The 57,671-nt window shown below is 41.6% G+C and carries 47 protein-coding genes and 2 tRNA genes (2 of these 49 only partly in view); 21 read left to right on the top strand and 28 right to left on the bottom strand.

All coding sequences use genetic code 11. From position 1 onward, the window contains the following. The 4 genes from K0S23_RS11500 to K0S23_RS11485 all read right to left on the bottom strand — a co-directional run. Positions 1-480, bottom strand: partial view of a choice-of-anchor I family protein gene (locus K0S23_RS11500; protein ID WP_300357363.1) — the beginning only. It extends 3,243 nt beyond the left edge of the window; the window shows 480 of its 3,723 coding nt (coding positions 1-480); it begins with the start codon at positions 478-480; the stop codon falls past the left edge of the window. Between the two features lie 448 nt (positions 481-928). Beyond that, positions 929-1,171, bottom strand: coding sequence for a 2-C-methyl-D-erythritol 4-phosphate cytidylyltransferase (locus tag K0S23_RS11495; protein WP_300357361.1), 243 nt, complete (start codon positions 1,169-1,171; stop codon positions 929-931). A 139-nt stretch (positions 1,172-1,310) separates the two neighbouring features. Next, entirely contained in the window at positions 1,311-1,976 is a 666-nt protein-coding gene (locus tag K0S23_RS11490; protein WP_300357359.1) for a 2-C-methyl-D-erythritol 4-phosphate cytidylyltransferase, read from the bottom strand. Positions 1,977-2,089: 113 nt separating this feature from the next. Continuing rightward, positions 2,090-2,269, bottom strand: a complete 180-nt coding sequence (locus K0S23_RS11485; RefSeq protein WP_300357357.1) for a hypothetical protein — start codon at positions 2,267-2,269, stop codon at positions 2,090-2,092. 284 nt (positions 2,270-2,553) lie between these two features. Here K0S23_RS11485 and K0S23_RS11480 point away from each other — a divergent pair, with 284 nt between their 5' ends. The 3 genes from K0S23_RS11480 to K0S23_RS11470 all read left to right on the top strand — a co-directional run bounded on the left by K0S23_RS11480 (position 2,554) and on the right by K0S23_RS11470 (position 5,080). Continuing rightward, the gene (locus K0S23_RS11480; protein ID WP_300357355.1) at positions 2,554-2,970 is read left to right on the top strand and encodes a BrxA/BrxB family bacilliredoxin; all 417 of its coding nucleotides are present in this window, start codon (positions 2,554-2,556) and stop codon (positions 2,968-2,970) included. Positions 2,971-3,229: 259 nt separating this feature from the next. Beyond that, a complete protein-coding gene (locus tag K0S23_RS11475) occupies positions 3,230-3,994 on the top strand; it encodes a TatD family hydrolase (protein ID WP_300357353.1) in 765 nt (254 codons plus the stop codon). A 57-nt stretch (positions 3,995-4,051) separates the two neighbouring features. Continuing rightward, positions 4,052-5,080 (top strand): asparaginase, encoded by a 1,029-nt coding sequence (locus K0S23_RS11470; protein WP_300357350.1) that lies wholly within the window; start codon positions 4,052-4,054, stop codon positions 5,078-5,080. Positions 5,081-5,103: 23 nt separating this feature from the next. Here K0S23_RS11470 and K0S23_RS11465 read toward each other — a convergent pair whose 3' ends face one another. The 11 genes from K0S23_RS11465 to K0S23_RS11415 all read right to left on the bottom strand — a co-directional run bounded on the left by K0S23_RS11465 (position 5,104) and on the right by K0S23_RS11415 (position 16,287). Next, the gene (locus K0S23_RS11465; protein ID WP_300357349.1) at positions 5,104-6,114 is read right to left on the bottom strand and encodes a hypothetical protein; all 1,011 of its coding nucleotides are present in this window, start codon (positions 6,112-6,114) and stop codon (positions 5,104-5,106) included. Positions 6,115-6,576: 462 nt separating this feature from the next. After that, positions 6,577-6,663, bottom strand: a tRNA-Ser gene (locus K0S23_RS11460). Positions 6,664-6,743: 80 nt separating this feature from the next. Then, positions 6,744-7,025 carry a chaperone modulator CbpM gene (locus tag K0S23_RS11455; protein ID WP_300357347.1) on the bottom strand — a complete coding sequence of 94 codons (282 nt, stop codon included), beginning with the start codon at positions 7,023-7,025 and terminating at the stop codon, positions 6,744-6,746. Further along, positions 7,009-7,956: a DnaJ C-terminal domain-containing protein gene (locus tag K0S23_RS11450; RefSeq protein WP_300357345.1), complete on the bottom strand. Its 948-nt coding sequence runs from the start codon at positions 7,954-7,956 to the stop codon at positions 7,009-7,011. Before K0S23_RS11450 ends, K0S23_RS11455 begins: the two co-directional genes overlap by 17 nt. 233 nt (positions 7,957-8,189) lie before the next feature. Next, positions 8,190-8,825, bottom strand: a complete 636-nt coding sequence (locus tag K0S23_RS11445) for a hypothetical protein (RefSeq protein ID WP_300357343.1) — start codon at positions 8,823-8,825, stop codon at positions 8,190-8,192. 254 nt (positions 8,826-9,079) lie between these two features. Then, positions 9,080-9,613, bottom strand: coding sequence for a hypothetical protein (locus K0S23_RS11440; protein ID WP_300357341.1), 534 nt, complete (start codon positions 9,611-9,613; stop codon positions 9,080-9,082). A gap of 72 nt (positions 9,614-9,685) precedes the next feature. Next, entirely contained in the window at positions 9,686-11,446 is a 1,761-nt protein-coding gene (locus K0S23_RS11435; protein WP_300357338.1) for an ABC transporter ATP-binding protein, read from the bottom strand. Between the two features lie 279 nt (positions 11,447-11,725). Beyond that, positions 11,726-13,303 carry a DHA2 family efflux MFS transporter permease subunit gene (locus K0S23_RS11430; protein ID WP_300357336.1) on the bottom strand — a complete coding sequence of 526 codons (1,578 nt, stop codon included), beginning with the start codon at positions 13,301-13,303 and terminating at the stop codon, positions 11,726-11,728. A gap of 2 nt (positions 13,304-13,305) precedes the next feature. Further along, positions 13,306-14,397, bottom strand: a complete 1,092-nt coding sequence (locus K0S23_RS11425) for an HlyD family secretion protein (RefSeq protein WP_300357334.1) — start codon at positions 14,395-14,397, stop codon at positions 13,306-13,308. Between the two features lie 13 nt (positions 14,398-14,410). Next, positions 14,411-15,670, bottom strand: coding sequence for a TolC family protein (locus tag K0S23_RS11420; RefSeq protein WP_300357332.1), 1,260 nt, complete (start codon positions 15,668-15,670; stop codon positions 14,411-14,413). 11 nt (positions 15,671-15,681) lie between these two features. Further along, the gene (locus K0S23_RS11415; RefSeq protein ID WP_300357329.1) at positions 15,682-16,287 is read right to left on the bottom strand and encodes a TetR/AcrR family transcriptional regulator; all 606 of its coding nucleotides are present in this window, start codon (positions 16,285-16,287) and stop codon (positions 15,682-15,684) included. Between the two features lie 207 nt (positions 16,288-16,494). Here K0S23_RS11415 and K0S23_RS11410 point away from each other — a divergent pair, with 207 nt between their 5' ends. The 9 genes from K0S23_RS11410 (at position 16,495) to K0S23_RS11370 (ending at position 29,598) form a co-directional block, all read left to right on the top strand. Beyond that, entirely contained in the window at positions 16,495-17,664 is a 1,170-nt protein-coding gene (locus K0S23_RS11410) for an iron-containing alcohol dehydrogenase (protein WP_300357327.1), read from the top strand. Next, positions 17,664-18,698: a hypothetical protein gene (locus tag K0S23_RS11405; protein WP_300357324.1), complete on the top strand. Its 1,035-nt coding sequence runs from the start codon at positions 17,664-17,666 to the stop codon at positions 18,696-18,698. The genes K0S23_RS11410 and K0S23_RS11405 overlap by 1 nt, the downstream gene beginning before the upstream one ends. Positions 18,699-18,883: 185 nt before the next feature. Further along, positions 18,884-20,839 carry a 1-deoxy-D-xylulose-5-phosphate synthase gene (gene dxs / locus K0S23_RS11400; protein ID WP_300357322.1) on the top strand — a complete coding sequence of 652 codons (1,956 nt, stop codon included), beginning with the start codon at positions 18,884-18,886 and terminating at the stop codon, positions 20,837-20,839. A 235-nt stretch (positions 20,840-21,074) separates the two neighbouring features. Continuing rightward, entirely contained in the window at positions 21,075-22,526 is a 1,452-nt protein-coding gene (gene asnS, locus K0S23_RS11395; RefSeq protein WP_300357320.1) for an asparagine--tRNA ligase, read from the top strand. Between the two features lie 94 nt (positions 22,527-22,620). Next, positions 22,621-24,075, top strand: a complete 1,455-nt coding sequence (gene rpoN, locus K0S23_RS11390; RefSeq protein WP_300357318.1) for an RNA polymerase factor sigma-54 — start codon at positions 22,621-22,623, stop codon at positions 24,073-24,075. Then, complete coding sequence (locus tag K0S23_RS11385) at positions 24,075-24,734, top strand: hypothetical protein (protein WP_300357316.1); 660 nt, start codon at positions 24,075-24,077, stop codon at positions 24,732-24,734. Before rpoN ends, K0S23_RS11385 begins: the two co-directional genes overlap by 1 nt. A gap of 134 nt (positions 24,735-24,868) precedes the next feature. Then, positions 24,869-25,279: a hypothetical protein gene (locus K0S23_RS11380; RefSeq protein ID WP_300357314.1), complete on the top strand. Its 411-nt coding sequence runs from the start codon at positions 24,869-24,871 to the stop codon at positions 25,277-25,279. An 11-nt stretch (positions 25,280-25,290) separates the two neighbouring features. Continuing rightward, a complete protein-coding gene (locus K0S23_RS11375) occupies positions 25,291-28,956 on the top strand; it encodes a PKD domain-containing protein (RefSeq protein ID WP_300357312.1) in 3,666 nt (1,221 codons plus the stop codon). After that, entirely contained in the window at positions 28,957-29,598 is a 642-nt protein-coding gene (locus K0S23_RS11370; protein ID WP_300357309.1) for an MBL fold metallo-hydrolase, read from the top strand. A 46-nt stretch (positions 29,599-29,644) separates the two neighbouring features. Here the strand turns inward: K0S23_RS11370 and der are convergent, their stop codons facing one another. The 5 genes from der to K0S23_RS11345 form a co-directional block, all read right to left on the bottom strand. Continuing rightward, on the bottom strand, positions 29,645-30,955 hold the full coding sequence (der, locus tag K0S23_RS11365; RefSeq protein ID WP_300357307.1) for a ribosome biogenesis GTPase Der: 1,311 nt from the start codon (positions 30,953-30,955) through the stop codon (positions 29,645-29,647). Positions 30,956-31,007: 52 nt separating this feature from the next. Next, positions 31,008-31,883 carry a GTPase Era gene (gene era / locus K0S23_RS11360; RefSeq protein WP_300357304.1) on the bottom strand — a complete coding sequence of 292 codons (876 nt, stop codon included), beginning with the start codon at positions 31,881-31,883 and terminating at the stop codon, positions 31,008-31,010. Positions 31,884-32,053: 170 nt separating this feature from the next. Beyond that, on the bottom strand, positions 32,054-32,455 hold the full coding sequence (yiaA, locus tag K0S23_RS11355; protein ID WP_300357302.1) for an inner membrane protein YiaA: 402 nt from the start codon (positions 32,453-32,455) through the stop codon (positions 32,054-32,056). A gap of 654 nt (positions 32,456-33,109) precedes the next feature. Next, complete coding sequence (locus tag K0S23_RS11350; RefSeq protein ID WP_300357300.1) at positions 33,110-33,355, bottom strand: GIY-YIG nuclease family protein; 246 nt, start codon at positions 33,353-33,355, stop codon at positions 33,110-33,112. Between the two features lie 59 nt (positions 33,356-33,414). Next, positions 33,415-33,487 (bottom strand) — tRNA-Met (locus K0S23_RS11345). 480 nt (positions 33,488-33,967) lie between these two features. On the opposite strand from K0S23_RS11345, the gene K0S23_RS11340 reads away from it, so the two are divergent. From K0S23_RS11340 to K0S23_RS11320, 5 genes are all read left to right on the top strand, one after another. Then, positions 33,968-34,789: a hypothetical protein gene (locus tag K0S23_RS11340; protein WP_300357297.1), complete on the top strand. Its 822-nt coding sequence runs from the start codon at positions 33,968-33,970 to the stop codon at positions 34,787-34,789. Positions 34,790-34,821: 32 nt separating this feature from the next. Continuing rightward, on the top strand, positions 34,822-35,517 hold the full coding sequence (locus tag K0S23_RS11335) for a hypothetical protein (RefSeq protein WP_300357295.1): 696 nt from the start codon (positions 34,822-34,824) through the stop codon (positions 35,515-35,517). After that, entirely contained in the window at positions 35,514-36,287 is a 774-nt protein-coding gene (locus tag K0S23_RS11330) for an ATP-binding protein (RefSeq protein WP_300357293.1), read from the top strand. The genes K0S23_RS11335 and K0S23_RS11330 overlap by 4 nt, the downstream gene beginning before the upstream one ends. Positions 36,288-36,311: 24 nt before the next feature. After that, positions 36,312-36,974: a response regulator transcription factor gene (locus K0S23_RS11325; RefSeq protein WP_300357291.1), complete on the top strand. Its 663-nt coding sequence runs from the start codon at positions 36,312-36,314 to the stop codon at positions 36,972-36,974. Between the two features lie 123 nt (positions 36,975-37,097). Beyond that, the gene (locus K0S23_RS11320; RefSeq protein WP_300357289.1) at positions 37,098-38,600 is read left to right on the top strand and encodes a hypothetical protein; all 1,503 of its coding nucleotides are present in this window, start codon (positions 37,098-37,100) and stop codon (positions 38,598-38,600) included. Positions 38,601-38,696: 96 nt separating this feature from the next. Here K0S23_RS11320 and K0S23_RS11315 read toward each other — a convergent pair whose 3' ends face one another. The 4 genes from K0S23_RS11315 to K0S23_RS11300 all read right to left on the bottom strand — a co-directional run bounded on the left by K0S23_RS11315 (position 38,697) and on the right by K0S23_RS11300 (position 43,014). Further along, positions 38,697-40,148 (bottom strand): hypothetical protein, encoded by a 1,452-nt coding sequence (locus tag K0S23_RS11315; protein WP_300357287.1) that lies wholly within the window; start codon positions 40,146-40,148, stop codon positions 38,697-38,699. Between the two features lie 143 nt (positions 40,149-40,291). After that, positions 40,292-41,773, bottom strand: coding sequence for a hypothetical protein (locus K0S23_RS11310; protein ID WP_300357285.1), 1,482 nt, complete (start codon positions 41,771-41,773; stop codon positions 40,292-40,294). Next, positions 41,770-42,312 (bottom strand): RNA polymerase sigma factor, encoded by a 543-nt coding sequence (locus tag K0S23_RS11305; RefSeq protein ID WP_300357282.1) that lies wholly within the window; start codon positions 42,310-42,312, stop codon positions 41,770-41,772. The genes K0S23_RS11310 and K0S23_RS11305 overlap by 4 nt, the downstream gene beginning before the upstream one ends. A gap of 63 nt (positions 42,313-42,375) precedes the next feature. Continuing rightward, positions 42,376-43,014, bottom strand: coding sequence for a hypothetical protein (locus K0S23_RS11300; RefSeq protein ID WP_300357280.1), 639 nt, complete (start codon positions 43,012-43,014; stop codon positions 42,376-42,378). Between the two features lie 318 nt (positions 43,015-43,332). On the opposite strand from K0S23_RS11300, the gene K0S23_RS11295 reads away from it, so the two are divergent. Continuing rightward, the gene (locus K0S23_RS11295; RefSeq protein WP_300357278.1) at positions 43,333-45,555 is read left to right on the top strand and encodes a cation:proton antiporter; all 2,223 of its coding nucleotides are present in this window, start codon (positions 43,333-43,335) and stop codon (positions 45,553-45,555) included. On the opposite strand, the gene K0S23_RS11290 is transcribed toward K0S23_RS11295, so the two are convergent. The 3 genes from K0S23_RS11290 to K0S23_RS11280 all read right to left on the bottom strand — a co-directional run bounded on the left by K0S23_RS11290 (position 45,542) and on the right by K0S23_RS11280 (position 48,391). Continuing rightward, complete coding sequence (locus tag K0S23_RS11290; RefSeq protein ID WP_300357276.1) at positions 45,542-46,588, bottom strand: FAD-dependent oxidoreductase; 1,047 nt, start codon at positions 46,586-46,588, stop codon at positions 45,542-45,544. The genes K0S23_RS11295 and K0S23_RS11290 overlap by 14 nt on opposite strands. Before the next feature lie 80 nt (positions 46,589-46,668). Further along, positions 46,669-47,595, bottom strand: coding sequence for a DUF1295 domain-containing protein (locus K0S23_RS11285; protein WP_300357275.1), 927 nt, complete (start codon positions 47,593-47,595; stop codon positions 46,669-46,671). A 76-nt stretch (positions 47,596-47,671) separates the two neighbouring features. Beyond that, positions 47,672-48,391, bottom strand: coding sequence for a ComF family protein (locus tag K0S23_RS11280; RefSeq protein WP_300357272.1), 720 nt, complete (start codon positions 48,389-48,391; stop codon positions 47,672-47,674). Positions 48,392-48,854: 463 nt separating this feature from the next. On the opposite strand from K0S23_RS11280, the gene K0S23_RS11275 reads away from it, so the two are divergent. The 3 genes from K0S23_RS11275 (at position 48,855) to K0S23_RS11265 (ending at position 55,924) form a co-directional block, all read left to right on the top strand. After that, complete coding sequence (locus K0S23_RS11275; protein ID WP_300357269.1) at positions 48,855-49,829, top strand: ribonucleotide-diphosphate reductase subunit beta; 975 nt, start codon at positions 48,855-48,857, stop codon at positions 49,827-49,829. A 41-nt stretch (positions 49,830-49,870) separates the two neighbouring features. Continuing rightward, a complete protein-coding gene (locus K0S23_RS11270) occupies positions 49,871-52,240 on the top strand; it encodes a ribonucleoside-diphosphate reductase subunit alpha (RefSeq protein WP_300357267.1) in 2,370 nt (789 codons plus the stop codon). A gap of 234 nt (positions 52,241-52,474) precedes the next feature. Then, positions 52,475-55,924 (top strand): hypothetical protein, encoded by a 3,450-nt coding sequence (locus K0S23_RS11265; protein ID WP_300357264.1) that lies wholly within the window; start codon positions 52,475-52,477, stop codon positions 55,922-55,924. 168 nt (positions 55,925-56,092) lie between these two features. Here the strand turns inward: K0S23_RS11265 and K0S23_RS11260 are convergent, their stop codons facing one another. Beyond that, positions 56,093-57,671 carry the 3' portion of a M1 family metallopeptidase gene (locus K0S23_RS11260; protein ID WP_300357262.1) on the bottom strand. The gene runs 1,049 nt beyond the window's last position, so 1,579 of the gene's 2,628 nt are visible here — the last part of the coding sequence; its start codon lies beyond the right edge, outside the window; the stop codon is at positions 56,093-56,095.

Here is a 57,671-nt window from a genome sequence, read left to right as displayed (position 1 = left end):
AGCATCTACAGGGACAGTTGAATTTGTCAGGGAGGCTGCGGGTAAATTAAAAACTGCTATTCCGTCTCCATTGGATCCGCCATTTCCTACCACTCCGCCGGAAGCTGCTGTGCCGAACCCGTCGCCACCGGTTGTTGCCGTATTGATTACGCGGATCTTACTTCCTGTTGGTGCCATGGAGCTTCCGCCTACATAGACAACGTCTCCTCGGTTTACACTTCCTGTATTAATTTGAAAAGCATAAGTAACTGCTCCGCCTTCGATCCAGCCATTCATGGTCGCTGCTGAGTTATTACAAACAACAGTATAAGGTGTTGCAGCAAAATTGATATTGCTCGTAGCAACTAATTCGATCCATTCAAAGGGAGAATCAGTTCCTGAGGGATTTGGTAAAATTTCTGAGATTACGAGTCCCGGGTTCTGAGCTAAACTTGTCATGCTCATCAAAACCGTCCCGATTAAGAGTAATGTTTTTTTCATTGCTGTATAAACTTTCGACAAAGTTCCGTTCAGCATGTAATCAGAAGTCAGGAGTTGAATGACTTTTTTGGTAAGATTAAGTTGTGGAATTGTAACCCAATTAAAGATTGAATGAAGAAAACAGGCCGGTAGAAAACATCCTTTTCAAATTGGCATTATTATTTTTTAATACAGGATAAGGACCGTTTTTTGATACAGGTAAGCTGATTCACTTTAGCTGCGAAGAAAAATTCTCTTCAGTCGAAGACAGATCCCGGTCTCATTCCGGGAAGTGAACGTGAAGAAAAATTCTGAGTCGTAGTTTAGCAAAAAAGCGCTCGTCGTTTGGATGGAGCTTTAGCGCAATCCACCCTTTTTGTTGCTAAACAAGAACAAAGAATTTTTTAGTGAACGGCTTCGAATGAGACAAGCATTTTGCTCCACTTTTTTGCGATTGAAAAAGTGGAAATTAATAACTCCAAGTTTTCAAAATGATCGCCGCAACACTTAAATCCAGCGGATTAGTGATCTTAATGTTTTCGTCATTTCCCGGTATAAGATGTACCCGTGCACCGATCGCTTCTGCTACACTTGCATCATCTGTAAATGTGGGTACATAGCTACGAAGAAAAATTCTCTTCAGTCGAAGACAGATCTGGGTCTCATTCCAGGAAGTGAGCGTGAAGAAAAATTCTGAGTCGTAGTTTAGCAAAAAAGCGCTTGCCGTTTGGATGGAGCTTCAGCGCAATCCACTCTTTTTGTTGCTAAACAAGAACGAAGGATTTTTTAGTGAACGGCTTTGAATGAGACAAGCATTTTGCTCCACTTTTTTGCGATTGAAAAAGTGGAAATTAACTCCACGTTTTCAAAATAATCGCAGCCACACTTAAATCCAGCGGATTAGTGATCTTAATGTTTTCGTCATTTCCCGGTATAAGATGTACCCGTGCACCGATCGCTTCTGCCACACTCGCGTCATCTGTAAATGTGAGTGCATAGTTTTGTTCGTAAGCCTTTTTAATCAGTTTCGCTTCAAATACCTGTGGAGTCTGAACAACACGGTAATGGTCCCGGTTTACCGTTGCATTGCTCTCACCATCTGCGATACGAAGCGTTTCTTTTACGGGAATCACCGGAATTACTGCACGGTATTTTTTCACGTCCTCCAGCAACTGATTCAAAACCGTTCTGCTGACAAAGGGACGTACACCGTCGTGAACAGCGATCCAGTCACCTTTGGCTTTTTGCAATGCATTTTTGATGGAATCAAATCGCTCTTTTCCTCCCGGAACAATTTCGTGGTGGATATTAAAGGAATACTTCTGACACATTTCCTCCCAGTCTTTAAGATAATCTTCGGGAAGTGTTACGATCAATTCTGCAGAAGGATCAAAAGAGTGCATGCGTTCAATGGTATGCATCAGGATGGGTTTGTCGTTCAATAACAAAAATTGTTTGGGTATCGAACCTCCCATTCTTTTTCCAATTCCCCCGGCAGTAATAATAAACGTCAGCATGTTTTAAATATAAAAATAATTCTGTAGAGACGCGAAGCTTCACGTCCCTAAACCGCTAAACAAAAAAAGGTTTCGTCATTGACGAAACCTTTCAAATATGATAAAATCAAAATTTACTTAATCTGATTTGGATCTTTCTCTGCTTGCTGATTGAATTTACGCTGCCAGTTTAACCAGTAGAACAATCCAATGAATCCTAAAACGATAACTGAATAATTAAAGATATCACCAATGTTGTCATAAAACCATGCACCATTTAGGATTTTTCCGAGTGTCCACCAAAAACCATTCATCTGTTCTCTTTTTAATTGGGACAAAGTAAATAAATTATTTGCTGATAAGCTTCGATTTTCCTGAAAAAAATTCAATTTTTTGGCTTCCCCCTTTGGAGGTGGGAGAATTCGCTATGGCGAATGAAGACTGCGACCAGCCTGAAAGGCGCTGGTCAAAGGAAGAGGGGGAGGATTTTTTTGGATTATCCGAGCACAAAAAATCCAAATATTTCATAAATCAATTCCCTTATTTGGACGATCAAAGGGATAGAATCAGTAACTTTGCGGTATAAAAATTAAAAATTATGTACCCACCAGAACTCGTACAACCAATGAAGGAAGACCTTACAAGTGTGGGCTTTCAACAACTCGTATCAGCATCAGACGTAGATGCAACTATCCCAACTAGCAAAGGTGTTGCCCTGGTAGTTGTAAATTCTGTTTGCGGATGTGCAGCAGGAAACTTAAGACCAGGGGTGAAAAAATCTTTGGAACAAGCAGGAAAAAAACCGGATCATTTATTAACTGTTTTTGCCGGAGTTGACTCTGAAGCAACACAACAGGCTCGCAAGTACTTTTTACCATTCCCTCCGTCTTCGCCATCTGTGGCCTTGTTTAAAGACGGAAAATTGGTTCATTTCCTTGAAAGACACAATATCGAAGGAGTTACTGCAGCTATGATTGCTGAAAATTTAGAAGCAGCTTACGAAGAATTTTGTTAAGAGAGATTTAGAACATTAGGATTTTAAGACTTCAGGACTGAATGACTCGTTTGTCACCAAGTCTTGAAGTCTTTTTGTATTATATACAGGAATCTTAAAGTCTTAACATCCTAAAATCTTGATGTCCTAATATCTTAATATCCAAATGATAGACACTCACACTCATCTTTACTCCGATCAATTCAACGAAGACCGTTTGTATTATATAGAGGAATCTTAATGTCCTAAAATCTTGATGTCCTAATATCTTAATATCCAAATGATAGATACTCACACTCATCTTTACTCCGATCAATTCAACGAAGACCGTACAGAAATGATTCAACGGGCTATTGCAGCTGGCGTTGAGCGTATGTATATGCCGAATATTGACTTGGATTCAGTGGAAGGAATGCATGCTCTTGAAAAACAGTTTCCTGAAAATTGTTTCGCAATGATGGGGCTTCACCCGTGTTCTGTGGATGCAAATTGGGAATTGGTTCTGGCCAAAATGAGACTCCTGCTCGAAAAAAGACCTTACGTTGCCATTGGTGAGATCGGGATTGATTTGTATTGGGACAAGACCTTTGTAACCGAGCAGAAAGAAGCATTCCGCACGCAGATCAACTGGGCGAAGGAACTTCAGATTCCCATTGTGATCCATGCACGCGATTCGTTCCCGGAGATCTATGAAGTACTCGACCAGGAGAATGATGAGCGTTTAAAGGGAATTTTTCATTGTTTTACCGGAAATGAACAGGACGTGAAAAAGATCCTGGCTTATGGAGGTTTTCTTTTTGGTATCGGGGGAGTGGTAACGTACAAAAAATCTGATCTTCCCGAAACTTTGAAGCACATTCCACTGGATAAGTTGTTGTTGGAAACCGATGCACCTTATTTATCCCCGGTTCCATACCGCGGGAAACGAAACGAAAGTGCTTACGTAATTCACACAGCAGAAAAAATTGCGGAGATTTTGAATCTGCCTTTGAATAAATTGAAGGAAATTACTACCCAAAATGCGATGAAGTTATTTCATCCTTAATTCCCTTGCGTATTTCAGATTTTCAGTGAACTTTGTCCGGACAGAAATGAGATGCACATGAAAACAACGCCGAAGGTATTGGTTATTTACACAGGAGGAACCATCGGAATGGTGAATGATCCCTTGACAGGTTCTCTCACAGCCTTTGATTTTGGAGATGTATACAAACACATTCCGGAATTGGCGCGTTTGAATGTGGAGTTGACCACCCATGCTTTTCCGCATCCGATCGATTCTTCCGAAATGAATCCGCTTTGGTGGAAAGAAATGGCGGAATTGGTATACAACAAGTACCATGACTTTGACGGATTTGTAATCCTGCATGGTTCGGACACCATGGCATTTTCGGCTTCTGCATTGAGTTTCATGCTCCAGGGCTTGACGAAGCCGGTGATTTTTACAGGATCTCAATTACCCATTGGAACGATTCGCACCGACGGAAAAGAAAATCTGGTTACGGCGATTGAGATAGCCGCAGCGAAAACCGAAAACGGTTCTCCACGCATTCGTGAAGTAGCCATCTATTTTGAATATTCTCTGTACAGGGGAAATCGCACTTCTAAGGTGTCAGCTTCTTCTTTTGAAGCCTTTCGCTCACCGAACCTGCGTCCATTGGCTGTTGCCGGAGTTCACATCGATTATACAGGTGAAACGATCAATGCTTCTTCCGGGTTGGAGTTATTTACTGATTTCGATACTTCTGTGGCATTGATCAAATTGTTTCCGGGCCTTAACTGGAACATTTACGAATCGTTGTTCGACACCGAAAAAACCAAAGCAATTATCCTGGAAACCTATGGTTCCGGAAATGCTCCATCCGACAAAAAATTCCACGAATTGCTGTTGAATTACCTGGAGAAAGGCGGAATTGTTCTGAATATAACCCAATGTTCCACGGGAAGAGTGGAGCAGGGAAAATACGAAACCAGTTCTTTCTTTGAGAAGAACGGCGTGCTTTCCGGTTTCGATCTCACAACCGAAGCAGCAGTTACCAAAACCATGTATGCCTTGGGAAAAAGTGCCGGGAATGTGGAGTTGGCAAAGGACATTCTTCAGAAATCTGTTTGTGGGGAAGTGACGGTGTAACCATTTTCCGATAATTATTCCTCTCAGCCGCCCCGGATTTCTATCTCCCGTTTCTGTTTAATAATAGAAGATCGATTAAGAACATCTGATAACCGTACGTTTCTCCTCATCCTTACCCTCTGTATTCTTCTGCTTGTCTGTCGCAACTGACGCCTCTGTTCTTTGTGTCCTTCGCGCTCTTTGTGGTTAAGTTTATTTATTTCCACAACTCCCATCCCATGCACCTTCCCCTTCAACTGCACGAAGTCTCCGTTTCTTTCCTCGAAAAATAAAACCTGCAAACAAACGATCTCGGTTCCTGAAACAGAGGAAAGATTCTCCGATACTTCAATATATAACGACAACTCTTTCTGAAAAAAAACTGGCGACTGGTAAGCGCCATCTTCATCTGTGCATCTGTGGGAAAAAACTTTTTGTTTCTCCTGCCAGTGGGAGACTTCGGCTTTCGAAACCAATCCCATCCGTGACGAACTCGTCTCAAATCTCCCCTTCTCAAAATCAATTATACTCCTCACCAATGTCAGCCCCGCATGAGTAGCACCCTCCGGGAATGCCGACTCCAAAAGGTTTACATTCCTTGCTGGCGCGAGGCTCAGACTCGTGTCACTCGCATTAATGGTAGGTAAGCCCTCAAACAGTTCATAAACCTTCACTTGCTCATTAAACTGGAAGATCCGGAAAAACTTGTTCGCATCCGTATCTGTCATCATCGCCTCAGCTCTGCGTTCACCTCTGCAATGTTTCGTATCTGCTTGTTTCAACGCAACCAGTTCCTTATTCATTCGGTTCACCATTGTCCCGTCCTTCACTTGATCGATGAAAGGAGCAAAAGCATCCCGGATCAGTTTACCGGCGCTGGAAACAGCAGCAAATTCAGCACTTGCATTTCGCGCGGCTGCATAACGTTCATCAGTTTGATACTCCTTGGAACTTACACCACCGGTTCGGCGCACCAAATAGCCATGAACACGATCGTGATAGAACGAATAATCGTCTACCCTGCCTGTAATCCCGCGACCAATCTGCTTTGCCATAACGAATCTTTTATCATAACAATCTACTGCATAGTAAGTTACAAAAAAACATTGCAAGGACGCGATGTTTCGCTTCCATTTTGATAATATTTGCCTTGTCTTATCCTGGTAGATCAAGCATGAATACTCCCACTTTACTCCCAGTTTAAAGCATAGATACAGTATGGATACCCCACCTCGAGACGTAGCGACTGTAAAGTCTGCTACTGTCTCCTTTCAAACTACGAAGCTCGAAAGAGCGAAGTAGTTTCACACTGCGAAACTTCAGTGCTGAAAGCCCTGACCATAGCGTCAATGGAAGAAGGGTTTCATACGAAGTCGACGACGAAGTAGGTTTCAATATACGAAACGCGAAGTATGAACTTTAACTGGAGTGAAGAATGAAATCTGCGTCCTTCTGCGCAATCTGCGGGAATAAAAAATCCCGACATCTGTCTTGACAGATCGTCGGGATAATTCTTGCAGAGAGGAAGAGATTCGAACTCTCGATACAGTTACCCGTATACTACCTTTCCAGGGTAGCTCCTTCAACCACTCGGACACCTCTCTATTTAGTGGAGTGCAAAAATACAACTTTTCTTTGAATCCGGATAATCCTTGGAGAATACTTTGAATGAATTTTTTTGGGTTCACTCAACTTCCCCCTTCAATCGGTTCACTTCTTTTTGAAGCTGATATACCTGGTCCAGTAGGTATTTAATGGTTTCAAGGCCTTCGATATTGATTTCCAGTTCGTAATGCATGTGCATGTATTTTTCGAGATCGGAGAGCTGTTCGAAAGTAATATAAAGGGCTTCATCGGAATGAATCAGCTCAATTAAACCATGCTCATCCAACTTTTGGACAAATGAAGTTTCAATGTTGTAATAAACGCAGCATTGTTCAATGGAGATTCTATTTGCTGTTTCCATATTCTTTTGTTTTACGTTCTTTAGCAAGCTGCTCGATTAATTCTTTTTCTTTCGCTGTCAGGCCGGTAGGTAGCTGGATCTGATAAGTCACATACAAATCACCAAATTCACCTTCCTTTTTGTAGACCGGGAAGCCTTTTCCTTTCAGACGGACTTTCGTGCCGTTCTGAGTTTCGGGGGCTACAGGCATTTTAACCTTTCCATTGAGCGTATGAATGATTTCTTCCCCGCCAAGGAGCGCTTTATAGAGATCCAGGGACACATTGGTATACAGATCATTGCCTTTACGTGTAAATGCGGTATCGTTTTTTATTTCGAAAGTGATGTACAAGTCGCCGTTGGGACCGCCGTTTACACCCGGGGCACCATGTCCGGCCAGTTTTATTTCCTGACCGTTTTCAATTCCCGCTGGCACGGTAATGCGTATGTTTTTACCATTTACCGTAAATGTTTGCTGGTGGGTCTTATATGCCTCGCTTAAACTAAGTTCCACTGATGCCCGAAAGTCCTGGCCTTTAAACCTTGTCTGCCTGCCACCGCCTCGGGAACCGAACATCGAAGAAAAAAAATCGGAGTAGCCGCTCTCATCTCCATACGTAAAGTATTCGCTGTCTCCAAATGGATTCCCCGTACCCCCGAATGGATTTCCCTGACTTTGTCCACCGGATGATCTTTGCTGCTTGCGCGCTTGTTCGAATTGTTCGGCATGCTTCCAATCCTTTCCATACTGGTCATATTTCTTCCTGTTTTCAGGATCGCCCAATACTTCGTTTGCTTCATTGATCTGCTGGAATAATTTGGATGCTTCCGGATTGTTGGGATTCAGATCCGGATGATGCTTCCGCGCAAGTTTCCTGTAAGCTTTCTTTATATCATCGGTAGTTGCATTCTTATCAACGCCTAAAATCTTATAGTAATCAATGTAATCCATACTGCCAAGCCTTGAGATATTAAATTACGGCTAAAATGGATATTATACAAGTGGAAAAAAATGATCCGGATCAGGAAAGAGGCAAGAAAACAGAATGAGAGTGAGAGCAAATCTGCTTTAATTATGATAGTGCTTCAACGGGTTCACAAAAAGAAAAAGAGCATTTAACCGCAGTTAGATGCTCTTTTTTACCCCATTCTTATTCTGATAGGAGATCGGGATCCGATAATGGACTATTGATGTGCGATACAAATGCTTCTCAGCTCTGATTCAAACAGGTTTGCTCCAACTGTAACCGTTTGGAAATCCGGACCGGTAATGATCAATGAATCGATCACTCCTGCAAATCCCTGGCTGTTGCTCATGTTTACATATCCGGGTAAGTAAAAATGCTGTGCCTGGTAGCCATACGGCGCTAAATACTGTGTCAGTGAGTCTGCAGGACAAACGATCAAAGGGGTAGTAGGGAATTTAACGTTTACCAGGTTTGGATGGTCATTGGTATTGTTTGCAAATCGGGCATGTACAAAAGTGATCTTGTTCGCTGTACAGGCAATTGGTAATTCTGCCGTATTAAATTCAATCGACATACCTTCATGAAAATCATAAAAGCCACTTGGGGTTCTTTCTATTGGTGCAATCGGCTGAACTTCTTGTCCGTCTTCGTGGAAAAACGAGACTTGATGTGCGTAAACCTCATTCACCATCCCGTTTGCATCCAGGCTTATTTCTTCCCCCGGGCAGAAAGAGCACTCGGTTGGTTCTGTGCAATTGTTGCATACTACTGGTTCAGGCTCTTGTTTTTTGCATGATGATGTCATCGCTCCTAACGCGATCAATGCAATAGTTGTAATTTTCTTAGTTTTCATATTGTTCATTATTAGTGTGTTTATCAGTAGATGACAAACACTTGATTTCGCTGCACCGGCTTTCTGTTTATTTAAAAAAAATAATTTTAATGCCTTGATATTTAGCCGGTTCTGAACAAATTCTTTTTGGTAAAGAATAGGGTAAATGGTATACATAACCCCTCAGAGAATGTTGCGAATGATTTATTAGGAAGGAAAGCGTACCAGGTGAGAAGGTCCCCTTGGTTTTATAAATACGAAACTCGAAATCCGGTTTAAACCACCTCGATCACATGCTTTGATCGCAATCCATTCGGAATGATCCGGATTTCCACCTGTGCATGAGAATTAGCCTGTACCTGGGCAATCAATTTATCCGACTTTTCGCGCTTTGCACCAACTTCTACTTCGTAGGTTCCCGGATCCAATGCAATAAATAACTTTTTCCCTGAATCAATACCACCTCTTTGTTCACCGTTGATAAAGATCGGACTTGAGATCAGGCGGTTTTGGGCTTGTTTGATGCGCATGAAGTGGATGCCGCTTTTATTGAAGTAATCCGAGTCCAATACAGAATTCGTCTCATCACCTTTCCGGTTGCGGATCAGTTTGAGAATGAACATGACGAAAACTAAGGGAAGCAGCAGCGCTAAAATCGTGACCAATCCTGTAATACCAAGCGGGTATTTATCTCCTGGTTCCGGAGCAAAGAGCTTGATAAAGAACAATGCCGGATATGTTTCCATGATTACGGACCAGAAGGAAAAAATCACAGCCGCAAAAATGTAGATGTAGATTAGAATGCGCATAGTAGGTTTAAATTTGAAACCCGTAGGGACGCGATTAATCGCGTCCCTACGGGTTTTGTTGTATATAGTTATTTAAGCTAAAATCACATCATCCCGTCGTTCACCGATTTGCTGTCTCCACATGGCATAATACAAACCTTTCTCTTCAAGCAATTCGCTGTGTTTTCCTGTTTCGATGATGAGTCCTTTCTCCAAAACGAAGATTCGGTCAGCATGCATGATGGTAGATAAACGGTGTGCGATCAAAACGGTAATGTGTTCTTTTTTGTCAGTAATCTCGCGGATGGTATTGGAGATAGCTTCCTCAGTAAGGGAATCCAAAGCAGATGTTGCCTCGTCGAAAACCATTAACCTCGGGTGACGCAGCAATGCTCTGGCAATAGATAAACGTTGTTTTTCACCACCGCTCAGTTTCATCCCGCCTTCACCGATTACGGTGTCAATCCCGTTTTCACTGCGGGCGATGAGGTTCGTGCAAGACGCTTTACGCAATGCTTCGTCAATTTCTGCTACCGTTGCATCCGGTTTTACGAATAGCAGGTTTTCACGGATCGTTCCGGAGAACAACTGCGTATCCTGCGTAACAAAGCCCAATTGCTGCTGCAATTCTTCCTTGTCGATTTCCGTACTGCTGATTCCGTTGTAAGTAATATCACCTGTTGGAGCGCTGTACAAACCAACCAATAATTTCACCAGTGTACTTTTTCCAGAACCACTTGGTCCCACGAAAGCAATGGTTTCACCTTTGTTCACTTCGAAGGAAATATTGCTTAACGCATCGTAAGAAGCGGTTTTATGACGGAAACCAACGTTTTGGAATGCCAGTTTTTCGATCGCATTCAGGGTAGAAGGGACGGTGGGTTTCTCTTCGATCGGAGTATTGATGATCTGCTCAAAGTTATGAAGCGATGCTTCGGCTTCGCGGTAGGAAATGATCACGTTCCCAACTTCCTGCAAAGGTCCGAAAATGAAGAAGGAATAGAATTGCAGCGTCATGATCTGACCGACAGTTAAGGTGTGTCTGAAAATCAGGAACATCAGGAAGAACATGATGGATTGGCGCATCAAATTCACAAAGGTTCCTTGGGTAAAGGAAATACTTCGCACCTGGCGCACTTTTTTCAGTTCCAATTGCAGAATTCTGCGTGTGGTGTCGTTCAAACGCTCTGTTTCCTGCGTTGCAAGACCCAAACTCTTCACCAATTCAATGTTTCGTAAACTTTCTGTGGTACTTCCTGCCAATTGATTGGTTTCTTTTACAATGGTGGTTTGTACTTTCTTGATCCGCTTGGATAATTGATTGGTAATGTAGCTTAATAGCAATGCGGAACCCAAATAAACGACAATCAATCCGGGATGGACACTCAAGGCGTACACAATCACGAAAACCAATCCAACTATCGAAGTGAAAAGGATATTTACGAAATTCATGATGAATCGCTCATTATCGATCCGTACTTTTTGAAGGATGTTCAGGGTTTCACCGCTTCGTTTGTCCTCAAATTCACTGAAAGGAACCTGCAACGTGTGCTTCAAACCGTCCGTATAAATATCTGCACCCACTTTTTGAATAGTCAGGTTCACGGTATAATCCTGGAATGCTTTTGCAATACGGCTTACCATCGCCGCACCGATTGCCAGCGCGATCAATGTACCGACACCCGAAAGGAATTCATTTTGGGTATAATCATCCGGCCGGGTGGCATAATTATCCAGCAATTTCCCGAAAATGTAAGGGTCTAAAAGCGAAAATGATTGGTTGATACTGGCTAGTATCATGGAAAGGAACACAAGTCCTTTGTAACGTTTTAAATAGGATACGAGTATTTTCATGTAAATCTAAATATGAATGTTTTGTTTCCTGCAGAAATGAATGTATTGAAAAATATGGAGTATGAATTGTTGTTTCAACAGGAGGTGTAAAAGTAATAAAAATTGGAAAATAATCTGTTGTTGAAATGATTAAATCCCATTGTCTTCTTTATAGAAGGGAAATTTAATTTCCCCCTTTGGAGGGGGAGGAAAGGGGGAGAAATCAAAAAACCTTCCTCCCAGGGCTTCACACCAATGAAAAGAAGGTTTCTCTGTTTATTATTAGGGTGTAACTCAAACTTAGTGATCAGCTGCAACAGCTTTCGAACCTTTCTTGTAGCGGATTAAAAACACAACCGGAACACAGATCAGGATCAAACAAGCGACCATAAAGAATCCATGATTGTAACTTACCAACATTTGCTGCCGGGTCATTAATCCGTCTATCTGGCGATTGGCCATCTCAGTTGCCTGCACCGCATCATATCCTTTTGAAATGAAATTCTGAGCCATCAACTGAAGACGTTCGTTTACGGAATCACTGTACTGATTGATATAACCGATCATATTTCCGCGAACCATAGCATTGGTATTCGTTAAATACACATTGATCAAGGCAATTCCTACGGATCCGCCGAGCTGACGGATCATATTCGCCAAACCAATTGCTTGCGGCATGTCTTTCGGACTCAATCCCTGAACTGCCAGTGAAAGAATCGGTGACATCATGAACGCCATTCCGAAACCACGCAATACGAACGGAAGATAGAAATTGCGTTCTGAAGAATCTGGAGAAGAAAATGCCAGCATCATCACGAAACTAAAGGTCATTGCAATTCCGAAGAGAATGACTGTTTTCGGATTCATTCCTCCACCAAGCAAGCGACCAACCAGCGGCATGGCAAAGGCAGTACACAATGCTCCCGGGATCATGAACATTCCGGTTTGTGTTGCGGTCCAACCCAATGAGATTTGAACAAACAAAGGGAAGATAAATACCGTTCCGAAAAGCATCAAACCGAGCAGGAAGTTCATAATGGAACCCATGATCATATTGTAGTTCTTGTACAAGCGAATATTTACAGCCGGATAATCAATTTTCAATTCCCGGATAATAAATGCGGCAAGACTAGCCACTGCAATGACGGTCATAGCAGTAATCTCATGGCTTTCGAACCAATCTTCTGCCGTACCTTCTTCCAGAACATATTGAATGGAACCCACAGAAACAACGAGGAAGAGAATTCCCCACCAGTCTATTTTCCTGGGTTTGACGGCTCCGGGCCGATTCGTAACATATCGGAAACTTAAAATAGTTGCAGTAATACCAATCGGAATATTCACAAAGAAAATCCAATGCCAGGAAAAATTATCGGTAATGTACCCGCCAAGAGTCGGCCCGAAGGTTGGCCCGAGGATGAGTCCCATTCCGAAAATAGCATTTGCCGTAGAGATCTTTTCAGGCGGGAAGGCCCCGATGATAATGGATTGTGCCGTTGAAAGCAAACCGCCACCACCTAAACCTTGCACGAATCGCCAGAAAACAAGCGTCCAAAGATTGGTGGAGAGACCACACATCAGTGACGCTACGGTAAAGATCACAACGGAGCCTGTAAAGTAATTCCGGCGACCGAAAAAGTCGCTTAGCATACTTGTCAATGGAATAATGATCACGTTTGAAATGGCATAAGCCGTCACAACCCAGGCAATTTCTGTTGTTGTTGCACCCACATTCCCACTGATCTCACGTAATGAAACGTTTACAATGGTGGTATCGAGTAACTCGAGAATGGCGCAACTGATTGCTGTGATGACCAGGATCCACTTTTCAGCTCCCGTCGGATAAACGATGGGTGTTTTTAAAGCAGGAACTTCCACAATTACTTCACTTTAACTGATACGTATGCGCTTAACCCCGGGAAGAGAATTTTCAATTCTTCTTTCGTCAAATGATCAATCGTAATTTTTACAGGAACACGCTGTACAATTTTCACGAAATTACCGGTTGCATTATCCGGAGGCAATAAAGAGAATTTTGCTCCCGTTGCTCCAACGAATGAATTCAATTTCCCGGATAATTTGATGTGTGGATATGCATCCACTTTGATTTCAACAGGTTGACCGATCCGCATGTTTTCCAATTGTGTTTCCTTGAAGTTTGCGCTTACCCATAGACTGGAATTATCGATTGCCGAGCAAACTGCCTGACCGGTTGAAACGTATTGTCCCACCTCAATGCTTCTTTTTGAAACAATCCCGTCGCATGGCGCTTCGATTGTAGCGTAATCCAATTGAGTTAAAGCCAGTTTCAATTCTGCTTCACGCTGACGGATCAGGGCTTCCGCCAGAGAGATCAAAGAAACCTGACCCATGGCCTGGGATCTGACTCCTGCAGATTGTGATTGTGAAACTTTCAATTGCTTCAAAGCAGCATCGTATTGAGCTTGTGCTACTTCCAGTTCGGCATTACTGTTATCCAATTCCGATTGAGTGGCAGCTTTGGCAGCAAACATGTTCTTAGTGCGTTTGTTGTCCTCTTTCGCTTTATTCAATCTTGCTTTTGCAGAATTGATGGTTTCTTGGGTAGATTCTGTAGTAAACATGGCAGCGCTTGCATTCTGATTTGAAGCCATAGCATTGCTTTTTACGGCATTTAAGTTTGCTTTTGCGTTCTCCAAAGCTGCTTCAGCCTGAGCTACTTTTGCTTTGTATTCCGTGTCATCGATGGTAACGAGCAATTGTCCTTTTTTGACTTCCTGGTTGTCTTCAAATAAAACTTCCTTCACATAACCTGTGATCGAAGAGCGGATAGGAATGATGTTTGCGTCCAATTGTGCGTTATCTGTTGATTCCGTATTTCCACCCATCATGAAGATGACAATTCCTACTATAACAGCGATTATGATTCCGCCAATGACGAATTTCATTCTGGAGCCTTTTCCCTTTTTTTCTTTTTTGTTTTCCTTTTCCATGTCTGTTTAATTTTTAAAATTTGATTGAACCTGATGTTGCGTTGATTGTTGAAATGGCATTCATTCGTTTGATCTCGTGAACTTTCTTGTTGAGTTTTGCCTGCAGTTCAGCGTTTAATTGTGACAAATAATTTACAACGGTGATCTTACCATTTTCCATTTGAGCTGTTGCTGTTGTAGTTACGCTGTGTCTTTTTTCAATGATGATATCGTCTTTTTCGATCATTTGGGCAAGTGCATTCAATTGAGCTGTTTGTGTATTTAATGAAGACTCAATGTTGAACAGGAAGGCATCTTTTTGAATCTCAATCAGGCTTTTGTTCAGTTCCACTTTTGTCTTCTCTCTTTTCAAACCGTACAGTGAACTGATATTCCATCGGATCGTAAGGTTTGCACTTCCGAAGAAGCGCAATTCCTGGTTAATGAAGTTTGGTCCCGGACGACCATAATTTCCGGCTGCTCCAACAGTTACTCTTGGAATTGCATTGACATTGATCTGCTTGAAGCGTGCATCCAGCAATTTTGCCTGAAGATCAAAAATCTTCATTTCAGGCCGTTGAATTTCAATCCGAGCAGTGGTTCCACCGATCGGGGTTTCTGTGAGCACCGTATTTTTGTCAACCGGCTTTCCAATATAAAGTGTCAGAGTTTTATAAAGTCCTTCCAATTGAAATTCCGACTCAATGATGTTTTGCTCCGTTTTTAGAACCTCCGCTTCCAGTTCATCCAAAGAACTGGCTAATACCAAACCGTTGTCAACACCTGCCTTCATGTTTTTAGCCCTGTTCGTCAGATCTTCCTTATAAAGCTCCAGGATTCTTAAATTCTCCCGGCCTAAAAGCACATTGATATAAATTTGGTTTACGCGCTCCACTAATTTGTAAAGTTCCACCTCGTTTTGCTGAATGGTTAATTCCGTGCTCAATTTTTCAACGCTGTGCTGCGATTTCGTTAGTCCGCCATCAATGATTGTCTGTTCCAGACTTAAGGAAGTCAGATAAGCATCGTGTGGGAATTTCATATCCATTCCGGGGAAATCGAATTGAACAACCTCGGTGTTGTACGTTGCCTGTCCCATGAATGAAAGTTTCGGTAACCAGTTTTCACGGATTGCTTTTTCGTTTTGTTCTGTTTGTTGTAATGTAACTTCGTTTTGTCTGATTAATGGATAATTTTTCTTTGACCAGGCAATGCAGGAGTCCAAAGAAATTGCGTTTTGTGAAAACCCGATTCCCGTGATTGCGATGCCCAGTACTGTCAGTAATTTGTGCATAATTGTTTGTGTTATTGAAATTTGAATGAAATGAAGTCTTTGACAGATTGTTTGATTTTATCTTTAGCCTCACCATCCCAGTCGTATCCATGCTTTTTAAGCATTACTTTGTAAAGTGGTGATGCCAGGAAGGGATAGGCGCAGAGTGAATGCAGATTGACCATGAACAGAACCGGATCGAAAGGTTCAATTTTCTCATTGATAAATGCTTCCTGGAGGGTAGGAACCAAAAGGGATTTCTGAGTCTTCAGACTCTTTACCTTTTCATAGAACATTTCAGGATTAATGGAAATCTCCTTGATAATGAACATCGACATTTGAGGGTATTCGCTGAAGAACTCGAACATATTGTCGACATATTGCATCAGGCGTTCTTTGATTGGCATTGATTTATCACCGATAACGGTCATTTGGGCGAAGTATTTTTCCAGCGCACCGTCAAATACCGCATCAAATAATTTTTCTTTGCTCCGGAAATAATAATGAAGAAGCGCTTTGTTAATTCCGGCCGTATCAGCAATGTCCTGCATGCGTGCACCATACAAACCATACTTCATAAAAACCTCTTTCGCTGCTTCTAAAACTTTTTCCTCAGTAGTTGAATCCTTTGACCCCATAGTTTAATTATTAAGTTTAACCATTTGGTTAAACCACTTTGCAAAAGTAATTAGTTGCTTTTACTTATCAAGCATTTTTGTAAGAAAATCTTATTTTTTTTACCAGTGAATAGTTTTATGGACTTAAAATGTGTGTTCATGCAGAAAGTTGAATCGTTGGACGAAATGCTGCTTTCATCAACTAATGAAATTGTTTAAATTTACCCCATGAATAATTTCGAGATTACAACTCCAACAACGATTGTCTTTGGGAAGAACCAATTGACAAGAGTTTCTCAGTTGCTTAAAAACCAGGCTGCTGATGGAAAAGTGATTGTTTTATACGGCGGCGGATCCATTGAAAAGTCGGGGTTTTTGGATAAACTGAAACAAGAGTTGACGGATCTTGAAATCCACTTCTTTAAAGGGATCGAAGCAAATCCTGAATACACTACTTTAATGCGGGCAGTCGAATATATCCGTGAACACCGGATCGGTTATATGCTTGCAGTTGGTGGCGGATCTGTAATTGACGGGGCGAAATTTATTTCAGGAGCGGTGAATTATGAAGGAGATCCCTGGAATGTGTTAAACCAGGTTCCCGGTTGCACTTTTACTTCTGCTGTTCCTTTCGGATGTATTTTAACAATTCCGGCTACCGGCTCCGAATCTAATTCGGGAGCAGTTATTAGCCGTTCGGAACTGAAAGAAAAACGAACAATGGGAGGACCCTTATTCTTCCCGAAATTTGCTTTGCTGGATCCGACCTTTGTTGCGACTTTACCGAAACGTCAGATTGCAAACGGAATAATTGATGCGTTTACACATACGATGGAGCAATATTTAACTTTCAAAGGAGAGAATTTATTGCAGGAACGCTATGCAGAAGGAATACTTTTGACACTGATTGAAATCGGGGAAAAAGTACTGGAAAACCCGGAAGATTATGATTTGGCTGCAAACCTGATGTGGTGTGCCAATCAGGCGTTGAACGGTGTATTGCGCTGCGGTGTAACCACTGATTGGGCAACTCATATGATCGGACACGAATTAACAGCTTTACACGGAATAGACCATGCCCAATCGCTTGCAATCATTGCTCCCAGATTGTATGAGGTGAAATTTGAAAGCAAAAAAGTCAAATTGGCCCAGTACGGAAAACGCGTTTGGAACCTCGAAGGTTTAGACGAGCAGGTGGCAAGAAAAGCGATAGTCAAAACGGAAGAATTCTTTCATAAACTGAATGTGAAAACAAGAATCTCGGAATACACTTCTGATTATCACGATACGGCACAAATTATCCATGACCGCTTTGTTCAGCGTGGATGGCTTGGCTTGGGAGAAAACAAGGATTTGACTCCGAAAGAAGCAGAATATATTGTTAATCAGGCTATTTAATGGGACTTTCAGACAGATATACCATCCGGAGAGAAGCAACTCCTGCTTTATTGGATTTATTGACCCAAACAACCTTGGGAACAAATGGTGCACGTTACAAGCATTTAGATACCCCAACCCGCATTTTAGAGGCAGATAATCCCTTATTTATTTCCCTGGAAAGAGATGGGAAAGTACAGGGGAATTTAACCTTGTGTGACCGTGGGAAACAATGGTATGTGCGCTACTTTGCTTTTGCAAATCAAAAACAGGCATCAAAAAACGTGAACCGCGTTCCAAAAAGCAATTCGCGTTTAAAGATGGAAATGGCGAGTTTCTTTGATGAGATCTTTGATGGGAAATTAGGAGATGCACCCGATGCTTTTTATGCTTATATCGACCCTGCAAACGACCGCAGTAAATGGATGTCAGAACAATTCGGATTCCGGACAGAAGCACAATTGATCTCACAATCATTCAGCAGGACAAAACCCCGTAGCGTTGCCCATGTCCGGCAAATAGAATCCGAAGAACAGATCAACGAGTGTTTGGCTAAAATAGCGGATTCACATGCCTTTTTTGTTGAACATCATGCAAAGAAAGGTCCTTTTTACGGGTACTTTAATCAATTTGGTGAGATAACCGGCTTTGCTAAAGTAACGAAGGCTAATTGGGTGATAGAACGTTTACCGGGAATGTTGGGCGGAATCTTTACGAAACTGATCACGATTACCCCGGGAATTCGCAGAATTGTGAAACCTAAGAATCATAGTTTTCTTGTTCCGGAATCGCTTTGGGTGAAGGATAATGATCCGGGTGTTTTATCGGCATTACTGGAAGGAATTTTAGCTGCGGAAAAAGTGAATATGATGATTTGGTTCGTTGATCGAAGAGAACCGCTTTGGAGAGAAAGTCGTCAATATGTTGATTGGGGTTTGTTTCATAAAATGACACCACAGCCTGTTGTTGATGTAGTGGTATTGAGAAAGAACCCGTTAAAAATGGATGAACTGCGATCCAAGCCGATCTTTGTGGCGGGTTGGGATATGGTTTAGGTTTCGCGCACGTGAATTTAACCTATTTAATTTTGACCACCCTTCCAGGGTTTATAACCCTGGACCATTTTATGCAGCAGCAATTTCGAAAAAATAGTTAAATTCAAATCCAAACGAAATAATCCCTTCGTTTGTTTGTTATCGAAGAAGCGAAGGCTTAACTTTGTACGTTGAATATCGATTTTATGCATCCTTATCAAGCAGGTCCCTTATTGGAGCAAATCATTATCCCTCAGGATTTAAGGGATAAAATGACTGTGGAACAATTACCACAAGTTGCCGATGAATTGCGTCAGTATATTATTGATGTCATCTCTGAAATCGGAAACTCGCATTTCGGAGCCAGTTTGGGAGTTGTGGAATTAACGGTTGCATTGCATTATGTCTTCAATACTCCATACGATCAGTTGGTTTGGGATGTTGGTCACCAGGCTTACGGTCATAAGATCTTAACCGGTCGAAGAGAAGTATTTCATACCAACAGAACAAAAGGTGGAATCTCCGGATTCCCGAAACGTTCCGAAAGCGAATACGATACATTCGGAGTAGGTCACTCATCCACTTCTATTTCCGCAGCATTGGGGATGGCTATTGCAAGCCGTTACAAAGGAGAGAAAAACCGTCAGCACATTGCTGTAATCGGTGATGGCGCCATGACTGCCGGGATGGCTTTTGAAGGGATGAATCATGCAGGTTTTGAGAAAGATGCCAACTTATTGGTGATTTTGAATGACAATTGCATGTCTATCGATCCGAACGTAGGAGCACTAAAAGAATATTTAACCGACATCACAACCTCTCATACTTATAACAAAGTAAAAGATGAGGTATGGAAATTGCTTGGAAAAGTAAGTAAATTCGGCCCAGATGCACAATCTGTCGTTTCAAAAATATCCTCTGCTTTAAAAGGTTCGATATTAAAACAAAGTAATTTATTTGAATCACTCAACTTCCGTTATTTTGGTCCGGTAGATGGACATGACTCCATCGGTTTGGCAAAAGTGCTGGAAGATTTGAAAGATATTCCCGGTCCGAAAATTTTACATTGTATTACGCGTAAAGGAGCAGGATACAAATTTTCCGAAGAAGGAGACCCGACCAAATGGCACGCTCCAGGGATTTTCAACAAGGAAACGGGAGAAATAGTTAAGATCGTTCCTAAATCACCACAGCCTCCAAAATACCAGGATGTATTCGGTCACACAATAGTGGAATTGGCCGAGCAGAATGAAAAAATCATGGGAGTTACTCCGGCAATGCCAACCGGCTGCTCTTTAACATTCATGATGGAAGCCATGCCGGACCGTGCATTCGATGTTGGGATTGCGGAACAACATGCGGTAACATTCTCCGCAGGTTTAGCTACACAAGGATTAATCCCCTTTTGTAATATATACTCCTCATTCATGCAGCGCGCTTACGATCAGGTATTACATGATGTAGCTTTGCAAAACCTTCCGGTTGTTTTCTGCCTGGATCGCGGCGGACTGGTCGGAGCAGACGGAGCAACGCATCACGGGGCATACGATATTGCTTACATGCGCAGCATTCCGAATATGATTGTTTCCGCACCAATGAATGAAGCAGAGTTGCGGAACCTGATGTTTACTGCCCAGGAAAATCATGGACCATTCTCTATTCGTTATCCGCGAGGAAATGGTGTTATGACCGAATGGAAAACACCGATGAAAGCTGTTCAAATTGGCCAGGGAAGAAAAGTAACGAATGGAGAAGACATTGCATTAGTAACAATCGGACATGTTGGAAATTTCGCCCAGGAAGCGATTCAATCACTGAAAGATACCGGTGCTTCGGTTGCACACTACGATATGCGTTTCGTAAAACCATTGGATGAAACCCTGTTGCACGAAATATTCACCAAATTCGAAAAGGTCATTACGGTAGAAGATGGCTGTATCATGGGTGGTTTCGGTTCTGCAGTTATTGAATTCATGGTGGATAACAGCTATCATTCAAAGGTGGTACGATTAGGAATTCCGGATAAATATATTCATCACGGAACTCCGGAGCAATTGCATGCTGATTGTGGGTTTGATTCCCTTTCAATCGCTGCAAAAGTCAAAGAATTACTCAACATTTCCACCTCAGAAGAACACAGTCTTCAGAGCGAAGTAGGTTAGTTCCGGTAATAACATTTTAGCCCAAATAGTTTGTAATTATTCAATGCAATGGAATCCGCTTTTTCGTTGTAATTATTTAATGATTATGACCGTTGTAAAAGTCAATAAACATGAGGGCTGTTCGCAATATCGCGAACATGCAACAGAATAGCGAAATGTTCTCAAAATTCTTTCCGAAATCAGTACCCTTCCTCTTTCAAATTTCTTCCTATTTTTGCATCCATAGAAAAACATCATGAAACGAACAAAAATTGCTGATTTATTAAGTCAACCGCAAGTCGGTGAAAAGTATCTTGTGAAGGGTTGGGTGCGTGCATTTCGCAGCAACCGTTTTATTCAACTGAATGACGGTTCCACAATCAATAATTTACAGGCTGTTGTTGACTTTGAAAATTTTGACGAGGCAATTTTAAAAAAGATCACGACGGCTGCTTCTGTAGGATTAACAGGTGTTGTTATCGAATCGCAGGGAAGCGGTCAGGCTATTGAGTTACAGGTTTCTGAAATTGAGATTATCGGTGAAGCAAACCCGGATGAGGTTCAGCGCACGGTCATGCAGCCAAAGAAACACAGCTTGGAATATTTACGTGAGCAGGCGCATTTACGTTTCAGAACAAACCTGTTCGGAGCGGTTTTCAGAGTACGCCACGCCGTAAGCTATGCCATTCACCAGTTCTTTAATGACCGTGGATTTTATTACATCCACACACCGATCATTACCGGATCGGATGCGGAAGGAGCAGGAGAAATGTTCCGCGTTACTAACTTGGATGCTAAGAGCCCACCATTGAACGAAGACGGTTCTGTAAATTATTCAGAAGACTTTTTCGGGAAGGCAGTGAACTTAACGGTTTCCGGTCAACTTGAAGGAGAATTGGCCGCTTTGGCTTTGGGTCAGATCTATACCTTCGGACCAACATTCCGGGCAGAGAATTCAAACACTTCCCGCCATTTGGCAGAGTTCTGGATGATCGAGCCGGAAGTCGCTTTCAATGACATTCACGACAATATGGATTTGGCTGAGAACATGCTGAAATACATTTGTGAATACGTGATGAAAAATTGTGAAGACGATTTGAAATTCCTGAATGAGCGTGAAGCGCAGGAACAACAATCGAAACCGCAAAACGAGCGCAACGAATTGGGATTAATTGAACGTTTAGAATTTGTAACGACCAATGATTTCAAACGAATCACTTATACAGAGGCGATCGAAGTCCTGATGAACTCGAATCACTATAAGAAGAAGAAATTCAAATACGATGTGAATTGGGGAACTGATTTGCAATCGGAGCACGAACGTTATTTGGTTGAGAAAGAGTTCAAACGCCCGGTAATTATCACAGATTATCCGGCATCATTCAAAGCATTCTATATGCGTGCAAATGATGGATGCGAACCAGGTAAAGAAACGGTTGCTGCAATGGATATCTTGTTCCCTGGAATAGGCGAAATGGTGGGTGGATCTCAACGTGAAGAACGTCTGGAAGTACTGAAGAAAAAATGTGCTGATTTCGGAATTCACGAAGAAGAATTGTGGTGGTATTTGGATACGCGCCGTTTCGGATCGGTTCCACATGCAGGTTTCGGTTTAGGTTTTGAGCGTATGGTAATGTTCGTAACGGGTATGACAAATATCCGTGATGTGATTCCTTTTCCCAGAACACCACAAAATGCGGAATTCTAATTTGATTTTTTGTACATTAGATAGCTCTAAATATAAAAGTACACTGAGCTCATTGAAGTGTGAACATTTTTTATAATACTGAATAAATCCTCTAATGGCACTAAGGCAACAGCTCACCCAAAAACTGGAACAACGGCTTTCTCCACAGCAAATTCAATTAATGAAATTGTTGCAGGTTCCTACTATGGAGTTGGATCAACGCATCAAACAGGAATTGGAAGAAAATCCTGCCTTGGACGAAGGTGTTGATGAGGTAGAGGACGAATACGATAACGATCAAGAAGAGGATTACAAAGACGATGAAAACGAATTTGATACCGATTTCGACATCAGTGATTACTTCGACGATGACACTCCGGATTACAAAACACAGGTAAACAATAAAAGCAAGGACGATGAAGAGCGTGGCGTACCACTTTCTGTTGATTCCTCATTCCAGGATAAGCTAACGGAACAATTGCATTTATTAGACCTGGATGACACACAATTTCAGATTGCAGATACGATCATCGGGAATTTGGATGAGTCCGGTTATTTAAACCGGGAATTGGACGCGATTGTAGATGATCTGGCTTTTTCTTCCAACCTCATGGTTACCGAAGCAGAAGTGGAATATGTGCTTAAAATTGTACAGGAGCTGGATCCTGCCGGAATTGGGGCGAGGGATTTGAGAGAATGCTTATTGCTTCAGATTGCCCGTATCCAAGAGGGAAATATTACCTTGTTTACAGCGAAGAAAATATTAGAAGATCATTTCGAAGAGTTTACAAAGAAACACTACGATAAGATCCAGAAGAAACTTGAAATTGAGGATGAAGATTTAAAGGAAGCAATTGATGCGATCATCCGATTAAATCCGAAACCGGGAGGTTCTTTGAAAGACAATTCGAAAAGCATTCAGCAAGTCATTCCTGATTTCATGATCGCGGAATTTGACGGGAAATTGGAATTATCGATCAATGGCAGGAACACCCCGGATCTGAAAGTTTCGAAGGAATATGAACAATTGCTTAGAAGTTACGGTGAAGGTGCAAAGACTTCCAAATCGGACAAAGATGCGCTCTTGTTTGTGAAAACAAAGTTAGAAGGTGCAAAATGGTTCATTGATGCGATTCGTCAGCGTCAGCAAACATTGTATACAACGATGCATGCAATAATGATGTACCAGTATGAGTTCTTTTTGACTGGGGATGAAACGAACATGAAACCAATGATCCTAAAGGATATTGCGGAAATTGTAGGTCTCGATATTTCAACGGTCTCCAGGGTTGCGAACTCCAAGTACGTTCAAACAGCATATGGGGTTTATTCCCTGAAATACTTTTTCTCCGAATCCCTTTCAACTGATTCCGGGGAAGAAGTCTCCACCAGGGAGGTGAAGAAAATTCTGACGGATGCAATTGAGGCGGAGAATAAAAAGAAACCCCTAACGGATGAGCATTTGGCGAAATTGCTCAATGACAAAGGATATAATATTGCCCGAAGAACAATTGCTAAGTATCGGGAGCAATTGAATGTTCCGGTTGCGCGTTTACGAAAAGAATTGTGATGAAGGTTGTTTCCAAAACTCTTTCCTGGATTTTTTTACCACTTCTTGCTCCGGTATACGCTATCATAATTGCAATGTATGTGGAAAGCTGGGAAGCCGATTTCTACCAGGGTGAAAGTTTGTTTTCATTGGATGAGAGAGCGAAGGAATTCTTCCTGTATCTTTTTACAGCTTTTTCATTTCTGGCTCCGGCACTGACAGTTTTATTCCTTCAAACAAGAGGTTCTGTGACTTCTGTAATGATGGAAAAACGGGCTGAGCGAATTGTACCTTCCATCATGGTGGTATTATTTGGAATCTCTATGCTGACAATACTGCTTTTCAAAGTTCCGGAAAGATTGCCGGGTGCACGATTCATATTAGGATTGTCACTGGGTTCGCTCATTGCGGTAATTGTATGCACAGTTCTCACATTTCGCTGGAAAGTTTCTCTGCATGCAACTGGTATGGGAATTTTGACCGGTTTCCTCTATATGTATTATAGCAAGATGCTTATTTTTCCTATGTGGATCTTAATCCTTGCTTTCATTGCCAGCGGAGTTGTCATGTCTGCCCGAATGTACCTGAAACTTCACAGTTTATCGCAGCTTGTAATTGGTTTTGCGATTGGCTTTGCGGGTCTTGTTGTTGGTATCAAATTCTTCTTTCTTTATTATTAGGATTTAAAGAATCTGTGGGATTGTTGTTATGGCAGCCTGTAAAAACTGGGCTTTTTTGTTAAATTTGTTACGCTTTCAGACAACCTTTCCAACATTTAGCTGTCTGGCAAGTACAGAACTTAAAACAAACCGTGTTGAAAAATTTATTGATTGTAACGGGATTCCTTATTTCCGCAACATTCTCTTTCTCCCAAGAGATTGACTCCAGGATCCTCAAAAACAAAGGCAAAGAAGCCGAAAAAATATATGAATACAATAAGAATTCATATTACTACCTCTTGTTCGAATTAGATCATTCCTACGAAGTTGTTTCGAAGAATTCTCTTTCCAGAGAGCAGCGCAATTCGATCAGAAAGGACATTGTTTTTACTGATTCCGATAAAATGAATATTGGGACATCCAATTTTAACTTTTATGATTTTGGTATCAAACTGTCCAAATCGGAAAGACAATATATCCAACTGGATAAAGAGCGCGTAGTGGTTTTCTATGCAATTCCTGAAATTACAAAGGCTTTTACCACAAGTCCTTCAAACACTAAATAGACCTGATCCTTATGAAGAATTTTCTTTTTGTGCTGCTGGCATTAGCAGCTAATCATGTGTTTTCCCAGCAGACAACAATTCAAATGACTCCTGCAATCAGTGGACAAACAATCAATACCTGTAATGGATTTATTATTGATTCCGGAGGGCAGGGTGGTCCCGGATATGGAAATAATGAAACTGTAATCGTTACAATTTGTCCGGATACCCCAGGGGATATCATTTCCATTGTCTTTAACTTGTTCCAATTGAGTAATACAGATGATAATCCGGCACCGAATATCACGAATGTGGATTACATGGATGTGTATGACGGGAATTCCACTGCAGCTCCTACTTTGGGAACTTATTCAGGAAATCAGCTACAGGGAGTTGTCATTATGGCAACTGCATTGAATCCAACAGGTTGTATCACTTTAAGATTCAGATCAAATTCAGTTGGAACCGGAATGTTTACTGCAAGTGCAACTTGTGAAACTCCATGCGCTACACCTACAGCGGCAGGTGTAATTGTTGGAGGAGAAACGGCAGATAGCACACGTGTTTGTGTTGGTGATCTGGTTGATTTTTCCGGTTTAGCTTCATTTGCTGCTCCTGGATTTACTTTGACAAATTACGAATGGGATTTCATGGACGGAAGCACAGCTACAGGTCCAACGGTTTCTCATGCATTTGATACTCCCGGACAATATTTGGTCCAGTTATTCCTTACAGACAATAACGGTTGCGGGAATACCAATTTAATTGATTTGCAGGTTTTTGTTGCTACAATCCCAACCTTTTTAGGATTCCCGGGAGACACTACACTTTGTTTGGGTGAAAGTGTCACCTTTACTGCAGATCCCGACTTTTACGAAGTGTTATGGAATGGATTCCCGGGTTCTCAGACAATTGATGACGGTTGTTTACCTGACACCTTACTTGGAGTGTCACAAGACATTGAAATTATGCAAACAGGTTTTGCTGCCGGATCGACAATTACTCAGCTGAGTGATATCCAAAGCTTGTGTTTAGGCTTGGAGCATTCATTCATGGGGGATTTGGTGCTCATTATTGAATGTCCGAATGGTCAAAATCAAATTTTACATCAGCAAGGTGGAGGTGGAATCCAGATCGGAGAACCTAATCCATTGGATAATGTAGATTGCAGTGACCCGACAACTCAGGGAGTTCCCTATACTTATTGTTTTACACCAACGGCTACAGAAACGTGGGTCGATTGGGCCAATAACAATGGTTTTGGAGGAACAATTCCAGCAGGAAATTATGAACCTATCCAGCCCTTTACCAATTTAATTGGTTGTCCTTTAAACGGAATCTGGACTTTGACGGTAATTGATAACTGGGCAGCAGATGATGGTACCTTGTTTTCTTTTGACATCAATTTAGATCCTTCATTGTATCCACCGGTAACTGTTTTTGAGCCTCAAATCGGTTTGGGCAGCGATTCGTCTTACTGGGCTATGCCAGCAAATTTTGCTACGGTTTCCCCGGATGGAGATGTTTTGACAATCAACCCAACTGCTGCAGGAACATATACTTATACCTATTTTGTTTTGGATAACTTCGGCTGTGAAAATGATTCATCAGTAACCTTAACGGTAAATACGAATCCACAGGCTGATGCGGGACCTGATGCTACCATTTGTAATGGAACACCTGTTCAATTAGACGGGAATATTATTGGGGGAAGCAACAGTTGCGATTACACCTTCAACTTGGAAGATTCCTGGGGCGATGGCTGGAACGGGAATAATTTAATTGTAGTTGTTAATGGAGTTACTTCTACATTCACTATCCCCGGAGGATTAACTTCCTCATTTACCTTATCCATTCCAAATGGTGCTGCCTTTACGGTTCAATTTGACGGGGCAGGTGCATTTATCAATGAATGTTCATACGAAGTATTGGATGCGGCCGGTGCGGTTGTACTGGCGGATGGAACGAATGGAAATGCTTCGACAACTGTTCACAATCTCACCGGAAACTGCTTAGGAAATTTAACCTATGCATGGACGCCCGCAACTGCTGTAAACAATCCGGCGATTTTAGATCCGGTAGCTACAGTAAACGGGAACACGACATTGACTCTATCGGTTTATCCGACAGGACATCCTTTATGTGTAACTACAGATCAGGTGAATGTGAATATTTCTGCTTCTGCAAACCCCGGAGCGGATAGTACATTGACAATTTGTTCCCAGGGAGCACCAATTGATTTATTTCCGCTTTTAGGCGCGGGAGCTTCTCCGAACGGAACATGGAAGAATGCAATAGGTACTCCGGTAGTGATGCCATATGATCCGATTACAATGAACCCGGGTATTTATACTTACACCGTGGATTCAAACGGATGTGTTTCTTCCGCAACTATTACGGTTACGGAAATTACCCCGACAGTTGCAGCAATTCCAACAGCTTCAGATTGTCATGGAATCCCGAATGGATCTGCAGCTTTAACAGTTACAAATGCTACTGAATATTCTTTGGACGGCAGTCCGAATTCAGTGATACCGGTTCCATTTAGTGTGAATGGACTGGCTGCAGGACCTCACCAGGTAATCGTATACACTATTGGCGGCTGTACGGATACGGTTGATTTTGTGATCAACGAACCACCTGCACTATCCATTACATCTATTTCTCCTGATTTGGTAGTTTGTTCCGGTGATACTACCACATTGAATGTTACCGGAACCGGAGGTTCCACAGCATACACATTTACCTGGTTTACCAATGCGGGAGTTCAGGGAATCGGTGCTACTATTCCTGTTAGCACGATTGCAACAACACAATATTGTGTGGTATTGACTGAAGCATGCGGATCCATGCCTGACAGCGCCTGTATGATAATTACAGTTCCGCAACCCCTGGATCTGACTCTTACTCCTGATGATGCAAACGGTTGTTATCCGCACCATGTAATTTTCTCAAATAATACACCGGGCCCCGGAGCACCTTTGATCAATACAATTGATTTTGGTGACGGCAGTCCTACAATTACAACTAACGGATTGGATACCTGCTCGCACACTTATGAGCATCCGGGAGTATATACGGTAAGTATTGTTTCAATTTCCGATACAGGTTGTACTTATACGAATACATTCACGGATATGATTACGGTTTTTGATAAACCGGTCGCTGATTTCAATATTTCACCGAATCCGACAACGATTTTTGAAACGCAGATCATGTTGAATAATACGAGTTCAGCAGATGTGGTAGCATATAGCTGGTCAATGCCGGGAGCAACTCCGAATCAATCATCCCTTGAAGATGTGGGTATAAGTTTACCGGAAGGGATTGTAGGAAATTATAATGTTACTTTAATTGTTACGAATGCAGACGGATGTACGGATTCGACAACTAAAATTGCACAAGTATTAAGTGATGTGATTCTATACGCACCAAATACATTCACTCCGGATGGAGATGAGTTTAACCAAATGTGGTTCCTGCATATTGATGGAATTGATATCCATCAGTTTAACTTACAGGTATACAATCGCTGGGGAGAAGTTGTTTGGGAAAGTAAAGATCCGAAAGGTGCATGGGACGGAACTTATCAGGGTAAAATAGTTCCTAACGGGCAATATACCTGGATACTGGAAACAAAGGAACTGATAAGTGATAAAAAGCTTACTTTTAACGGATACATTATTGTGCTTCGCTAAATGAAAGTTCAGACATTTACGTTTAATGCAGTTCAGGAAAATTCTTCAGTTGTTTATAATAACAACGGAGATGCGGTAATTATTGATCCGGGCTGTTATGAGCGTTTCGAGCAAAAGGAATTGACAGATTTTATTTCTGATAATAATCTGAAGGTTCATGCGATTTTAAATACGCATTGCCACATTGATCATGTGCTTGGAAACGCGTTTTGTGTTAACGAGTATCAGGTGCCATTAATCGCACACAAGGAAGAGTTGTTTACGCTTAGTTTTGCAGAACGCTCAGCTGAAATGTTTGGCTTTTCTGCTTATGTTCCTTCTCCCGAACCAACGGTTTTTGTAGAAGATATGGAAATTATCCGTTTTGGAGAATTAGAGTTCCGTGTTATTTTCGGACCCGGACATTGTGTGGGACATGTTGCCTTCTACAATGAAGAAGCGCATATCCTGATCGGCGGAGATATTTTATTCAAGGGAAGTTTCGGACGAACAGATTTACCGGGAGGATCCATGGAAGTACTAAAGAAGACCATTTTCGAACGGATGTTTACTTTACCTGACAATACGGTAGTATATCCGGGACATGGACCGACGACAACGATCGGTGAAGAGAAACGGACGAATTATATTTTACAGTTTTAAAGAATAAAAAGGGGCGCGATTAATCGCGCCCCTTTTTATAAAATTATTACTTTTTCCGGAAGTAAATCCGAACCGGAACTCCTTCAAAATTGTACATTTCTCGTAAGCGGTTTTCCAGGAAGCGTTTGTATGAATCCGGAATGTATTGTGGCAAATTACAGAAGAATGCAAATGCAGGAGCGTGTGTTGGCAACTGCTGAATATATTTGATCTTCACATATTTTCCTTTCAGTGATGGCGGTGGATTACTGTCAATAATCGGAAGCAAGCGGTCATTCAATTCAGAAGTCGGGATTTTGCGTGTACGATTTTCGAAAACATCCATTGCCTTCTCCAAAGCTTTATGGATTCGCTGTTTTGTAAGAGCAGAAGTAAAGATGATCGGAACATCGTTGTAAGGAGCCAGATCGTTTCTTAGTTTCTTCTCGTATTCCACAGCAGTCATGGTATCTTTCTCTACCAAATCCCATTTATTCACCAAAACAACCACTCCTTTGTGATTTTTTTCGATCATGTAATAAATAGTCAAATCCTGTTTTTGAATTCCTTCGGTTGCATCGATCATAAAAATACAGATGTCCGAATCCTCAATTGTGCGAACTGAGCGCAGCACAGAATAGTATTCAATATCTTCCGTAACCTTTGCTTTCTTTCTGATTCCTGCGGTGTCGATCAGCATGAAATCAAAACCAAAGGCTTTATACCGCGTATCAATAGAATCTCTTGTTGTACCGGAAATATCCGTAACAATGTTTCGTTCTTCTCCTGTGAAAGCGTTGATCATAGAAGATTTACCAACATTTGGCTTTCCAACAACAGCAATGCGTGGCAGATTAGCTTCTTCTTCTCCGCGTGGATCTTCCTTGTCGAAATATTTGACAACTTCATCCAGGATTTCTCCTGTACCTGAGCCATTCGCTGCAGACAGATCAAAGACTTCGCCTAATCCGAAAGACCAGAACTCAGCCGACATGCCTACACGGTCATTGTTATCTACTTTATTTGCAATTACCAATACTTTCTTTTTGGATTTGCGTAACATGTTTGCGACTGTCTCATCGAGGTCAACGATTCCGGTTGTAGCATCCACTACAAACAGGATTACATTTGCTTCTTCAATTGCAATTTCAACTTGCTTGCGGATTTCTCCTTCAAAAATATCTTCCGAGCCTCTTACGTAACCTCCGGTATCAATGACTGAAAACGGAACTCCGTTCCATTCCCCACGTCCATAGATGCGATCCCGGGTTACACCGCTAATTTCCTTTACGATTGCGTGATTGCTTTCTGTTAAGCGGTTGAATAGGGTGGACTTTCCTACGTTCGGGCGTCCTACGATGGCAATAATATTTCCCATTTTTTGTTTTTTAGACGTACTTCACAGCACTGCGTTATAGATAATCCCGGGTTTAATACCCGTACTTTTTTAATTTTTGTTCACTAGCTCTCCAGTCCTTGTCCACTTTTACGAAGGTCTCCAAAAACACTTTTTGACCTAAAAAAGCTTCCATATCCAGTCGTGATTCACGACCAATTCGTTTCAGCATATCTCCTCCTTTACCGATCAAAATCCCTTTCTGGGAATCTCTTTCCACGATAATTAAGGCGCGAATATGAGTAATGTTTTCTGCTTCCTGGTAAGATTCAATTTCTACCTGGCAAGCATAAGGAACTTCTTTGTCGCAATGCAAAAAGATCTTTTCACGAATCATTTCAGAAATAAAGAAACGAACCGGACGATCCGATAATTCATCCTTATCAAAGTAAGCGGGGCCTTCAGGAGCCAATTGCAAAATGCGGTCCCAAATTACGTCGATGTTGAATTTATGCAAGGCAGAAGTTGGAATAATTTCCGCATTGGGAACTTTCTCTTTCCAATATTGTACGCGCTCTTCCAATTTTGCCTGGTCGGCCAAATCAATCTTATTCAAGATCAATAAAACCGGAATTTTCAATTTCACAATGCGTTCAAGCGTTTCCTTGTGGTTCATTTCGTTTTCAAACATGTCTGTAATGAAAAGCAAAATATCCGCATCCTTGAATGAATTTTCCACATAGCTCATCATGGCTTCATGCAACTTATAAGAAGCATTTACCACTCCCGGAGTATCGGAAAAAACAATTTGATGATCGTCGCCATTGACCAAACCGTGGATCCGGTGACGGGTTGTTTGCGCTTTGGAGGTAACGATGGAAAGTTTTTCACCAACCAATCCATTCATAAGGGTCGATTTACCAACATTCGGGCTACCAACAATATTTACGAAAGCTGATTTGTGAGACATATTTTGAAATTTGGTGCAAAGGTACGAAGAAAAAGCGATAGTCCACAGCAGAGTGGGGACCGAATTCCAATCTGACCGGCAGACCGTGCAAAACTTAAAAACCTGTTTATCAGGCTCCGACTTCGTTTGGCCGAACCACAATAAACAGGTTTCTTCTTTTTATGATTGATTCAGAATGGTTTCTCTTTGGAAATCGAGTCGCGGGTATTTTTCTGAACGGCTATTGCCCCAAAAAGGGAGAGTACAAACGAGAAGGCAAAGAATCCTTTTTCGCTTCCCCACATATCGGCATTCCACAAGCCAACAACAAGCAGTGAAATGGACAGAATGGTACAAAACCAGCAAATTCCATAATACAAATCCGTTACCGGAATTCCTTCCAGCCTGTCGCGCACACTTTTTTGAACACTGATCACGGAAAACAATGCGAACATAATTACGGTAAAGTAATATCCTTTATCCGATAATTGAAGTTCCTTATTTCCGAATACACCTGTAAAGTATCCGATCAATCCGGTTCCAAAGGCTACCCAGCTGGCAGCAATAAATGCAAATGAAGGTTTCTGTGTCATCGTTTTAAGTTTAAAAGTTTCGACAAAGATGTGGGAAGCTAACAATTTAGTAAAACGGTTTAGCAGTACTTTAAGCAAGTGAGTTGCGATTTTCCGTACTCGTAATTATTTAACCACGAAGCACACGATCCCGATAGCTATCGGGTGAAACACTGCTTCCATTGACGCTACGGTCAAGGCTTTCAGCGCTCTTTCGAGCTTCGAAGGTTAAAAGGAGACAGTAGCAGACTTTACAGTCGCTACGTCTCGAGGTGGGGTATCCATACTGTATCTATACTTAATCCATACTTAAAAGGTGGAGTATCTATGCTTTATCTACGTTATGTCCCTTGGTTTTCTGTCTTTGACATCCGTATATAAAGATTTCTCCTTGTTCTTAAAGAAATGTAATCTCAGAGTGAGTGTGAGAGCGAGACTAGAGCGAAAGAAAAAAGTGTAACCACTTTCGTAATTACGCTTTTTTCTTTGTAGCGGGGACACGACTTACCGACGATAATTTTCTACGTTCCTTGAAAATGATGTCGGCATAAACTTCTCGTCGTGTCAAAAATTGATGCACAAAAAAAGGCCAATCTTTCGATTGACCTTTTTGCTTAGTAGCGGGGACACGACTCGAACGTGCGTCCGTCAGCTGACGGATATGAGCCCGACGAGCTAATGCAAAATTTTAGTTCTAATAAAATCCCTTCCTCTCGAAGACTTTAATTCTTTCTCACGCTTCATAGCTTCTGATTTGGAGTCGAAGAATTCAATATGAATTACTTCCCAAGGACGAAATTTAATTGTATGGCCTTTGGTTGCAAACTGATTGTGAGAACGAAAGCGGTCTATTAAATCCGAGGTGTAACCAATATAGATTTTATCGTGAACTGGGGAATATAAAACGTAGGTAACAAACATGGATAGCGGATTTCTATAAAAACAAAAAAGGTTGTCAAAACTTGACAACCTTTTCTTTGTAGCGGGGACACGACTCGAACGTGCGACCTTCGGGTTATGAGCCCGACGAGCTACCAACTGCTCCACCCCGCAATATATCTTTTATAACTATTGCTATTTTCTATTTCATTTCTAACAGGCGTTTCTGTTAGTGGAGTGCAAAGATACGCACTTTTTATGGATATGCAAGTGTTTTTTGGATTTTTTTCTTTTGTTAACAATGGAATAAAAAGAAAGGCTGCCGATCGACAACCTTTGAAATAATTGCTTGCTTCGCTAAATACCTAATATCAAAAAGATTATTAATGCAAGCGTACGCCGTTTCATAACGCGTTTCATTTTTGCCCTGAAAGAGGGATTGAAAATATATTTCAACAGATATTTCATAGATATAAGTTACAAAATCCAAATAACTTATACTAATGATAGAAGTAAAATATGCATTGGACAGAGTCCTTATCCCAAACTATCCCGGGATTTTTCCCGTATGCGTTTTGCAGGAAATCCCAAGGTAAAAATTTGTTTGTAAGCGATTTAATGATGAGTTTTGAGTGAAACTTAAAATGAACTATTATGGAAACAGAATTAATTAAAGAAATTCAAACAAGAGAAATTCCTTATGAAGATTTAAAGGTTGTTTTTCCTTTCTTGGAAAATAAAATCAATTTGGAAAATAAACTTGAAATGGAAATTGCTGAAGTCAGAATGATAGATTCTTTGCCTCAATTATCTCATTTCCAAAATATTGTGAGATTAAAGGATACGACTACCCCTTTAAATAAGGATGTACTTGAAATACATAGAGATGCTTTCAAAAAGCTCTACCTTGATTCGGTTGCTATGCCTCAAGCTACTGGTAATTATATTACAGCAGTTAAAATCTGGTTAGGTCTAGATGTAAATAATAAATTGAAACCACTTTTTCAACCAATTTGTATTCAAAAGAACAATGAAAATGATTATTTAGTTCATAGTAATGAAAGAGTGTATCACTATGATAATAGTAAGACAAACGAAGAAAAATTTCAACCAATTGCCATTACAGAGGTAGAAGGACTTAAAAAAAGATACCGAAAAGGTATGGAAATATTTCATTTGAATGAAACCGTATTTAGAAATTTTATTAGAGATTTGGATACAGAGGCTGTTATCTATCCCTTTCAAACAATCTATACATTAATTTTTGACAATTTAGAAGCAAATGATTGTGTGACGTTGAGAAATAGCATTGCGACGAATCGTCAAAGTGGAAATTTGGATAATAAACATTCGATATTACTATATGCAACGAAGGCAGTTGACAAAGAAATACGGGATTTTAGAAACAAGTATGCAAACAGATCACATTTATGCCCTCCTGGAAGTATAGAAATAGCTGATTTGGATCTTTTTTAAAAGAATATAGTAACTTTTTTTCGCAACTTAGCATGTCACTACCTCATATTCAAACCGACATGCTTACACTATTGATTGAAATCTCGTGTATCTCACTGGCTCTATTTTTTGGAGTGCTTGCTTTTAGAAAGCTGGATCGTTTTTTTCGAATCTTATTGCTGCAGGTGATGGTCTGGAGTTTGTTCTACACAGGTTCCCATGCGATCACACTTTACCAGCAAGCACATCATTTGCCGATAGATAACCAATGGTTCATGAATATACATTTGATCCTTGAGACTGGATTACTGCTGACTGCAGCCTGGTTTGTCCTTCCGGAAATGCTCCGAACGTTTTTATCAATCGGAGCATTTTCTCTTTTCCTGGTTGTTTTCGGGATGCAGGCCGGGAACCAGGGACTCGGAACCTATCTCAATTATGCAGATGTTACGGCATGTATCGGGATTACACTCGTTTTTTCAGTGGTATTGTACACTTTTGGCCAGCGAACCGGGACCCCGTTTTGGGTTTCCCCCGAAAAGTGGGCTTGCCTGGGGATATTGCTTTACTTTGCCTGTAGTGTCCCTTATGTTTCCATGATGCATTACCTGGAAATAAAGAACCCGGCGGTCAACACTTTTTTGTATTACCTGATCAGTGGAGTTCTGGCAAATACACGATACCTTTTATTAGCTCTTGCGTTTGGGATGATTTACAGAAATGCCAAAAAACAAACATCAAAATCATGAACGATATTATTCTAAGTATTGTTGCTGCAACGCTCCTCATTTTACTCTTAATTGCGGGGATCGCGATCACTTTTTTTATTTCAAACAGACAACGCATGCGTCAGGAACAACTACTGGTAGAAACCAAACTGGACTTTGAACGGGAACTCCGCCAGGTAGAAACGGAAGTGAGCGAACACGTAATGGGGCAGTTTGCCAATGAATTGCATGATAATATCGGTCAGTTGCTTACAGCCATGCATATTGAGATCGAAAACCGGAAACTGGATTCCCCGGAGAACCAGGATGAGTATAAACCGCTTGAAATTTACCTGAATGAAGTAACACAGCAACTGAGATTACTGAGTAAAACCTTTAACAATGATTTCATTGCACACAGCGGCTTGCTCACTGCTATTCAATTGGAAGTAAACCGCATGAATCATCTGCGTCGTTTTGTGGTTCACCTGGATGCAGATTCAACTTCTTCCGTTCTAAAGAAAGATGAAGAATTGATGGTATTCCGCATCTTCCAGGAAATACTTCACAATGTCATGAAACATGCAGGAGCGAAGAACGTATTTATCCGCCTGAAGACCACTTCGGAGCTGTTTGAACTGGAAGTCAGAGATGATGGTTCCGGTTTTGATTACGATGAAGTTTTCAGTCAAAATAAAGCTTCAGGGCTTCGAAATATATTAAAACGCGCTGCTTTGGCTCAACTGGAGTGCACTGTTCAAACAAAATTGGGAGAAGGAACGAGTTATATTCTGAAAAAATTGCCACATTAGTAATCAAATAGCGAACCACTACTGATGGAAAACCGAAACATTGTTCTGATTGACGACCATGTAATTGTCCGAAACGGATTAAAAGAACTGATTGAAAAATTAGGTCCTTACTCTGTAAGTGCACAATTTGATTCCGGAAATGCATTTCTGGATGCTCTTCCCGGACTTCAAAAACCGGATCTTCTTATTGTTGATCTAAACATGCCCGGAATGAGTGGCTTTGACCTGGTAGAAAAGCTCAAGAGTTCGGAAAATGAACAAACTGTTCTCATCCTGACATTAGACAGTGATGAACAAACCATAATTCGCTTATTCCGAAACGGGGTCCGCGGATTCCTGAAGAAAAACTGCAGTGCAGAGGTCTTGAAGAACGCCCTGGATTCAATCCTTACTACCGGTTATTACCACAATGAATTCCTGGCACTTTCCTTAAGAACAGATGCCGGTGCAGCCCAACTCTCGGAAAAAGACAAGATCCTGGCCCAATTAACAGAACGGGAACGCGAATTCCTGAAATGGGTTTGTCATGAACAGGAATATACTTACGACCAAATTGCAGACAAAATGCAGGTAAGCTCCCGCACCGTGGATGGTTACCGCGAAGCGATCTTCGATAAATTTGCCATCAAATCAAAAACAGGCCTGGTGCTGTTTGTCTTAAAACACCAGTTGTTTGATGAGTTGTAGGTCGATTGATAAAATCGTCCGTTTTCATCGTAAATACTTTACGACCTGGATGACTATTTTTGTACAGGAATAATAAGAATAGAAAAAAACCACTATTTTCATCAAAACCTTAAACTATTTACAATGAAAACATTAACCCTTGCATTTGTGCACGGATACAGTGTCACTAACCTCGACACTTACGGAGAAATGCCGCTGCGCCTAATGCAGGAAGCAGGTACTTACGGATTCCAGCTTAAAATCGAACACATCTTTTTAGGGCGTTACATTAGCTTCAACGATGAAGTCCGATTGGAAGACATTGCCCGCGCGCTCGAACAAGCCGTACAGGAACAATTAGCTCCGGCTTTGGCTTCCGGAGAACGTTTTGTTTGTATCACCCACTCTACCGGTGGCCCTGTGGTACGAACCTGGTGGAACGATTATTACAAAGACCAAAAACAACTTTGCCCGATGAGTCATCTCATTATGCTTGCACCTGCTAACTATGGTTCTGCACTTGCACAATTGGGTAAAAGCCGTTTGAGCCGCATCAAATCCTGGTTCGATGGTGTTGAGCCCGGACAACGCGTACTGAATTGGCTGGAACTCGGAAGCACTGAAGCCTGGAAACTAAACAAGGACTGGATCCTGAACGGGGAAAAGCACATCGGCCCGAAGGGAATTTTTCCCTTTTCTTTGATTGGCCAGGATATCGACCGTAAACTGTATGACCACCTGAACTCCTATACCGGAGAATTGGGAAGTGATGGAGTAGTTCGCGTTGCAGCTGCAAATCAGAATGGCCGGTATGTGAAATTAACACAGGAAACGCCTAAATTGGTGGGCGGAAAGTGGCAGGCCGCAAACCTGGAAATTTCCGAATTCAAAGAAGCACCTCAAACTCCTTTCAGGGTAATGACCTATAAATCACATTCCGGGGATACGATGGGAATTATGAGGAGTGCACTGAAGGATACGAAAGATCAGAAAAGTACCGAAACGGTACAGGCTATTTTCCGCTGTATTGGTGTGGGAACTGTTGCAGATTACAAGAAACTTACCGGTGAGTTTGCTACCGAAACAACAGACGTACAGCAAAAAGGTTTGGTGGAAGTAGATAAACGCATCTTCGGGAAGAAATACTTTATTCATGACCGTTATTCCATGATCCTGTTCCGCTTGGTGGATTCGGAAGGTCATCTGGTAAGCGATTTCGACCTGATCCTGACCGGGGAAAACCACGACCCGAATGGCTTACCAGCCGGGTTTTTTGCAGACCGACAATGCAACCAGATTAATAAATCAACGGTTACTTATTTCTTCGACTACGATGTGCTTCACGGGAGAAGGGCTATGACAGTCAACGGACATAAATTGGATGAATTAAAAGGGATCAGCAAGTTGGGATTGATTATTCGCCCAAGACCTGAGGATGGATTCATTCGTTATTTGCCTTGTGAAATTGAAGCTTCGAAAGAATTGTTTGAAAAGGCCTTACAGCCAAACTCAACGACCATGATCGAAATCTGTCTCCAGCGGGTTGTGAGTAATGAAGTATTCCGTTTCGAGAAAGTGAAGAACACAGAAGGAGTGCAGAATCTGAATTTCAAGAAAGTTGCACCCGGAAATGGGATAGTGAAGTAATATTTAACCCTTTCCTTTGCTTGCAATGAAGGAGGAAATTAACTTATTAAATAGAAAAGCCGGAAGAATTTCTCCCGGCTTTTTACTGTTTTCAAACTATTTTTTCTGCATACGTTTCAGCACGCGTTGTTCTGCTTTGGACTTGATGCTTTCAGCCTTCTTAAAGGAACTTCCCTGCTGTTCAAGTAAATATTCCTGGAAAGTGTGGCTCAGATAAACCGGTGATAAACTGTCACCATTATAAGAAAAGGACTGACCACTGTGGCAGGAGAAACAATTCGCCAAATTACCCGCATTGATCCCGCTCATGCTGGTTTCAAATGTTTGGGTGAAAGTTTCCATTGTAACATTGGCACAATTCAAACTACCACGGGCAAAGCTTCCCGGAGTTGCATTGCTTATATTTCCCGCTAGACTATCGATCAGTTGTGCCTGCTGCAATGGAGTTTTACCATCCGTGTTCAGCCAGATAGATCCGTTGTAAAAATAATTAGCCCATACATCATCCAATTGCGATTTCACACATTGATTAATCCCATCTACATTCTGAAAATCTGCGGGTTCCGATTGCGAAGTATTCATGAATGTACCATCCGAATTGCGCGGAATTCCATATTGAAACAAATCGTATACCTGGTAAGGAGTTTCTCCTAATTCTGTATCGCTGTCATACAAAATTCCGTTAAGGCCGCTTACAGTTCCATTTTTGAACAAAAGCTGATCAGTAGCGGAACTTGCAGAATTGGCTTCCCAGTTGTAATCCGGAGACAGATCATCGTGTTCAAATGTTGCCCAAATGAATTCAGGGTGATTTTGAACAACACCAACGACGTGCATTCCAATTAATGCAACCTGTGTATTTGTGAAAGATGCTCCATTGTTTGTAGAGAGCGATGCGGTCGTTGTGTAATACTCCGATTGTTTCGCAGCAGGAATTGCTGAAAGAGGGACCCACGCAACCTTTAATTCAAACGAACCAACAGGGAATGAAGCCTCATTGGTAGCTGGTAATTGACCGTTCTTAATCATGGATGCGAAATTAAGACCTGCATTATACATCAGCGGATTCATGTGGATCGAATAATAAACCATTGCGCCGGTTCCGTTATTGTAATCCGGGTTTGTTTGCAATACGGCACTTTCCGATCCGGCCTGGGCTGTATCCTGAAGTACAACCATTGCTCCGCTCGGGATATTCACAGTTGCCATGTGAGAAGTAACCTGTTGCACTTTGCTTTGATTTAGGAATAAAGGATTTCCGCCCTGATCCGGTTTAGTGAGCCATAGGAATTTGTTCCAGGACCATTGGTGAAAAATCTGATTGGTTGTGCTTGAAGTGTCGAAGGGACTTCCGGGTCCTTCCTGGGGTGCGGGTGTCTGACTGTGGGGGAACCAGCTTGGATCTACCAAACAAAGTGAATCGGGTGAACTGCTGGTTTCGTAGCCACTTTCGACCTCGGTATCCGTTCCGGAAGTGCAATTGGTGAGTACTGCTAAACCAATAACAGTTACTCCCCCTAAGAAAAGGGTTAAAGAGTTCTTTTTCATGAATAGTGTTTTTTAAGTTGCGACTAAGTTAAAACAAAAATCGAATCCCGGGCAGCTTGAAAATAAAAAAGAGCATCCGCTGATAACAGATGCTCTTTTCCCCAATTTTCTTTCACACGATGCTGAAAAAAAGGGTGTTCGGTTTATAAATTAAACGAAACAGTTACCGGAATTACCAACTCATCCATCTTTCGTGAAGACGATTCCTTTAAATAGAATTGTTTACTGAAGAACGGCGATAATCCGACAGAGATCCAGCTGTTTATCTCATAATTTAAGAGTAGGCCAGCTCCCGGTTGGAAGTAACTGAAGTTCTCCGAATTTGGCTTTTGAATATCCAGAACCCTTGTTTCTTTGAGTTTGAGCGATGAGTAAATATTGCAGGAAAGTCTGAGATCAGCTGCTGCAGAGAATCTTCCCATTTTAAGAAATTCAAATTGTGTTCCCAAAGAAATTAAAGCCGATTGTATTTGGTAACGAACCAGGACATCTTTTGCCAGGAAGCAACTGTTTGCTCCGTCATCCCGGATATTTGCCAGGGGCACTTTTTCTCCATTCACAAGATAAGTGAAGTAATCGAATTCGGTAATGGCCAAATTGTAATTGAATTGCGTTTGTTTTTGGTTGAAAGCCAAACCGGCGTAAATCCGGAAACGATTCCCGATTTTGAAACGGGCATGCAATCCAAGTTCAAATCCCGAAGAAGCAAAGGTGCGCTTACTCAATTGTCCGGAAGAGAAATAATCTTTAAAAGCAGCAGTATTATACAGTGACGGTCCTCCATAAATCCCCAGAGAGAACAATGAATTCTTTTTGTTCTCATCCAATTCATCCGGATTATTAGAAAAATCGCGTTTGACCAAATCCAGTATTTCGGCATAGCTCAATTCTTTCCTGCTTATTGAATCGGCTTTTATTGCAGATTCGGCTTTTGCCTGCGTTGCTTGATTTTCAGAAGTTGAATGAGTAGCCGGATCAGTTGAATTTTGGTCAGTGGACCGGTTGTTGAGGGATTCCTGCTTTCCATTCGAAGGTTGCAGTGGGTCAGTTTGTGTTTTTTCAGAAAGCAATTTTCCGGAATTAGAGGAGACAGACTTTGTTTGGGATCCGGACTGTTTTTTTAGTGAGGATCCGGACTTTTTTTGCCGGAGATTGGTATTCTGATAGGTATGGTGGGGGGAATCGGAGTGTTTGCTTGTTTTAGTTGCATTCCGATAGCTATCGGGATTGGAATCAAAGTATTTGCCTGCTTTGGTTGCATGTTCGTCCGCCGCGGCGGACAAACTACCCTTTGTTTTAGCGGGATTCAGAGTTATAAATTTATTCTTGCGCATTGAATGCTGCGTTCTTAAAACGGGAGTATTTAATTGTTCCGGAACAGAATTATTTGAAAGAGAAGTATTTTGAGAATGAGTTTTTTGACCGGAGAAAGCGACCCCTAACAGACCACCGATTACCACCAGGCACAGTCCGCTGAAAAACCACCAGAAGAAACCACGTCTCTTCTTTTCGGGGAAAAGCTCTTCTTCAATTCTGTCCCATACGAAATCAGGAACAGATGCTGTTCCATCGGATAATTTATCCTTCAGAAGTTGATCCAACTGTTTATGTTCGCTGTTTTTCATCTTTGTTCCAGTTTAAGTTTCAATGCAGCTTTTGCCCTGGTTAATTGCGAGCGGGAAGTACTTTCCGTGATATTCAGTAATTCACCTATCTCACGGTGAGAATAATCTTCCAGAATAGCGAGATTAATAATGGTCCGGTATCCGTCCGGCAATTCCTTTAATGCAAGGAGTAACCTGGCTTCCGTTTCTTCTTTTTGAAGATACTCTTCTTCTTCCGGCAGAATTCGCGCCTTATCCAGGTCGTAATCCTCCTGTTCAAACTGCTTTTTATCAATTCGAAGTTTAGCTAAACACGTGTTTACAGCAATCCTGCGAATCCAGCCTTCAAAGCTCCCCTGGCCCTGGAAAGAGTCTATTTTTCGATAAGCTGTAACAAAGGTTTCCTGGAGCGCATCCTGTGCATCCGCATCGTTTTTCAGGTAACGGAGACACACATAGTAAAGTTTAGGCGACAGCATTTTATAAATAGCATTGAACGCTTTGGGATCAAGAGAATCCCGAAAGGCATCAAGGGCTATATGGATAGAACTGAATTTCAATAGAACTGGTAAAAAGAGAGGTTCGCTGTGGCGGACTTCCCTGAGGTGTATTAAAAAGGTTAATTATTCATGTGCAACACAAATACTGCGTAATTCCGATTCAAACAAGTTTGCACCGACCGTTACGGTTTCAAATTCAGGTCCGCGGATGATGATCGAATCGACCACTCCTATAAAATTATCCCCGGGGTTCTGAGACATCCAGACCAAACCCGGTTGGAAGTAGCGCTCCACGGTGTAGCCATAAGGATTTAAAAAGTAATTCAGGGAATCCGGGACGGTAGTGATCAGAGGAGTTCCGGGAAACTGTACATTCACCAATTCCGGGAAAGGATTTGTATTGTTTGACATACGGCCATGTACAAAAGTGATTTTGTTGGAAACACAGGCAAGCATGTTTGCACTGTTGAACGCTATTGAAACGCCGCCCTGGGCACCGTAGAAACCGGTAGGGGTTTCGCTTAACAATGGACTTAAACCTACATTTTGACTGTATAGCATGAAGGGAGCCTGCTGTGCATAAGTTGTTGAAATGATCAGGTTGTCAGTTCCCAATTCCAGGTTTTCACCGAAACAGAACGAACAAGGAGTATCTTCCGGACATGGATTGACGGGTGCTGTCGGGTTGTTCTTTTTACAGGCAATTGCGAGCAAAAGTATCACAGCAGAAGCGGCAATCGGGATTAAAAGTGTTCTTTTCATATCAGTATTTTAAGGGTGTTCTTTTTAATAGAGAACAAAAACCCGTTTTCGCTGCATGGAAAAGAAACTTTTTTTGAAAAAAGAATGTAGATGTATGATTCATGTGTTAGTATGACGTAGAGCAAGAAGGTAAAGGTGCATAAAAGCAACGATTAAATGACGAAAACTATCCTGAGTCCATTCAGTTTAACTGCGTTTTAACCGTTTCGACCGATTCTCAAGTATTTTAATCTCCTTTTAATTCAAAATCAGGGCATTTTTCCTAATTTTAAGAATCAGCACAAATTGGTTTTTTAATTAGACCGCAAAACAATTTTCATGGGACATGTTCCGGAGTTAATCATCGATTTGGCATTGATCTTAGGTGCAGCGGCCGTGATGACGATCATTTTCAAAATGTTACGTCAGCCGGTGGTTCTTGGATACATCATAGCAGGAGTTCTTGTCGGGCCGTATTTTAACTTCTTTCCTACTGTTGTAGAATCAGACGGGATTAAAACCTGGGCAGAAATCGGCGTAATATTTCTTTTATTTGGTCTTGGTCTCGAATTCAGTTTCAAGAAATTATTGAAGGTTGGAAACGTGGCTGTGATCACCTCACTTATGGGAGTTGGGATGACTTTCCTGATCGGATATAACGTTGGAGTGGTCATGGGCTGGGGGATGATGGACAGCCTGTTTATGGGTGGGATTCTCAGTATTGCTTCCACAACAATTATTTTCCGTGCTTTTGATGAACTGGGAGTGAAGAGTCAGAAATTTGCCGGAATTGTACTGGGTGCTCTGATCATTGAAGATTTGGTAGCGGTTGTACTGATGGTGATCCTTTCTACTGTTTCTATTAGCCGTTCATTTGAAGGAATAGAGATGATCTTTTCCATTATCAAACTGATCTTCTTCCTGGTCTTGTGGTTTGTTTCGGGGATTTTCTTCCTGCCTACCCTGTTCAAGCGTTTAAAGAGATATCTGAATGATGAAACACTGCTTGTTCTTTCCCTGGCACTTTGTTTTTTAATGGTGGTTTTGTCTTCTCAGGCCGGATTTTCACCTGCATTGGGAGCATTCATTATGGGTTCCATTTTGGCTGAAACACCGAAAGTGGAAAAAATCGAACATCTAGTTCAATCCGTCAAGGATTTGTTCGGAGCGATCTTCTTTGTTTCGGTAGGGATGTTACTGGACCCGAACATGCTGGTTGAATACGCTTTGCCGATCGGAATCTCAACACTGGTACTTTTGATCGGAAAACCCATCTTCGCAACGATTGGAGCCCTGTTTGCCGGTCAGCCGATCAAAGTAGCTGTACAAACCGGGATGAGTTTGTCGCAAATCGGAGAATTCTCATTTATTATTGCAACTCTTGGAGTTACTCTGGGCGTAACCAGTGATTTTTTATACCCGGTAGCAGTAGCTGTTTCGGTAATTACTACGTTTACAACACCTTATATGATTGGTTTTTCCGGGAGAATGTCGGATTGGGTGACAGTGAAAATGCCGGTAAAATGGAAGAACCGATTGTACAGATACAGTCAGGGAACACAGCAGGTTACCGAGGCGAGTGACTGGAAAAAACTCATTCGCTTTTACCTGATCAACACGCTTATTTTTTCGGTGATCATTGTTAGTATTATCCTGCTTTCCAACCGGTTTTTGGCTCCGTTTTTCGATGAAAGTGAATGGAAAGATCTATTGATCGTAACACTTACCTTATTGATGATCGCCCCGTTTTTATACGCACTTGCCTTCAGACGTGGTCCCTCACAAACCTATGCAAATATCTGGACAAAACCACTTTATCGCGGTCCGTTGCTCGCCCTGATCATTTCCCGCATCGCGTTGGCTATTTTCTTTGTCGGATTTGTTTTCGCAACCTATTATTCACCGCTTGCAGCCTTAATCGGAGTGCTTGTAAGTGCCTTGTTTTTTATTACACAAAGACACCGGATCAAGCGATTCTATGGCAAGATCGAATCCAGGTTCCTCCTGAATTTTCACGAGCGTGAACTGGCTCAAAAGGAGAAAAACTACCTTGCTCCCTGGGATTCTCATTTAACAACTTTTACCCTGGACGGCCGCTCACCGATTATCGGTCTGCCTTTAAGTTCAATGAAACTGCGCGAAACATTTGGAGTCAACATCGTAATTATTGAACGGGGAGATGTTACGATTAATATTCCGAGGCAAGACCATATACTTTATCCGAATGACGTGATTTCGGTCATTGGAACGGATGAGCAGCTGACCGCATTTAAAAATTACATTACCGTTACGGAAAAACAAATAGAACCAAAGTCAGATTCTATTCAGGTTGGTTTGCATTCATTCTCCATTCCGGAAGATTCCGGTTTGATCGGTCAAACAATGCGTCATTCCAGGATGCGCGAAATGTGCAAAGGAATCGTAGTCGGGTTGGAGCGTGACGATGAACGCATTGTAAATCCGGATCCCGATATCACTTTTCAGGCAGATGATGTTATTTGGATTGTTGGTTCAAATAAACGGATCCGTATCTACCTTCGGGATATTCTTAAGAATGCTTAGAATACGCAAACCTGTTGATGTGCGAATCTTTGGGAATTTCTTTTCCCTCAAACAAATGCTGTACCAGTTCATTCATCAGAAGCGGGGCAAGCATATATCCTTTTGCTCCCAAACCGTTCGCGATGGCTATTTTCGGGTATTCCGGATGTAAACCCAATAATGGCCTGCGGTCTAAAACAGTAGGACGAACACCGGCATTATGTTCCAAAACTTCGTAAGGTTCGGAAGTGATCGATTTTAGATTTTCCGTGATTGTTTGAAGACCTTCTTCCGTTGGAATGGTGTCATCCGTGTTCCAAACATAGGTTGAACCTGCCTTGAATTCATTGTTTCCCAAAGGAAGTAAAAAACATTTGCGGTTCAACGATTCATCGGAATACATTGTTTCGGACCGGATGGTCAGTACTTCACCCTTTGTTTGTTGCAGCGGTAAATACCCGAAAAGCGGATTGTAAGTTGAATCTTTTCCTTCGGCAAAAACAATGAAATCATACCTGGTTCCTTTATAAACAGCTTCTGCGGGGTTCAGTTCATCGTGGTTGAAGTTCTCTTCCAGCAACAGGTTCTTTGATTGAAAGTAATCCCGGTTAGCCCGTATAAAACCTTTGGCATCAATATAAGAAGCCTGTTTTACACGTGCAGTGCCAAAGGTATTTTGTTCAAGAGGGAATTCCAGGTCTTCCTTCGTGAGCGTTTCCATATAATCCGAATATTCGGGCAGGTTTTGTTTTTTCTTCCAAAATTCCAATTCCTGTTCTGAGGCAAATAAACGGCGAATCACCAAAGGATGAAAAAATGAGACGCCTGTTTTATGTTCCAATTCACGGTATCTGTTATAAGCAAAAGGGATGAATTCCGAGACGCGCCAACTCAGCGTCATGCGTCTGAAAACGATCGGGTTAATGATTCCCGCTGCCACGCTTGAGGAAACGTTTTGCCCCTTATCGATGAGTTGTACCTCACAATCAGCCTGTAGCAATTCATGTGCTAAACAAATTCCGGCAACACCACACCCCACGACCAATACTTTCATAATACAAAGGTGTTGAAAAACTTGAAATAATTGAATAGTCTTATAGTCTTAACATCCTGATGTCTTAAAGTCCATTCAATTTACTTTCCAAACTTTATAAAAGGAATAAACCGGGGAGTTTTTCGCTTATAATTGATATATTCCGGGTATTTGCCGGCAGTCAGTTCTTCTGAAAAGTCAGAGCTTCCTTTGAATAGGATGACTAACAATAAACAACCTCCCATAGACCAGTTGATCCATTCTCCGGTTGCAACAATACTGAAACCGTAAAACAGGATCCAGATAGTTTGTTCCATGGCATAATTCGGGTGGCGAACCAATTTCCATAATCCCGTATCTACAAATCCCTTTGCATAGGGACCAAGGTCTTCACCCTTATTGATCCTGCGGTACTTTTCGCTCTGAAAGTCATACTGTTGCTGATCTGCTATATACTCAATGACAACCGCGATAATTATTGCAGCGGCAATAAGCCAATCCCAAACCTGGATTGCAGCCGGAGCCGAGTTCCCCAAACCGGTTAATGCGGGAAGAGTAAACAGGAAAATGAGGGAGCCCTGATACGAGCAAATAAAGAACAAATTGAACAGCATCCAAACAAAGCGATTGCTGAAACCCGGCTTTTTTCGCAGAACGCCCCAGCGGTAATCTTCTTCTCCTGTCCAGAACTTCCATTGATAAGCACCTCTTCGTCCAAAGTTATAGGTTAAACGTATTCCCCAGATGCTTACTACCACAGCCATTAAAACCAACCGCGGTTCAAAATCCCCGGCGTATGCAATATGCCAGACATAATAGATCGGAATAATACTCCAGAGTTTATCGATTTGGGAATAATTCCTGGTGATTTCTCCAAGAAGAAAACAAACCCCGGTTACGATTGCCAGGACGATCCCCATGTCGGTGAGTACTTCGGTTTGCAGCGTATTTAAGGGAGTTCCGAAATAGAAGGACATCAACGGAACCACCACTAAGGTCAGTAAGAGGATAAGTACAGTAATTAACATAGTTGAAAGTTACTATTTAATTGAAAATGCAAAATGCAAAAAGCAAAAATCATTTCAAAAAATGTAAAATTTCGAATTATTCCGCAACTGCAAGTACTGCAACACTGATCTTTGCCTGTGGAAATTCTTCCCGAAGGATACGAATACATGTCTCAAGCGTAGAACCTGTTGTTACAACATCATCTACAACTACCAGATGCTTCAGATTCCTGTTTTTGATTCCCTGTAATTTAAACCTGTTTTGCATATTGTCCCACCGTGAAGATTTTCCTTTCCTGGTCTGACTCTCAGTAAAAGAAATCCGTTTCAGCAGATCTTTCCTAAGTGCAACACCGCTGCTTTCGGCAATTCCTTTACAGATAATTTCTGCCTGGTTGTAGCCGCGGATAAACTCTTTTTTTGGGTGAAGAGGTACCGGAATCAATGCGTCCATGTCGGAAAACTTGTCGATTATTTTCATTTTTAAGCCGATCTCTTTTCCGAAATGTTTACCAATTTCAGGATTGTTTTTGTATTTGAGTTCATGCAGGATGTGTTGGGTTGAACTTTGCTGCTTAAACCGTAAAAGAGCATAAGTTCCTTCCAATTTTACCCTCCCCCAAAATAACTTATCCAGGTTAGTTACTTCGTTGTAATCTTCAAAATGGGTATATGCCAATTCACTTGAACAAATCGGACAGATTGCCAATTTGGATTGATTGAATTCATTTTTGCAGATCAAACAGTTTTGAGGGTAAAGAACATGGAGCAAATCGCGCATCCATTTGTTAAAATTCGATGAGAAATTCAGTACCATAGCAGTGTTTATTTGGCTTTGCTTACCTATCAACAACCGGGTGTTAATAGCCTACTAAAAATAACAAAAAAACATATTCGTTTTTCACCTAATTTTATAGGAAAGACGACTGAAAGTCTTCATACACTTGAAGTTGGACGAATCTGTCTTATTCTTCGATGAATTGCAGATTCTGTACTGTGAATATCTTTAGTGACCATGTTGATAAACTCGCTAAGTGTTCATGTTAAAGGCTTTCAAAGTAGCGCTGTTGAAAACCTCAAACAATTGTGGATTTCTTTAATTGCGAAAGGAAAGAATTATGACAATTTTTGTATGCCCCTTTGAGCTTAAAACTTGTTGAACACACACAACAAAATCGAAGGGGAAGCTAACTGAAATTTGAATACCAACACAAACTGATCCATGGTTGAAAAATAACCTTGGCATAGAAATTATTGACTTTAAAAAAACGGAATTAAAAATGGCAAAAGCAGAACCAATCTTATCGGAAAACAAAAACAGATTCGTGTTGTTTCCAATCCAACATGAAGATATTTGGTCTTTTTATAAGAAAGCAGAAGCAAGTTTTTGGACTGCAGAGGAGATAGATTTATCGCCGGATTTAATTGATTGGGAAACAAAATTGAATGACGATGAGCGCCACTTTGTAAAACACGTGTTAGCGTTTTTTGCGGCATCTGACGGAATTGTAAACGAAAACCTGGCAGAGCACTTTTTGGCTGAAGTGCAGTATACCGAGGCAAAGTTCTTTTACGGTTTCCAGGTTGCAATGGAAAACATCCATTCAGAGACTTACTCGTTGTTGATTGATACTTACATCAAGGATCAAAAAGAGAAGAATCATTTATTCAATGCCCTGGACACGATCGATTGCGTTCGCAAGAAAGCAGATTGGGCATTGCGTTGGATCGATAACGGTTCTTTTGCAGAGCGCTTAGTTGCATTCGCTGCTGTGGAAGGAATCTTCTTCTCCGGTTCATTTTGTTCGATTTTCTGGTTGAAAAAACGCGGCTTGATGCCAGGATTATCGTTCTCAAATGAATTGATCTCCCGCGACGAAGGTTTGCATTGCGATTTCGCATGCTTATTGTACACGAAACATTTGATACACCAACTTTCGAAAGATCAGGTACAGGAAATTATCCTGGATGCTGTTGAAATTGAGAAAGAATTTGTAACAGATGCATTACCCGTGAAGTTGATAGGAATGAATGCAGAATTGATGGCTCAGTACATTGAATTCGTTGCAGACCGCTTGTTGACAGAGCTTGGGAATCCAAAAGTGTTCAATACAACAAACCCTTTCGATTTCATGGATATGATCTCGATTCAGGGAAAAACAAACTTCTTCGAAAAACGGGTGGCTGAGTATCAAAAGTCAGGCGTTATGTCGAACAAGGAAGACCAAACATTTAGTTTGGACGAAGAATTTTAATTCATTATATTACAATAACAACAACCCAAATAGAGCGCTATATGTACGTAATTAAAAGAGACGGAAGAAAAGAGGCGGTGAAATTTGACAAAATCACTGCACGCATCATCAAGATGTGTTACGGGCTGGACCCGCTAGTTTCCCCAGAGGCTGTTGCCATGAAGGTCATCGAAGGAATTTACGATGGAGTAACAACAACGGTATTAGATAATTTAGCCGCTGAGGTTGCAGCAGCTAAAACAATTGATCACCCGGATTATGCTTTGTTAGCATCGCGAATTGCTGTGTCTAACTTACACAAGGAAACGAAAAAATCGTTCTCTGAAGTAATGGAAGACCTATATAAATACGTAGACCCGAAAACAGGTCAGCGTGCATCATTGATTGCTGATGATGTATTTGAAGTGATTCAAAACAATAGCGAATTATTGGATTCAAGTATTATTTACGATCGTGACTTCCGCTACGATTACTTCGGATTCAAAACATTGACAAGAAGCTACTTGTTAAGAACACATGGTGAGATCGCAGAAAGACCACAACAAATGTTGATGCGTGTTGCTGTCGGGATTCACAAAAATGATTTACAACAGGCAATCAAGACGTACAACTTGATGTCTGAAGGGTGGTTTACACATGCAACACCAACATTATTTAATTCAGGTACACCAAAACCTCAAATGTCTTCTTGTTTCTTGTTAACAATGAAAGAGGATAGCATCGAAGGTATTTACGAGACATTGAAATCTTGCGCTCAGATTTCTCAATCGGCTGGTGGTATCGGATTAGCTCTTCATGATATTCGTGCAACAGGATCATATATCAAAGGAACAAACGGTACATCAAACGGAATCGTTCCGATGTTACGCGTATTCAATGATACAGCTCGTTATGTAGATCAGGGTGGAGGAAAACGCAAGGGATCTTTCGCAATGTATATCGAGCCTTGGCATGCAGATGTATTTGATTTCCTTGACTTGAAAAAGAACACAGGAAAAGAGGAAATGCGTGCCCGCGATTTATTCTACGCTTTGTGGATTCCGGATTTATTCATGAAACGCGTGGAAGAAAACGGAGACTGGACATTGATGTGTCCTCACGAGTGTCCGGGACTTTCCGATACGTTCGGAGCTGAATTCGAGGCATTGTACACACGATACGAAGCAGAAGGAAAAGGTCGCAAAACGATCAAAGCACAGGACTTGTGGTTCAAGGTATTGGAATCTCAAATTGAGACAGGTACACCATACATGTTGTACAAAGATGCAGCTAACGCGAAATCAAACCAACAGAATTTGGGAGTTATCAAATCTTCTAACTTATGTACGGAGATTATCGAATACACTGCACCGGATGAAATCGCGGTATGTAACCTGGCTTCTTTGGCATTACCAAAATATGTTACGGAAGACGGAAAATTCGATCACGATAAATTGTTTGAGGTAACGTACCAGGCAACAGTAAACCTGAACCGCATTATTGACGGGAACTTCTATCCGGTAGAAGAGGCTCGCAAGTCAAATATGCGTCACCGTCCGATTGGATTAGGAGTTCAAGGATTGGCCGATGCGTTTATCCTGATGCGTTATCCGTTCGAATCTGAAGAAGCAAAAGCATTGAACCGTGAGATCTTTGAAACGATCTATTACGCTGCAATGACTGCATCCAAAGACCTGGCAATTACTGAAGGTCCATACGAAACATATGCCGGTTCCCCGGTTTCAAAAGGTGTTTTCCAATACGATATGTGGGGTGTTACTCCGACAAACCGTTGGGAATGGGATTTATTGAAAGAAGAAGTGATGAAGCACGGAGTACGTAACTCTTTGTTAGTTGCCCCGATGCCAACAGCTTCAACAGCTCAGATTCTTGGAAACAACGAATGTTTTGAGCCTTATACATCCAATATTTACACACGTCGCGTATTGTCAGGTGAGTTTATCATCGTAAATAAGCACTTGTTGAAGGATTTGGTGAAAGAAGGTTTATGGACGAAAGATATGCGTCAGAAATTGATGGCAGCAAACGGATCAGTTCAAAACATCAACGAGATTCCTCAATACATCAAGGATCTGTATAAAACAGCTTGGGAGATTTCTCAAAAAGCAATTATCGAGCAAGCTGCTGACCGCGGAGCTTATATTTGCCAATCTCAATCGTTGAATATTTTCATGGAGAATGCAAACTTCGGTAAGTTAACATCCATGCACTTCTACGGTTGGAAGAAAGGATTAAAAACAGGAATGTATTACCTGAGAACAAAAGCTGCAACAGATGCAATTAAGTTCACTGTAGATAAAGCAGTAACGGAAGAGCCGGCAGCAATATCGGCAGCTGAGTTGGAAGAACAACAAGCAGCAATCGCATGTTCTTTGGATAATCCGGACAACTGTGAAATGTGTTCAGGATAGAACTTGGATTTATATGGTAACACGTAGGGACGCGATTAATCGCGTCCCTACGTGTTTTTAATAATTACATATCGGCATATCGATTTTAAAGATGTTGTGATGTTAATAATTGTGCCGTTTTTATGAGATCACACATGTAATCCCGCTGTTGGAGACGCGAAGCATCGCGTCACTGCAGCGGGATTTTTTTGTTTTTATATACTAGCACAACACTTAAAACGTTAGTACTTTAGCATGATGCACGCTGTACGGGTTGGACTTCTATTGCTAAGCAGTATATTTTGTTGGGTTCATAGCTGGACACAGGAAAGCGCGTACCGTCAAAAAACCATTCCAGCAAGCGGAAATACCATACAGCTGGATTCCTTAAGTATTGCACCGAACTCAATCATAGTGCGATGTGGCGGCGAAATCATTTTACCCTATAATTACCTCATTGATTACGCAAAAGGAACCTTCCGCTTGTTTCAATCCTGCTCCGATGAGGTAACTGTTTCTTACCGTGTTTTACCCTTTTCATTCGCCAAAAGCTATCAGCTAAGGGATACCAATATTATTTATACACAGAATAAAGGCGATCGGGAGAAATACCTGATTACACCAGGCGTAGAACCTTTGGATCTTATGGGAGCAAACGGACTTCGAAAATCAGGAAGCATCTCAAGAGGAATCACTTTTGGAAACAGGCAGGATTTGTCCGTAAACTCATCACTGAACCTGGAATTGTCCGGGTATATTGCCCCCAACCTTCAGGTGCTGGCTTCGGTAACCGATGATAATCTACCCATCCAGCCGGAAGGAAACACCAACAAACTGCAGGAATTTGACCAGGTTTTTATCCAGCTTTTCAACGACCAGTTCAAACTTACAGCCGGTGATTTTTGGATCAGTAAACCGGACGGCTACTTTTTAACTTACAAGAAAAGAGGACAAGGTCTTACCGGAGAGTATTTCTGGAAGAAGGATAAAACGGGAACAATAAAAACCCAGCTCAGCGGGGCTTTATCGAAAGGAAAATTCAACCGGCAAATTATCCAGGGAGTGGAAGGAAACCAGGGGCCTTATCGCCTGAGAGGAAATGAAAATGAACCGTATATCATTGTTCTTTCCGGAACGGAGCGAGTGTATATCGATGGCAGACAATTAAGCCGTGGTCAGGAATACGATTATGTGATTGATTACAACACTTCGGAGCTGACATTTACGGCCAGGAACCTGATCACCAAAGATATCCGTATCGTTGTAGAGTTCCAGTATTCGGACCAGAATTATGCACGATCACTTTTTCAGTTTTCAACCGCAGCGCAAAGTAAAAAACTGGATTGGTGGATAAATGCCTATTCGGAACAGGATGCAAAGAACCAACCCTTACAGCAAAACCTCACAAACGATCAGAAATTACTTTTATCCGAGATTGGGGACAGCTTGGAGTTGGCACGTTATTCGGTAATTGATTCTGTGGGTTACTCTGAAAACCTGGTGATGTATCAAATGGTCGATTCACTTGGGTATGATAGTGTTTTAGTAGCTTCTGTCAATCAAAGCCTGGCTTATTACAAAGCACAATTTTCATATGTAGGTCCGGGAAAAGGGAATTATGTCTTTGAAAAGTTCAACGCGATCGGGCGTGTGTACAAATGGGTGCAGCCGGTTGGAGGTATTTCCGTAGGAGATTACGCGCCGGTTTCATTATTGATCACTCCAAAAAAACAACAGTTGTTTACCGCCGGGGCTACTTATCGCTTCAATGAAAAACTCAAAGTCACAACCGAACTTGGGATGAGCGGCTACGATCTGAATACCTTTTCTTCGCTCGACCGCTTTGATGACCGGGGATATTCCATGCGCACAAAAGTCGAACATACCAATCCGTTTGGAAAGGATTCTATTCCCGCCTGGAGCTGGAAGAAGCAAGTTGAGATCGAAATGCTAGATCCTTATTTCAAACCGATTGAACAATACAGAGCTGTGGAGTTTGATCGCGACTGGAATACACGGAGTAGAAGTTATACCGGAAACCAGGTTTTGACCACATTGGGAACGAGTATTGAGAACAGGAATTATGGAAAGATCGGGATCAATGCACAGCAGTATAAGATCGGTTCAGACTTTTCCGGATTAAGGACTCAACTGATCACGTCCTGGAAACAACAGGGTTATAATGTGAATATTGATGCAAGCTTTTTGAGCGCGAAGAATGAAAATACCAATCAATTTCTGCGGCACAGGGCTGATATCTCCAAGCAAATTAAGAAGGTGAGGATTGGTTTCAAAGATGATCAGGAATTGAACCGCTTTATGCAAGGCGATACTCTATTGAATCTTCAGTCTTATAGTTTCTTTGATTACCAGGGATATGTTGCTTTAGGAGATACTTCCTCGGGTGAATTATTGTTAAGTTACCGCGAACGTATTGATGGAAGATCAGACAGTACACGCTTGCGGAATGCCGCAAAGGCTAGGACAATTCGTGCCGAGTGGACGAAAAATAATTGGAAAAACCAGCGCCTATACCTGGTTGCAAACTACCGCGAATTGAAAATACTGGATACGACCTTAATAACCCAGGCACCCGAAAACACCACAAACGGAAGAATTGATCACGATATTAAATTCTGGAAAGGGGCAGTGAATTTGACAACGTTTTACGAAGTTGGTGCAGGTTTGGAGCAGAAAAAGGAATTTATTTATATCAAAGTAAATGACGGACAGGGAGTTTATACCTGGAATGATTATAATGGTGATGAAATTAAGGATCTGAATGAATTTGAAATTGCGGCATACGCTGATCAGGCAAGTTATATCCGTGTATTTACACCGTCAAACGATTATATAAAGACTTATTCCAATGAGTACAATCAGTCGCTTACTTTGCGCCCGGAGCGTGTGTGGGCGAATAGCACAGGGGTAAGGAAGTTGTTGGCCCGCTTTTCCACTCAAACACGTTTCAGGTTGCAGCGAAAGACCAATGTGTTTGGCGGAGCAAGAGCATACAATCCTTTTGTGGGAAGTATTGATGACAATTCATTGATAAGTACTGCAAACGTTATTAAAAACACCTTGTATTTCAACCGGACGAACAATGTTGGGGGTGGTGATTACAGTTATGAAAGTTCAAAAACAAAAACCTTACTGGCAACAGGTTTTGACGGAAGGACAAAGGAATCTCATGAGTTCAACGGAAGGATAACCATCCTGAAAAAATTCAGTGTTCAGTCACAATTTGAAACAGGATTGAAAACGTCTTCGGTAGATTACACCACGGGTCGGAACTATCGTTTGCATTATTGGCAGCTGAAACCTTCCTTGATTTATCAGCCGAACACATCGCTTCGTTTTAGTTTGGACGGACGCGTGATCAAGAAGAAAAACGAAGAAAATCTGGGAGGTGAGCAGGCTGATATATACGACATCGGTGTAACCGGAAAATACAATCAAACGCAAAAAGGAAGTTTACAGGGACAGTTCAATGTCATTCGGATTGCATTCAGAGGAGATTCGAATACACCTTTGGGATTTGAGTTGTTGGAAGCCCTGAAACCGGGAGTAAACTACGTTTGGAACTTAGGTTACCAGCGTTCATTATCCAAAAACCTGCAAATCTCCGTTCAGTACAACGGGAGAAAAAGCGAAGGGAACAAAGTCATCCATGCCGGTGGAATGGAAGTGAAAGCATTTTTTTAAAACGGTTGCCTTCGACTACCATTGACGCTTCGGTCAAGGTTTTCAACGCTCAGTCCCTTTTAATTTTTGAATCACAATCAAAGGTCATTGAGCGGAGTTGAAATGCCGTCCCACAAAAAAGGCCTTCCAAAATGAAAGACCTTTTCGTAAAAATTTTATGTCGAACGATTAATGCTCTTTTTCTTCTTTCGGGAAACCGGCAATCATTTTTTCGTAATCACCCAATAAAGCTTCTGCATCTGTGCGTTTACCGCGGGCAATATCAGCAGCATTGGCGTTTCCGTCTTTTTTAGCTTTCTCTTCTTCGGCTTTAAACTTCTCAATTGAATTACTTAAATTATCTCTTAAGTATCCGATGTACTGGGGCATAAACATTTGTGTGTACATTCCGCCGGTTTTGTATTCACTTTCGAAGATTGGCAGCGTACGTCTTTGAATTTTCGGTTCCTGGCGGGAAGCAAAGAAAGTCATTGAGTTCATCACACCTATTTTGTCGAATCCTTGTAATACATTCGATTTGAAGATACGCTCGTAATAAGTTATTTGATCTGCATCTCCGTATTTTGCATAGATCATTGAAATACCTGCCTGCATTTTACCTGAAGGCTCATCTTCCAGTTTTTTGGCAGCTTCCAATGCAGCTTTGCTGTTCACTTTGGAAAGCTGAAGCAATGCAGCGCTGATTACAGCATAGGATTGATCTTTTTGAATGCTTTCAGTACAGATTTGCTCCAGTTCCGGACCGGAGATCATTCCTGCCAGTGAAGTGATTGCAGCCGCACGAACAGCAGATACCGAATCGGAACTTGCCATTTGTTTCAGACGATTGATAGCAGCAGTTTTACTGTCACTTCCCATTTTTCCTATTTTCTCAATTGCCGTAGAACGGATATCCCAGAAAGGATCTTTCAATGCTTCCTGTGCAACTCTATTTGCCTCGGGAGAACTGGAAGGAATTTTTTGCAATGCATTTTTTCTGTGGATATAATGTTTCGAGTTATTCCATTGGAAAGCATACCAGGAAACATCTTTTTTCTCTTCCATTTTACATAAAAGCATTGCTTCGGAATCAAAGATTACATTCTTTACTGTTCCCTGAGTTGGGATGCTTACGGTTGTAGATTCATCATTGAACCAGTGACGGGAAGTAGTTGCTCCGCGGTCATCGTAAACAGTTATATCAACCGGTAATTTAAACAAACCGAACTCTTTCTTTTGTTTTTGATTTACGGTAATGGAAACGGTATTCGCAGCTAAGTCTGTGCTATAGGAAACATCCAGTGTGGGATGTCCCTTGCCCTGATACCATTGATTAAAGAACCAATTCAGGTCTTCGCCACTTACTTCTTCAAAAGCGAGTCTCAACTGGTGGAATTCAGCAGCTTTAAACTGGTTTTGTCTTAGGTAGTTCTTCAGACCCAGGAAGAATGCATCATCTCCTATGTATTTGCGAAGCATGTGCAAGATCCGGCCGCCTTTGTTGTAAGAATGCCCGTCGAACATATCTTCTCTCGAGTTGTAATCGAACCAAACGAGGTTGTGGTAGCCACCCTGATCTGCCGATGCAAAATAACCTGCCGCTTCCTGTAAAGCCTGGAATTCTGCTTCATCCAAGCCATGACGGTGCTCATCCCATAGGAATTGAGAATAGTTCGCAAAAGATTCGTTCAGGGTTAAGTTCGACCAGGATTCACAAGTTACCAAATCACCGAACCAATGGTGGAATAATTCATGTGCAATCGTGGAA

This window comes from Fluviicola sp., from assembly GCF_029266855.1.
Taxonomy (GTDB): Bacteria; Bacteroidota; Bacteroidia; order Flavobacteriales_D; family Crocinitomicaceae; genus Fluviicola.
This window is presented reverse-complemented; position numbering and strand designations above follow the sequence as displayed.

Coding starts and splice junctions, on each gene's coding strand:
- K0S23_RS11490 (WP_300357359.1), bottom strand. CDS start 1,976: ATGCTGACGTTTATTATTACTGCCGGGGGAATTGGAAAAAGAATGGGA.
- K0S23_RS11485 (WP_300357357.1), bottom strand. CDS start 2,269: ATGAATGGTTTTTGGTGGACACTCGGAAAAATCCTAAATGGTGCATGG.
- K0S23_RS11480 (WP_300357355.1), top strand. CDS start 2,554: ATGTACCCACCAGAACTCGTACAACCAATGAAGGAAGACCTTACAAGT.
- K0S23_RS11475 (WP_300357353.1), top strand. CDS start 3,230: ATGATAGATACTCACACTCATCTTTACTCCGATCAATTCAACGAAGAC.
- K0S23_RS11470 (WP_300357350.1), top strand. CDS start 4,052: ATGAAAACAACGCCGAAGGTATTGGTTATTTACACAGGAGGAACCATC.
- K0S23_RS11465 (WP_300357349.1), bottom strand. CDS start 6,114: ATGGCAAAGCAGATTGGTCGCGGGATTACAGGCAGGGTAGACGATTAT.
- K0S23_RS11455 (WP_300357347.1), bottom strand. CDS start 7,025: ATGGAAACAGCAAATAGAATCTCCATTGAACAATGCTGCGTTTATTAC.
- K0S23_RS11450 (WP_300357345.1), bottom strand. CDS start 7,956: ATGGATTACATTGATTACTATAAGATTTTAGGCGTTGATAAGAATGCA.
- K0S23_RS11445 (WP_300357343.1), bottom strand. CDS start 8,825: ATGAAAACTAAGAAAATTACAACTATTGCATTGATCGCGTTAGGAGCG.
- K0S23_RS11440 (WP_300357341.1), bottom strand. CDS start 9,613: ATGCGCATTCTAATCTACATCTACATTTTTGCGGCTGTGATTTTTTCC.
- K0S23_RS11435 (WP_300357338.1), bottom strand. CDS start 11,446: ATGAAAATACTCGTATCCTATTTAAAACGTTACAAAGGACTTGTGTTC.
- K0S23_RS11425 (WP_300357334.1), bottom strand. CDS start 14,397: ATGGAAAAGGAAAACAAAAAAGAAAAAAAGGGAAAAGGCTCCAGAATG.
- K0S23_RS11420 (WP_300357332.1), bottom strand. CDS start 15,670: ATGCACAAATTACTGACAGTACTGGGCATCGCAATCACGGGAATCGGG.
- K0S23_RS11415 (WP_300357329.1), bottom strand. CDS start 16,287: ATGGGGTCAAAGGATTCAACTACTGAGGAAAAAGTTTTAGAAGCAGCG.
- K0S23_RS11410 (WP_300357327.1), top strand. CDS start 16,495: ATGAATAATTTCGAGATTACAACTCCAACAACGATTGTCTTTGGGAAG.
- K0S23_RS11405 (WP_300357324.1), top strand. CDS start 17,664: ATGGGACTTTCAGACAGATATACCATCCGGAGAGAAGCAACTCCTGCT.
- dxs (WP_300357322.1), top strand. CDS start 18,884: ATGCATCCTTATCAAGCAGGTCCCTTATTGGAGCAAATCATTATCCCT.
- asnS (WP_300357320.1), top strand. CDS start 21,075: ATGAAACGAACAAAAATTGCTGATTTATTAAGTCAACCGCAAGTCGGT.
- rpoN (WP_300357318.1), top strand. CDS start 22,621: ATGGCACTAAGGCAACAGCTCACCCAAAAACTGGAACAACGGCTTTCT.
- K0S23_RS11385 (WP_300357316.1), top strand. CDS start 24,075: ATGAAGGTTGTTTCCAAAACTCTTTCCTGGATTTTTTTACCACTTCTT.
- K0S23_RS11375 (WP_300357312.1), top strand. CDS start 25,291: ATGAAGAATTTTCTTTTTGTGCTGCTGGCATTAGCAGCTAATCATGTG.
- K0S23_RS11370 (WP_300357309.1), top strand. CDS start 28,957: ATGAAAGTTCAGACATTTACGTTTAATGCAGTTCAGGAAAATTCTTCA.
- der (WP_300357307.1), bottom strand. CDS start 30,955: ATGGGAAATATTATTGCCATCGTAGGACGCCCGAACGTAGGAAAGTCC.
- era (WP_300357304.1), bottom strand. CDS start 31,883: ATGTCTCACAAATCAGCTTTCGTAAATATTGTTGGTAGCCCGAATGTT.
- yiaA (WP_300357302.1), bottom strand. CDS start 32,455: ATGACACAGAAACCTTCATTTGCATTTATTGCTGCCAGCTGGGTAGCC.
- K0S23_RS11350 (WP_300357300.1), bottom strand. CDS start 33,355: ATGTTTGTTACCTACGTTTTATATTCCCCAGTTCACGATAAAATCTAT.
- K0S23_RS11340 (WP_300357297.1), top strand. CDS start 33,968: ATGGAAACAGAATTAATTAAAGAAATTCAAACAAGAGAAATTCCTTAT.
- K0S23_RS11335 (WP_300357295.1), top strand. CDS start 34,822: ATGTCACTACCTCATATTCAAACCGACATGCTTACACTATTGATTGAA.
- K0S23_RS11330 (WP_300357293.1), top strand. CDS start 35,514: ATGAACGATATTATTCTAAGTATTGTTGCTGCAACGCTCCTCATTTTA.
- K0S23_RS11325 (WP_300357291.1), top strand. CDS start 36,312: ATGGAAAACCGAAACATTGTTCTGATTGACGACCATGTAATTGTCCGA.
- K0S23_RS11320 (WP_300357289.1), top strand. CDS start 37,098: ATGAAAACATTAACCCTTGCATTTGTGCACGGATACAGTGTCACTAAC.
- K0S23_RS11315 (WP_300357287.1), bottom strand. CDS start 40,148: ATGAAAAAGAACTCTTTAACCCTTTTCTTAGGGGGAGTAACTGTTATT.
- K0S23_RS11310 (WP_300357285.1), bottom strand. CDS start 41,773: ATGAAAAACAGCGAACATAAACAGTTGGATCAACTTCTGAAGGATAAA.
- K0S23_RS11300 (WP_300357280.1), bottom strand. CDS start 43,014: ATGAAAAGAACACTTTTAATCCCGATTGCCGCTTCTGCTGTGATACTT.
- K0S23_RS11295 (WP_300357278.1), top strand. CDS start 43,333: ATGGGACATGTTCCGGAGTTAATCATCGATTTGGCATTGATCTTAGGT.
- K0S23_RS11290 (WP_300357276.1), bottom strand. CDS start 46,588: ATGAAAGTATTGGTCGTGGGGTGTGGTGTTGCCGGAATTTGTTTAGCA.
- K0S23_RS11285 (WP_300357275.1), bottom strand. CDS start 47,595: ATGTTAATTACTGTACTTATCCTCTTACTGACCTTAGTGGTGGTTCCG.
- K0S23_RS11280 (WP_300357272.1), bottom strand. CDS start 48,391: ATGGTACTGAATTTCTCATCGAATTTTAACAAATGGATGCGCGATTTG.
- K0S23_RS11275 (WP_300357269.1), top strand. CDS start 48,855: ATGGCAAAAGCAGAACCAATCTTATCGGAAAACAAAAACAGATTCGTG.
- K0S23_RS11270 (WP_300357267.1), top strand. CDS start 49,871: ATGTACGTAATTAAAAGAGACGGAAGAAAAGAGGCGGTGAAATTTGAC.
- K0S23_RS11265 (WP_300357264.1), top strand. CDS start 52,475: ATGATGCACGCTGTACGGGTTGGACTTCTATTGCTAAGCAGTATATTT.